General features: G+C 63.2%; 56 protein-coding genes and 1 tRNA gene. 17 read left to right on the plus strand and 40 right to left on the minus strand.

The window, feature by feature from the left end; genetic code table 11:
* Positions 1 to 302: 302 nt before the first annotated feature.
* Entirely contained in the window at positions 303 to 1,418 is a 1,116-nt protein-coding gene (locus tag G3N58_RS14570; RefSeq protein ID WP_205999492.1) for an AI-2E family transporter, read from the minus strand.
* 262 nt (positions 1,419 to 1,680) lie between these two features.
* Here G3N58_RS14570 and G3N58_RS14575 point away from each other — a divergent pair, with 262 nt between their 5' ends.
* The 4 genes from G3N58_RS14575 to G3N58_RS14590 all read left to right on the plus strand — a co-directional run bounded on the left by G3N58_RS14575 (position 1,681) and on the right by G3N58_RS14590 (position 5,600).
* The gene (locus G3N58_RS14575; protein ID WP_167283378.1) at positions 1,681 to 2,895 is read left to right on the plus strand and encodes a DUF2863 family protein; all 1,215 of its coding nucleotides are present in this window, start codon (positions 1,681 to 1,683) and stop codon (positions 2,893 to 2,895) included.
* Between the two features lie 215 nt (positions 2,896 to 3,110).
* On the plus strand, positions 3,111 to 3,992 hold the full coding sequence (locus G3N58_RS14580; RefSeq protein ID WP_167047646.1) for a response regulator transcription factor: 882 nt from the start codon (positions 3,111 to 3,113) through the stop codon (positions 3,990 to 3,992).
* A 111-nt stretch (positions 3,993 to 4,103) separates the two neighbouring features.
* Positions 4,104 to 4,778 (plus strand): energy-coupling factor ABC transporter permease, encoded by a 675-nt coding sequence (locus tag G3N58_RS14585; protein ID WP_167047649.1) that lies wholly within the window; start codon positions 4,104 to 4,106, stop codon positions 4,776 to 4,778.
* A 177-nt stretch (positions 4,779 to 4,955) separates the two neighbouring features.
* Entirely contained in the window at positions 4,956 to 5,600 is a 645-nt protein-coding gene (locus G3N58_RS14590; protein WP_167047652.1) for a hypothetical protein, read from the plus strand.
* 111 nt (positions 5,601 to 5,711) lie between these two features.
* Here G3N58_RS14590 and G3N58_RS14595 read toward each other — a convergent pair whose 3' ends face one another.
* Positions 5,712 to 6,878, minus strand: a complete 1,167-nt coding sequence (locus G3N58_RS14595; protein WP_205999473.1) for a M14-type cytosolic carboxypeptidase — start codon at positions 6,876 to 6,878, stop codon at positions 5,712 to 5,714.
* Positions 6,879 to 6,910: 32 nt separating this feature from the next.
* The gene (yaaA, locus tag G3N58_RS14600) at positions 6,911 to 7,693 is read right to left on the minus strand and encodes a peroxide stress protein YaaA (protein WP_167047658.1); all 783 of its coding nucleotides are present in this window, start codon (positions 7,691 to 7,693) and stop codon (positions 6,911 to 6,913) included.
* Between the two features lie 61 nt (positions 7,694 to 7,754).
* On the opposite strand from yaaA, the gene G3N58_RS14605 reads away from it, so the two are divergent.
* Positions 7,755 to 8,258, plus strand: coding sequence for a putative toxin-antitoxin system toxin component, PIN family (locus G3N58_RS14605; RefSeq protein ID WP_205999474.1), 504 nt, complete (start codon positions 7,755 to 7,757; stop codon positions 8,256 to 8,258).
* A gap of 48 nt (positions 8,259 to 8,306) precedes the next feature.
* The gene (locus G3N58_RS14610; RefSeq protein ID WP_167047664.1) at positions 8,307 to 9,479 is read left to right on the plus strand and encodes a pyridoxal phosphate-dependent aminotransferase; all 1,173 of its coding nucleotides are present in this window, start codon (positions 8,307 to 8,309) and stop codon (positions 9,477 to 9,479) included.
* A gap of 211 nt (positions 9,480 to 9,690) precedes the next feature.
* On the opposite strand, the gene G3N58_RS14615 is transcribed toward G3N58_RS14610, so the two are convergent.
* Positions 9,691 to 10,338, minus strand: coding sequence for a glutathione S-transferase (locus G3N58_RS14615; RefSeq protein WP_167047667.1), 648 nt, complete (start codon positions 10,336 to 10,338; stop codon positions 9,691 to 9,693).
* 127 nt (positions 10,339 to 10,465) lie between these two features.
* On the opposite strand from G3N58_RS14615, the gene G3N58_RS14620 reads away from it, so the two are divergent.
* The 6 genes from G3N58_RS14620 (at position 10,466) to G3N58_RS14645 (ending at position 16,910) form a co-directional block, all read left to right on the plus strand.
* Positions 10,466 to 12,022: a 3-hydroxyacyl-CoA dehydrogenase gene (locus G3N58_RS14620; protein ID WP_205999475.1), complete on the plus strand. Its 1,557-nt coding sequence runs from the start codon at positions 10,466 to 10,468 to the stop codon at positions 12,020 to 12,022.
* Entirely contained in the window at positions 12,019 to 12,807 is a 789-nt protein-coding gene (locus G3N58_RS14625; protein ID WP_205999476.1) for an enoyl-CoA hydratase, read from the plus strand. Before G3N58_RS14620 ends, G3N58_RS14625 begins: the two co-directional genes overlap by 4 nt.
* 33 nt (positions 12,808 to 12,840) lie before the next feature.
* Positions 12,841 to 13,557: a histidine phosphatase family protein gene (locus G3N58_RS14630; protein WP_205999477.1), complete on the plus strand. Its 717-nt coding sequence runs from the start codon at positions 12,841 to 12,843 to the stop codon at positions 13,555 to 13,557.
* A 20-nt stretch (positions 13,558 to 13,577) separates the two neighbouring features.
* Positions 13,578 to 14,684, plus strand: a complete 1,107-nt coding sequence (locus G3N58_RS14635) for a phosphotransferase (protein WP_205988766.1) — start codon at positions 13,578 to 13,580, stop codon at positions 14,682 to 14,684.
* Between the two features lie 129 nt (positions 14,685 to 14,813).
* On the plus strand, positions 14,814 to 16,073 hold the full coding sequence (locus G3N58_RS14640; RefSeq protein WP_167047682.1) for an acyl-CoA dehydrogenase family protein: 1,260 nt from the start codon (positions 14,814 to 14,816) through the stop codon (positions 16,071 to 16,073).
* A 135-nt stretch (positions 16,074 to 16,208) separates the two neighbouring features.
* Positions 16,209 to 16,910, plus strand: a complete 702-nt coding sequence (locus tag G3N58_RS14645; protein WP_167047685.1) for a glutathione binding-like protein — start codon at positions 16,209 to 16,211, stop codon at positions 16,908 to 16,910.
* A 101-nt stretch (positions 16,911 to 17,011) separates the two neighbouring features.
* On the opposite strand, the gene G3N58_RS14650 is transcribed toward G3N58_RS14645, so the two are convergent.
* The 30 genes from G3N58_RS14650 to G3N58_RS14790 all read right to left on the minus strand — a co-directional run bounded on the left by G3N58_RS14650 (position 17,012) and on the right by G3N58_RS14790 (position 45,519).
* Positions 17,012 to 17,488 (minus strand): MaoC family dehydratase, encoded by a 477-nt coding sequence (locus G3N58_RS14650; RefSeq protein ID WP_205999478.1) that lies wholly within the window; start codon positions 17,486 to 17,488, stop codon positions 17,012 to 17,014.
* Positions 17,485 to 17,943, minus strand: a complete 459-nt coding sequence (locus G3N58_RS14655) for a MaoC family dehydratase (protein ID WP_167047691.1) — start codon at positions 17,941 to 17,943, stop codon at positions 17,485 to 17,487. The genes G3N58_RS14650 and G3N58_RS14655 overlap by 4 nt, the downstream gene beginning before the upstream one ends.
* 33 nt (positions 17,944 to 17,976) lie before the next feature.
* A complete protein-coding gene (locus G3N58_RS14660) occupies positions 17,977 to 19,104 on the minus strand; it encodes an acyl-CoA dehydrogenase (protein ID WP_205999479.1) in 1,128 nt (375 codons plus the stop codon).
* A 10-nt stretch (positions 19,105 to 19,114) separates the two neighbouring features.
* On the minus strand, positions 19,115 to 20,311 hold the full coding sequence (locus tag G3N58_RS14665) for an acyl-CoA dehydrogenase family protein (protein ID WP_205999480.1): 1,197 nt from the start codon (positions 20,309 to 20,311) through the stop codon (positions 19,115 to 19,117).
* 47 nt (positions 20,312 to 20,358) lie between these two features.
* Positions 20,359 to 20,784, minus strand: coding sequence for a DUF1178 family protein (locus G3N58_RS14670; protein WP_167047700.1), 426 nt, complete (start codon positions 20,782 to 20,784; stop codon positions 20,359 to 20,361).
* Between the two features lie 256 nt (positions 20,785 to 21,040).
* A complete protein-coding gene (locus tag G3N58_RS14675; protein WP_167283369.1) occupies positions 21,041 to 21,565 on the minus strand; it encodes a DNA-binding protein in 525 nt (174 codons plus the stop codon).
* A gap of 19 nt (positions 21,566 to 21,584) precedes the next feature.
* Positions 21,585 to 21,875: a hypothetical protein gene (locus G3N58_RS34180; RefSeq protein WP_167047706.1), complete on the minus strand. Its 291-nt coding sequence runs from the start codon at positions 21,873 to 21,875 to the stop codon at positions 21,585 to 21,587.
* 299 nt (positions 21,876 to 22,174) lie between these two features.
* Complete coding sequence (locus G3N58_RS14680; RefSeq protein ID WP_167047709.1) at positions 22,175 to 22,765, minus strand: NUDIX hydrolase; 591 nt, start codon at positions 22,763 to 22,765, stop codon at positions 22,175 to 22,177.
* A gap of 43 nt (positions 22,766 to 22,808) precedes the next feature.
* Positions 22,809 to 23,105, minus strand: a complete 297-nt coding sequence (locus G3N58_RS14685) for a DUF2818 family protein (RefSeq protein WP_167047712.1) — start codon at positions 23,103 to 23,105, stop codon at positions 22,809 to 22,811.
* Entirely contained in the window at positions 23,105 to 24,577 is a 1,473-nt protein-coding gene (gene nuoN, locus G3N58_RS14690; protein WP_167283368.1) for an NADH-quinone oxidoreductase subunit NuoN, read from the minus strand. The genes G3N58_RS14685 and nuoN overlap by 1 nt, the downstream gene beginning before the upstream one ends.
* Positions 24,578 to 24,601: 24 nt before the next feature.
* Positions 24,602 to 26,092: an NADH-quinone oxidoreductase subunit M gene (locus tag G3N58_RS14695; protein ID WP_167283367.1), complete on the minus strand. Its 1,491-nt coding sequence runs from the start codon at positions 26,090 to 26,092 to the stop codon at positions 24,602 to 24,604.
* A 14-nt stretch (positions 26,093 to 26,106) separates the two neighbouring features.
* Positions 26,107 to 28,179 carry an NADH-quinone oxidoreductase subunit L gene (gene nuoL, locus G3N58_RS14700; protein WP_205999481.1) on the minus strand — a complete coding sequence of 691 codons (2,073 nt, stop codon included), beginning with the start codon at positions 28,177 to 28,179 and terminating at the stop codon, positions 26,107 to 26,109.
* A 17-nt stretch (positions 28,180 to 28,196) separates the two neighbouring features.
* Complete coding sequence (gene nuoK / locus G3N58_RS14705; RefSeq protein ID WP_006052894.1) at positions 28,197 to 28,502, minus strand: NADH-quinone oxidoreductase subunit NuoK; 306 nt, start codon at positions 28,500 to 28,502, stop codon at positions 28,197 to 28,199.
* Between the two features lie 20 nt (positions 28,503 to 28,522).
* Entirely contained in the window at positions 28,523 to 29,212 is a 690-nt protein-coding gene (locus G3N58_RS14710) for an NADH-quinone oxidoreductase subunit J (protein WP_167047723.1), read from the minus strand.
* A gap of 191 nt (positions 29,213 to 29,403) precedes the next feature.
* Complete coding sequence (nuoI, locus tag G3N58_RS14715; protein WP_012432383.1) at positions 29,404 to 29,892, minus strand: NADH-quinone oxidoreductase subunit NuoI; 489 nt, start codon at positions 29,890 to 29,892, stop codon at positions 29,404 to 29,406.
* Positions 29,893 to 29,907: 15 nt separating this feature from the next.
* Positions 29,908 to 30,972, minus strand: coding sequence for an NADH-quinone oxidoreductase subunit NuoH (nuoH, locus tag G3N58_RS14720; protein WP_167047726.1), 1,065 nt, complete (start codon positions 30,970 to 30,972; stop codon positions 29,908 to 29,910).
* Positions 30,973 to 33,306 (minus strand): NADH-quinone oxidoreductase subunit NuoG, encoded by a 2,334-nt coding sequence (gene nuoG / locus G3N58_RS14725; RefSeq protein WP_167047729.1) that lies wholly within the window; start codon positions 33,304 to 33,306, stop codon positions 30,973 to 30,975.
* A gap of 153 nt (positions 33,307 to 33,459) precedes the next feature.
* Complete coding sequence (gene nuoF, locus G3N58_RS14730) at positions 33,460 to 34,788, minus strand: NADH-quinone oxidoreductase subunit NuoF (RefSeq protein ID WP_167047732.1); 1,329 nt, start codon at positions 34,786 to 34,788, stop codon at positions 33,460 to 33,462.
* Entirely contained in the window at positions 34,785 to 35,270 is a 486-nt protein-coding gene (nuoE, locus tag G3N58_RS14735) for an NADH-quinone oxidoreductase subunit NuoE (RefSeq protein WP_167047735.1), read from the minus strand. Before nuoE ends, nuoF begins: the two co-directional genes overlap by 4 nt.
* Before the next feature lie 133 nt (positions 35,271 to 35,403).
* Positions 35,404 to 36,657, minus strand: a complete 1,254-nt coding sequence (locus tag G3N58_RS14740; RefSeq protein ID WP_167047738.1) for an NADH-quinone oxidoreductase subunit D — start codon at positions 36,655 to 36,657, stop codon at positions 35,404 to 35,406.
* 9 nt (positions 36,658 to 36,666) lie between these two features.
* Positions 36,667 to 37,269 carry an NADH-quinone oxidoreductase subunit C gene (locus tag G3N58_RS14745; RefSeq protein ID WP_167047741.1) on the minus strand — a complete coding sequence of 201 codons (603 nt, stop codon included), beginning with the start codon at positions 37,267 to 37,269 and terminating at the stop codon, positions 36,667 to 36,669.
* Between the two features lie 20 nt (positions 37,270 to 37,289).
* Entirely contained in the window at positions 37,290 to 37,769 is a 480-nt protein-coding gene (locus tag G3N58_RS14750; protein ID WP_006052903.1) for an NADH-quinone oxidoreductase subunit B, read from the minus strand.
* A gap of 63 nt (positions 37,770 to 37,832) precedes the next feature.
* The gene (locus tag G3N58_RS14755; protein ID WP_167047744.1) at positions 37,833 to 38,192 is read right to left on the minus strand and encodes an NADH-quinone oxidoreductase subunit A; all 360 of its coding nucleotides are present in this window, start codon (positions 38,190 to 38,192) and stop codon (positions 37,833 to 37,835) included.
* Between the two features lie 159 nt (positions 38,193 to 38,351).
* Positions 38,352 to 38,436 (minus strand) — tRNA-Leu (locus tag G3N58_RS14760).
* A 112-nt stretch (positions 38,437 to 38,548) separates the two neighbouring features.
* Positions 38,549 to 38,938: a preprotein translocase subunit SecG gene (secG, locus tag G3N58_RS14765; RefSeq protein WP_167047747.1), complete on the minus strand. Its 390-nt coding sequence runs from the start codon at positions 38,936 to 38,938 to the stop codon at positions 38,549 to 38,551.
* Positions 38,939 to 39,017: 79 nt separating this feature from the next.
* A complete protein-coding gene (gene tpiA, locus G3N58_RS14770; protein ID WP_205999482.1) occupies positions 39,018 to 39,791 on the minus strand; it encodes a triose-phosphate isomerase in 774 nt (257 codons plus the stop codon).
* Between the two features lie 161 nt (positions 39,792 to 39,952).
* Positions 39,953 to 40,969, minus strand: a complete 1,017-nt coding sequence (locus G3N58_RS14775; protein ID WP_167283363.1) for an NAD(P)H-quinone oxidoreductase — start codon at positions 40,967 to 40,969, stop codon at positions 39,953 to 39,955.
* Positions 40,970 to 41,119: 150 nt separating this feature from the next.
* Positions 41,120 to 43,267, minus strand: coding sequence for a polyribonucleotide nucleotidyltransferase (pnp, locus tag G3N58_RS14780; protein ID WP_205988772.1), 2,148 nt, complete (start codon positions 43,265 to 43,267; stop codon positions 41,120 to 41,122).
* A gap of 344 nt (positions 43,268 to 43,611) precedes the next feature.
* The gene (gene rpsO / locus G3N58_RS14785; RefSeq protein ID WP_008920609.1) at positions 43,612 to 43,884 is read right to left on the minus strand and encodes a 30S ribosomal protein S15; all 273 of its coding nucleotides are present in this window, start codon (positions 43,882 to 43,884) and stop codon (positions 43,612 to 43,614) included.
* A gap of 213 nt (positions 43,885 to 44,097) precedes the next feature.
* Entirely contained in the window at positions 44,098 to 45,519 is a 1,422-nt protein-coding gene (locus G3N58_RS14790; RefSeq protein ID WP_205999483.1) for a branched-chain amino acid ABC transporter substrate-binding protein, read from the minus strand.
* Positions 45,520 to 45,707: 188 nt separating this feature from the next.
* On the opposite strand from G3N58_RS14790, the gene G3N58_RS14795 reads away from it, so the two are divergent.
* Positions 45,708 to 46,259 (plus strand): hypothetical protein, encoded by a 552-nt coding sequence (locus G3N58_RS14795; protein ID WP_205999484.1) that lies wholly within the window; start codon positions 45,708 to 45,710, stop codon positions 46,257 to 46,259.
* A 159-nt stretch (positions 46,260 to 46,418) separates the two neighbouring features.
* Here the strand turns inward: G3N58_RS14795 and G3N58_RS14800 are convergent, their stop codons facing one another.
* The 6 genes from G3N58_RS14800 to G3N58_RS14825 form a co-directional block, all read right to left on the minus strand.
* Positions 46,419 to 47,972: a 2-isopropylmalate synthase gene (locus G3N58_RS14800; RefSeq protein ID WP_205999485.1), complete on the minus strand. Its 1,554-nt coding sequence runs from the start codon at positions 47,970 to 47,972 to the stop codon at positions 46,419 to 46,421.
* A 384-nt stretch (positions 47,973 to 48,356) separates the two neighbouring features.
* Positions 48,357 to 49,226, minus strand: coding sequence for a CDP-diacylglycerol--serine O-phosphatidyltransferase (gene pssA / locus G3N58_RS14805; protein ID WP_167047765.1), 870 nt, complete (start codon positions 49,224 to 49,226; stop codon positions 48,357 to 48,359).
* A 24-nt stretch (positions 49,227 to 49,250) separates the two neighbouring features.
* Positions 49,251 to 49,889, minus strand: coding sequence for a phosphatidylserine decarboxylase (locus G3N58_RS14810; protein ID WP_167047768.1), 639 nt, complete (start codon positions 49,887 to 49,889; stop codon positions 49,251 to 49,253).
* 132 nt (positions 49,890 to 50,021) lie between these two features.
* Positions 50,022 to 51,038, minus strand: a complete 1,017-nt coding sequence (gene ilvC, locus G3N58_RS14815) for a ketol-acid reductoisomerase (RefSeq protein ID WP_008920617.1) — start codon at positions 51,036 to 51,038, stop codon at positions 50,022 to 50,024.
* A 140-nt stretch (positions 51,039 to 51,178) separates the two neighbouring features.
* Entirely contained in the window at positions 51,179 to 51,670 is a 492-nt protein-coding gene (ilvN, locus tag G3N58_RS14820) for an acetolactate synthase small subunit (protein WP_167047783.1), read from the minus strand.
* 111 nt (positions 51,671 to 51,781) lie between these two features.
* Positions 51,782 to 53,545 (minus strand): acetolactate synthase 3 catalytic subunit, encoded by a 1,764-nt coding sequence (locus G3N58_RS14825; protein ID WP_167283359.1) that lies wholly within the window; start codon positions 53,543 to 53,545, stop codon positions 51,782 to 51,784.
* Between the two features lie 386 nt (positions 53,546 to 53,931).
* Between G3N58_RS14825 and G3N58_RS14830 the strand changes: the two genes are divergently transcribed.
* The 4 genes from G3N58_RS14830 to G3N58_RS14845 all read left to right on the plus strand — a co-directional run bounded on the left by G3N58_RS14830 (position 53,932) and on the right by G3N58_RS14845 (position 56,263).
* Positions 53,932 to 54,495, plus strand: a complete 564-nt coding sequence (locus G3N58_RS14830) for an RNA polymerase sigma factor (RefSeq protein ID WP_167047789.1) — start codon at positions 53,932 to 53,934, stop codon at positions 54,493 to 54,495.
* Positions 54,492 to 54,926: a DUF3619 family protein gene (locus G3N58_RS14835; RefSeq protein WP_167047792.1), complete on the plus strand. Its 435-nt coding sequence runs from the start codon at positions 54,492 to 54,494 to the stop codon at positions 54,924 to 54,926. Before G3N58_RS14830 ends, G3N58_RS14835 begins: the two co-directional genes overlap by 4 nt.
* Before the next feature lie 16 nt (positions 54,927 to 54,942).
* The gene (locus tag G3N58_RS14840; RefSeq protein WP_205999486.1) at positions 54,943 to 55,713 is read left to right on the plus strand and encodes a DUF3106 domain-containing protein; all 771 of its coding nucleotides are present in this window, start codon (positions 54,943 to 54,945) and stop codon (positions 55,711 to 55,713) included.
* A gap of 82 nt (positions 55,714 to 55,795) precedes the next feature.
* A complete protein-coding gene (locus tag G3N58_RS14845; RefSeq protein WP_167047995.1) occupies positions 55,796 to 56,263 on the plus strand; it encodes an RDD family protein in 468 nt (155 codons plus the stop codon).
* The last annotated feature ends 38 nt before the right edge of the window (positions 56,264 to 56,301 follow it).

A 56,301-nucleotide genomic window follows, 5' to 3' on the forward strand; every position in this document is an offset into this window, starting at 1 on the left:
GCATCAAGCGCCCACACTTATCGGCTGTTGGTTTTTAAAGATCAGTCCGCTCACTCAACCATGCCCAACACCACCCGGCACCGCTTCGTTCGCGTCGCTGCGTCTGCAGCAGAGAAACGAGATTATGGAGACTTTCCGGCGCGCCGTCAACAGGTTTTAACACACTGCCCAACCTGCCTGCGCCGCGAAAACCCCTGCCATCCAGGGCCTCCCGCTTCCCCGTGCCCCGCTGGGCGGAACACGAAAGAGCGGAATTCTAGCGGGACCGGATACGACTTGCAAGTACGAATTCAGGGTTTTCCTTAGCGACCCTTGCCGAGGCCGTCCACTTCGCCAACGGCAGGCACCTTCGCATCAGGAGCCAAAGCCCCTGCGGTCGGAGCGCCAATCGCCCAGTCGTGCAGCACGGTATAAGCGACCGCCAGCAAAGTCGGTCCGATGAAAACGCCGAGGAAACCAAATGCCAACGCCCCGCCAAGGATGCCCAGCATCACCAGGATCAGCGGCATATCGCTATTCTTGCCAATCAGGATCGGCTTGATGACATTATCGGACATACCAACGACCAGCACGCCCCACACGACCAGAAAGATCGCCCACCCTGTCGCGCCGCCCTGGTACAGCCAGATCGCGGCAGGCAGCCACACGATGACCGGACCGCCCGGCACCACCGACAGAAAAAACGTCGCCAGCCCAAGCAACGCCGGAGCCGGCACGCCTGCAATCCAGCAGCCGAACCCTGCGAGAATGGCCTGCACGAGTGCCGTACCCAGAATCCCGTAGACCACGCCCTTCACCGTGCTGCCCGCCAGCGCGAGCAGATAGTCGGCGCGCTCACCGGCAATACGCCGCATGCCCGCATTCAGCCACGCGGCCGCACCTTCGCCGCCGATATAAAAGAAAAACGCCAGCACAATGCTCAGCGCCAGCAACCCCAGCCCGTGCGTCACGGCAATCGCCGCCGCCAGAATCCACTTGCCGGCGGGAGCCGCGAACGTGTGCAACTGCGCGATCAACTCCGAGTTGCTGCTCGTCACCCGCTCCCAGAAGGCTTCGATGCTCGAACCGACGAGCGGGATTCGCTGCACCCACGGCGGAAGATCCGGCAAGCCCGACTCGAAGAGTCTTTGCACCAGCGCCACGATATCGTGAACATGCGCACCGAATGCAAACCCCGCATACACGAATGGCCCAAGCACAACAACCAGAATGATCAGCACGATCAGCATCGCGGCCAGCTTGCGGCGCCCGCCGACCGCGCTCGTGAGCCGCCGGTAAAGCCCCCACGAGCTATAGCTGAGAATGGCGCCCCACAGCAGCGCGGTCGTGAAAGGTGCCAGCACCAGCAACGAGCCGCCCACGAGAACGATCAACGCGAATACAGCGGCAAGACGTTCGATCAGTTGGTCCGATTTCACGATGAATCTCCTATTGCGCCAGGCCATGGCGATGAATTGACATACGCCTGTCAGGCGCCCGCTGAACGCCGTCAGTATAGGGGCGAGTCGCGCGTCCTGAGTGACTTATGCCATTCGGCCAGGAGAACATGAGCCACGCGCGCAAAGAAGCGGCTTTCCCGTCACGAAACGATCCGATTCATGTGCCAATGCTGGCTAAACGGTATAGCGTCCCGGAAAAGATTAGAATATAAGGTTCCGTGCCTCCAATTTTTCCGGATTTATGCGCTCGCGAATCGCCAAACGTCTCCCTCCCGATGCCGACAAGCTTGTCGGTCTCTCGCTCGCGCTTTTCGCGTCGGGCAGCCGCACCGAAGATCGCTTCTGGGAAGCCAAGCTCGATGCGTTGCTGGCCAGGATCGTGCGCAACGCCAACCAGACCACGCTGGACGCCGCGCTCGATCATCTGCAGCAAAACCACCCCGACGCCTATGGCGCGCTCGCCGACATGGCGGAAACCCATAGCGAGTCGTTCCTCATCGAGCACGAAGGCGCGCCCTACGAAGCGCTGCTGATCGCCGCGCCCGTGCTCGCCTGGACCCGCTACGTGATTCCGTCCGGCCCGCTCAAGACCGACGCGGCCGACGCCTTGCGTGCGCATCTGCAGGCGCACGTGCTCGCGGCAAACACGCGCGTCGCGATGGCGCCGTTCCTGTACAGCATCGACCAGTTGCCGCGCCATCACGTCGAAACGTGGCGCATCGCCCAGCAGCTCGCGCAAGCGGCGCTCACCGGCGGCAATGCCAGGCTCAATTTCGGCGAGTTGCCGGAAACCTCGCCGATTCTCGCCGACCCGCGCTTCCTGCTGGCCGTCGTCGCAGCGCCGGTAGGCGAGGCGACCTTCCGTTGGCAGGAAGAAGAGCACGGCAGCCGCATCGAGCGCGGCCAGTGTCTCGAGCAATGGGCCACACAAGGTGGCGCGAATCTGTCGCTCGTGCTGCCGGGTTGCGAATTCGAGTGCCTGTTGCCCGACGCGTACTACTCAGCCTGCCGCGATGCCGACGAAAGCGTGCGTCCTCACACCGTGCGGACCGCCGTGCGTTATCTATTTGACACAATTGGCGCGGCGCCGCAGGACCTTCGCGCGGTGGTCGCCGGCTTCGGCGAACGACGTATCGACGAGTACCGTGTCGGCTTCACGCGCAAGGGCAGCAACGACGTGATTTACGGTGTCGTGTGGCCGCTCTACGGTCGCGAAAACGGCGAGCCGGGCATCGACGAAGAACCGCAGGAGACCGCCGGCTCGGACGACCCGCTCGAGGAAATCGTCGCACTGCTCAAGGAGACAGGCATTACTGACGTGCGTCGCCACGCGGGCCGCTTCGAGCCGGAATATTGCGACGACTGCGGCGTGCCGCTCTACGCGGACCCGCTCGGTGAGATCGTCCACGCGGAAATGCCCGAAGACGCAGAGCCCGCGCAACCACATTTCCATTGAATCTCGACGCCCGCCTCAACGCGTTATCGCAAAAAAGCCCCGCCTCGTGCGGGGCTTTTTGTTGGCGTAGCCGCGCGTCCTATGCCTTTCGGACAGCCGTCAAATCCGAGGGAATTTGTCATCATAGGACTGGTGACGCATGAAAGTGAGTGAGCCCGGTTCATGAACCGCACGAGTGCGTCGCGCTATTTCGCCCGATTAATCTGGAGACATGCATGCGCTTCTCGATTCTCAATTCAAACGCGGAACGACGTGACGGACTCAAGGCCCTGCTGAGGCAGATCGACCGGCTGGCGCGTTTTACCGAAGCCCAGGACTGGCGTCAGCTCGAGCGTCCGTTCAAGCGCTATGTGCCTGATCTCGTCGTGATCGACTGGCAGGACTGGATGTCGGTTCTGGATGTCCGCCACCTGCTCAGCGACTACCCCGACCTGCGCATCGCCGTGCTGACCGACGGCACCCCGCCCGCCCTCGTGCGCGCGCTGCTCGACGAAGGCGTGCTCGGCGTCGTGCCGCGCGACACCGATCCGTGTCTCATCGTGCGCGCCTTCGAAATGGTGCTGCTCGGCGGTCATTACGTGCCGCCCGGCGCACTCGCGCTCGATCCTCCGTTGCCATCCGACACCGCGATCCGTCTGTTCGACGAAAAAAATCCGCCGCCGCGCCGCAACCGCCTCTCGAGCGGACTGTCGCCGCGCCAGGAGCAGATCATGCGCTGCGTTCACATGGGCAGCACGAACAAGATGATCGCGCGCACGCTCGGCATTAGCGAAGGCACGGTCAAGATCCATCTGACCAGCATCTTCCAGCAGCTCGGCGCCCCCAATCGCGCCGCCGCGGTCGCGCTTTACAACGGCTGGCTCACGAACCATCTGCAAGTGCTGCACAACAACGGCGAAAGCTCCGCGCGGCCGGTAACGATGGGGCAGACCGGCGCGACTCCGCTGCGACGTCATAAGCGCGCGCGTTTTCAGTATCCGTTGCCAACCAGCGACACTACCCCGGCGCTGCCCATGGCCGCCGAACCCACGACATCGTATGGCGACCCGCCGCATCCCACGCTCCCGCCGAAGCCACTCACACCGGGTTCGACATAACGGCCGGCGTCATACGCGGCATGTCCGCGCGCGTGCGCCCAGAGAGCGGTGGCGGGAGCTGGCATGGAATCCGCTCACACCTTTTCCCGTCCAACGAGTAATATGAGACACATGGGTTTCCTATACACACCGCTTCCGTTCTGGGTCGCTGTCGGCGGCTGGGTTGCCACTGCGATGATGGTCGCGCTCGCGCTGTGGAAAAATCCTTTCAAAAGACTTCAGGACGGCACACTCCAGCACGTATGGCTCGCGATCATTGTCGCGGTGTCGGTGCTGTGGGCGAGCAATGCCTGGCTCGACGACGGCACCGTCATGCATCTGCTCGGCGCCACGCTCTTCGTCACGCTCTTCGACTGGCGGCTCGCGCTGGTCGCCATGGCGTTCGTCACGGGCCTTGCCGCCGTCGTCTTCGATGCGCCATGGCAAGGCATCGCGCTGACGTTCCTCGTGTACGGCGCGCTGCCCGTCGGTATCTCGACCCTGCTCCAGCGCATCTGCATCGCGTGGCTGCCACGCAATCTCTTCATGTTCATCTTTGGCCAGGGCTTCGTTTCTCCCGCCATTGCCGTATCACTGACCGTCGCGGCGGCGCTCGGCCTTCATGTCGCGCTGGCCGGCGGCTCGACAACCGTGGTGCCGGCCGGCTATGCGCTCAGCGTGCTGCTGCTCGCCACCGGCGAGGCGTGGTTTACCGGCATGGCAACCGCGCTGATCGCGGTTTACCGTCCCGCCTGGGTAACCACGTACGATGTCCGCCGATACCGCTTGGGCGGCCCACGCACCTGAGGATTCGTGCGTTGCTGCGAGCGCCGGTGCGTATCTGTGATAATTCAACGCCTGGTCGCGTGAGATTCAGCGAGCGTTCGCGCCAAGACTAGCCCGAATATTTGCAGCAAGATTGAACTCACCCTTTTGCAAGGCATCTTATTTGCCTCATCCCCCCATTAGCGTCTGAAGAACTAGATGGATCGCACCAACGTACCGCGCCGATTGCTGCGGGTGGTCGGCCGGCTGGCAGCCTGCGCAGCGAGTCTCTCGCTTATCTGCACTGCCCCCGCATTCGCCGATCAACTCGAGCAGCACAACGACCTCGTCAACAAGTTTATCAACGACATGCATGCGGACCCGCTCGTCGCGGACTGTGCCGCGCACGGCGACTTCGTCGCCAGCACGTCGACCGCATTCGATCACGTCGAATTTCCACCAAGCTCGTTCGATAGCGCCCACTCGTCCGTCACACCGTGGAACGATTCGTTCGACGAAGGCAAGCAGCGCGTCAAGGTGGACAGCATCGTCACCGTCGAAGGCGTCGGCGTGCCCCAGAACGGCGCCAGCGACCCCGCGGACCTGAAATTCCGCTGCGGCTATGTCGGCTCGCAGATGCTGGCGTTCAGCTGGAACGATCCGGTGCCGCCGAACCGTGCGCATAGCGAGGGATCGCGAGGCGCCTCGGGCAAGCATAAAGGCGGCAAGGGCAAGCACTCGGCGAGCGGCAAGACGTCGAAGAAGTCGGCAGCGAAGTCGTCGAAATCGGGCTCGGGTAAAGCGTCGCGCGCGACCTCGGGCAAATCGGCCACCAAAAGCACAGCGAAGAAAAAGAGCAAATAACGGCGTGGCGTTGATCGACTCGCGTCAACGCCGGCAGCTCGCTCGTCATTCCAATAAGAAAGCGGCGCGCACCGAAAAGTGCGCGCCGCGTTTCTTGCGCCCGTCCGTCTTTTACGCGAACGTCTCCACGTGCCGCAGAATGGCCTGCAACATCGCGGCGCCAAGCGATGCGCTGCGCTCGCCGTTCCAGCCCACGCGTTCATCGGGCAGATTGGCGTTGTCCTTGAACGGCATTTCCAGCGTCAGCGAGAGGCAGTCGAATTCGTTGCCGATGTACTTCGACGCGAGCTTCAAAGCATCCTCGCGATACTTGCTCGCCGCATAGCCATGCTTGTCCTGGAAATCGGGGCTCGCGTGCCTGAACGCCTCGATAAACGCATTCTGCTCGAGCGCCTGCCGTTCGGTGAAACCCGGCAGCATTTCGGAGCCCGCGACGAACACATAAGGCAGCGCCTCGTCGCCGTGGATATCGAAGAACAGATCGCAGCCCGTCGCGTGGATCGCGTCGCGCACCACCAGCACTTCGGGACTGCGCGCGGCGTCCGGCTCCATCCATTCGCGATTCAGGTTCGCGCCGGCTGCGTTGGTGCGCAGATTGCCGTGCACGCTGCCGTCCGGATTCATGTTCGGCACGATGTGGAACACGGCGTGGTCGTAGAGCTTGCGCGCGACCGGGTCGCCGGCCCAATCGCCCCAGCCGACGAGACGTTTCACGAGCCCTTCGATGAACCATTCGGCCATCGTCTCGCCGGGATGCTGGCGCGCGATCAGCCAGACCTGCTTTTTCGGCGTGGCGGGAGCGGCATCGTCGGCCTCCGGCGTCGCCAGCGTGAGCAGCGAAATGGGCCGCCCTTCGACGCTCCTGCCGAGCTCGGTGAGCGATGCGTGCGGCATCTGCTGTACGGCGCCGAGAAACTCCGCATGGCGTTCCTCGCTATACGGCTCGAAATACGCGTAGTAGATGCTGTCGAAATCGGGCGTGTGATCGATCGTCAGCACGCGGCCGTCATACGAGGTCGGCACGCGAAACCAGTTCACGCGGTCATAGCTCGCGACCGCCCGGTAATCGCGCCAGCCTTCCGCGAACGCGCACGCGGCGGCGTTCTCGAAGGTCATCACGCAGCGCTCGCCGGCCGTGCCGGACAGACGGAAATAGAACCACTGCGCGAATTCCGCGTGGCTGTCGGGCCGCACGCGCAGGCGGATATGGCCGGCGTCCTCGCAGGACAGCACTTCGACCGCCCCCGCGTCGAAATTGCTCGTAATCGATAACGTCATGAGATCCTTCCTGCCCGTGTGCAACGGACGGTTTATTCCGCGATGCGGCGGCGAAATACGTAGGTGGAATCGTTCGAGGCCTCGGCGCTGAACGCATAGCCTTCTGAGTCGAACGCCTGCAGCTGCTCGGGCTCGTCGAGGCGATGCTCGACCGCATAACGCGCCATCAGACCACGCGCGCGTTTTGCGTGGAAGCTGATGATCTTGTAGCGGCCGCCCTTCCAGTCCTCGAACACCGGCGTGACGACCGGCGCTTCGAGCAGCTTCGGCCTGACCGACTTGAAGTATTCACCCGACGCGCAATTCACGAGCACGCGCGAGCCCGCGGCGTTCTTCTTCAATTGCGCGTTCAACGCCTGCGTGATCCGCTCGCCCCAGAACGCATACAGATCCTTGCCGCGCGGATTGACGAAACGCGTGCCCATTTCGAGCCGGTACGGCTGCAGCAGATCGAGCGGACGCAGCAGGCCGTAGAGGCCGGACAGCACGCGCACATGATTCTGCGCATAGTCGAGATCGGCGGACGACAGCGTCTTCGCGTCGAAGCCTTCGTAGACGTCGCCGTTGAATGCGAGCACCGCCTGCTTGGCGTTGTGCGTGCCGAATTGCGGCGACCAGTCGGCGTAACGCTGGAAATTGAGGTGCGCGAGCTGATCGGAGATGCCCATCAGCGAGGCGATCTGTTGCGGCGACAAACTGCGCAGGCCGTCGATCAGTTCGGCTGCGTCGTCGACGAAATCGGGAATCGTGTGTTTCTTGACGTGCGGCGGGGTTGCGTAGTCGAGCGATTTCGCCGGCGACAGAACGATTATCATAGAGGCTTGCATGCAGGCACGCCGTGCCTGGCGGTCAAAGACGAAAGCCAGATTGTAACGAATGCCCGGTTCCCACGCCTCAAGCGGCGCCTTGCGCGTCGTGCTCGATTCCAATGTCTGGATCGATATTCTCGTGTTCGACGACCCGCATACGCGGCCGATCGCGGCCGCGCTCGAAAGCGGCGCGCTGGCCGCGCTGATCGACGCGCGCTGCCTCGCCGAGCTAACCTACGTGCTCGACTATCCGCAATTCGCGCACAGGAACGTCGACAAGACGGCGGCGCTCGCGTTCGTCGCGCGGTTCGCGCAGATGGTCGAGCCGCCGGCCACCGTCGAACCCACCGAGGGCGTACGGCCGCTGCCCCAATGCAAGGATCGCGACGACCAGAAGTTTCTCGAACTCGCGCACACAGCACGGGCTGACTGGCTCGTCTCGAAGGACCGCGCGGTGTTGAAGCTCGCGAAGCGGATCGCGCGCGATTTCGGCTTCCAGATCGCCCAGCCGGCGCCGTTCGTCGCGGCTGCGGGCATTGCGCAGAATCTGCCCGTTGCAACGACGCCCTGACGCTTTTCGAGAACCCGGCCCACCCATCGCCCAGCTACGAACCACGCCATGAACGCACCGCACGACACGTCCGCCAGCCCTACGTTTCCGTCCCGCCTGCCGAACGTCGGCACGACGATCTTCACCGTGATGAGCGCGCTCGCCGCGGAAAAAGGCGCGGTGAATCTGGGCCAGGGCTTTCCCGACTTCGCCTGCGATCCGCGCATCGTCGACTCGGTCGCGAACGCGATGCGCGACGGCCACAACCAGTACCCGCCGATGGCGGGCGTTCTGCCGCTGCGTCAGGCGATCGCGGAGAAGATCGCGAATCTGTATGGGCGCCGCTACGACGCAACGAACGAAATCACCGTGACGGCGGGCGCGACGCAGGCGCTCTTGACCGCGATTCTCTGCACCGTCCATCCCGGCGACGAAGTGATCGTGATCGAGCCGACCTACGACAGCTATCTGCCGTCGATCGAACTGGCGGGCGGCAAGCCGGTCTTCGTCACGCTCGAAGCGCCCGACTACGCGATCCCGTTCGACAGGCTGGCCGCCGCGATCACGCCGAAAACGCGGCTCATCATGATCAACACGCCGCACAATCCGACCGGCACAGTGTGGCGCGCGGAGGACATGCGCAAGCTCGAAGAGATCGTGCGCGGCACCAACGTGCTGATCCTCTCCGACGAAGTGTATGAGCACATGGTCTACGACGGCGCGCCACACGAAAGCGCCGCGCGCTATCCGGAACTCGCGCAGCGCAGCTTCGTCGTGTCGAGCTTCGGCAAGACCTACCACGTGACGGGCTGGAAGGTCGGCTACGTGGCGGCGCCCGCCGCGCTCACGGCCGAGTTCCGCAAGGTGCACCAGTTCAACGTGTTCACCGTCAATACGCCGATGCAGATCGGCCTCGCCGATTACATGAAGGACCCCGCGCCCTATCTCGATCTGCCGGCGTTTTATCAGAAGAAGCGCGACTTCTTCCGCGCGGGTCTCGCGAACTCGCGCTTCAGGCTGCTGCCGTGCACGGGCACCTACTTCCAGTGCGTCGACTATTCGGCGATCAGCGATCTGCCCGAAGCCGAATTCGCGCAATGGCTGACCGGCGAGATCGGCGTCGCGGCCATTCCGGTCTCGGCGTTCTACCACGAGGCGCACGAGTCGGGGGTGGTGCGCTTCTGCTTCGCCAAGCAGGAAAGCACGCTCGCCACCGCGCTCGAGCGGCTCGCGCGGCTTTGAGATGCTCCGCGCGATGTCACGAACGAATCCACGTTCCCGGCCATCGCGCATCGTTGCATGGGCGTGTGTGTTACGGCCTGCTTTGTGGTCTGCGTTACATCCGGCCCCACGGCCCGGGTCACAAGCCGATTCACAAGCCGGCTCACGGCCAGCTTCACGCCCCCACCCACACCCCTGCGCAGGCCGTCACACGCCCCACACGCCTCTTTCATCAGGCCGCGCGCGACGCCGCGATATACGCCTTGAGATCATCGGTCACGCGCTGCGCGGCGGGCCGAGCCTTGATCGTCTTGACGTAGCTCTTCCAGTCGATCCCCGCGTCGAGCAGAAAGTCGCGGCCGTAGATGGTCTGCGTCGCCGAGCCCACGAGCGGCAGGTGCACGTAGCCGGAGATATCGGCGACGCTGAAATGCTCGCCGCACAGATACGGCGCGAACTTCGCGATCCGCTTGAAGCCGGCGATGTGATGCGCGAGCAGCTTCTCGACGCGCCCCTTCGTTGCGTCGCTCACCGTGCCGCCGAAAAACGATTCCTTGTACAGATTGCGCGCCGTCAGTTCGAGATGCACGTCGACGAAGGCGATCATCTCGCGCTCCTTGGCCGCCTGCCACGGATCGGCAGAGAAGATCCGCCTGTCGGGAAAGCTCGCGGCGAGATATTCGACGATGCATTGCGATTCGCACAGATCGCCGTTCGCGGTCTGCAGATACGGTACCTTGCCAAGCGGCGAATGCGCGAGCAGCGCCTCGTCCTGGCTCGGCTTCACGAGCACCTCCTCGAACGGAATGCCGTGCTCGAGCAGCACGAACTTGACCTTGTTGTAGTAGTTGGACAGTGCGAAACCGCAGAGCTTCAACATCGGATGCCTCCTTCTTTTCGGTTGTTCGAGCCCACGCATCGCAATCGAAGCAGCGGCTTTCCATTAAATCATCCAGTAAATTGCACGATCGTGCTATTCTAAAATAACCATGGAGTCGAGCATCGCAATGAACTCTCGCAATTTCAGTATCGAGACCATCGGCATTGTCGGAACCGGTGCAATGGGCCGCGGCATCGCGCAGATCGCCGCGCTCGCGGGCCTGAGCGTGCGGCTCTTCGACACCAACTCCGCTGCCATAGGCGCCGCGCGCGACTACCTCGCGGACACTTTCGCCAAATTGACGGCCAAAGGCAAGCTCGAGCAGTCGCGCTCGCTGGCCGCGCTCGCGAACGTGAGCGGCGTGCAGAACATCGGCGAGCTGGCCGGCTGCGATCTGGTCGTCGAGGCGATCGTCGAAAAGCTCGACGTGAAGCAGGCCCTCTTTCGCGAACTCGAAACCGTCGTGAGCAGCCGCTGCATCCTCGCGTCGAATACGTCATCGCTGTCGATCACCGCGATCGCGGCGGGCTGCACCGATCCCTCGCGCGTGGTCGGTTATCACTTCTTCAATCCCGTGCCGCTGATGAAGGTCGTCGAAGTGATCGACGGGCTGCGCAGCGACCCCGAGGCCGGCAACGCGCTGATGGACCTCGCGCGCCGCATGGGTCACACGCCGGTGCGCGCGAAGGACATGCCCGGCTTCATCGTCAATCACGCGGGCCGCGGCATGAATACCGAGGGCCTGCGCGCGGCGGGCGAAGGCGTCGCGAGCTTCGCCGATATCGACCGCATCATGCGCGAGCAGGCCGGCTTCCGGCTCGGGCCGTTCGAGCTGCTGGACCTGACCGCGCTCGACGTGTCGCATCCGGTCATGGAATCGATCTATCACCAGTTCTACGAGGAACCGCGCTACACGCCGTCGCCGATCACCGGCACACGGCTGCTCGGCGGACTGCTGGGCCGCAAGACCGGCGAGGGCTTCTACCGCTACGTGGACGGCAAGCAGCAGGTGCCCGACGAAGCGCCCGCGCCGAGCGCGCTGCCGCACAGCGTATGGGTCAGCCAGCGCTACCGCAAAGCGCATGACGCAGTCGTGCAACTGATCGGCCAGGCCGGTGTGAAGCTCGACGACGGCGCGACGCCGGCCGCGAATTCGCTGATCGTCGTCACGCCGTTCGGCCACGACGCGACCACGGCCGCGGTCGACGAAGCGCTCGACGCCAGCCGCGTCGTCGCCGTCGACACGCTGTTCCCGCTCATCGGCGCGAAACGCCGCACGCTGATGACCACGCCGGCCACGACACGCGCCGCCCGCGACGCCGGACACGCGCTCTTCGCCGCCGACGGTGTACCCGTCACCGTGATCCGCGATTCGACCGGCTTCGTCGCGCAGCGCGTGGTCGCGACGATCGTCAACATCGGCTGTGACATCGCGCAAAAGCAGATCGCCACACCCGAGGACATCGACCTCGCGGTCACGCTCGGCCTCGGCTATCCGCGCGGACCGCTCGCGCTCGGTGACGCGCTCGGCGCCACCACGATTCTCGCGATCCTGCGCAACATGTTCGGCGTGCTCGGCGATCCGCGCTACCGTCCGTCGCCGTGGCTCGCGCGGCGCGCGCAGCTCGGTCTTTCGCTGACGCAGCGCGACGCCAGCGACATCTCACCGGAGGCCCGATCATGAGCGCCGCCCTGCTCGCTTCACGCCCAGCCAGCAGCGAATCGACGCTGGTCCTCACGCTGTCGAATCCCGGCGCGCGCAACGCGCTGCATCCGGACATGTACGCGGCCGGCATCGAGGCGTTCGACACCGTCGAGCGCGATCCGTCGATTCGCGCGGTCGTGATCACTGGCGCCGACAACTTCTTCTGCGCGGGCGGCAACCTGAACCGCCTGCTCGAAAATCGCGCGAAAGATCCGTCCGTGCAGGCCGAGAGTATCGACCAGCTCGGTCAGTGGATTTCGGCGCTGCGGCTGTCGTCGAAACCAGTCATTGCCGCGGTCGAAGGCGCCGCGGCCGGCGCCGGCTTTTCGCTCGCGCTCGCCTGCGATCTGATCGTCGCCGCGGACAACGCGAAGTTCGCGATGTCGTATGCACGCGTCGGCCTGACGCCCGATGGCGGCGGCTCGTGGTTCCTCGCGCAGGCGCTGCCGCGCCAGCTCGCCACCGAAGTGCTGATCGAAGCCAAGCCGATCGGCGCGGCACGTCTGCACGAACTCGGCGTCGTCAACCGGCTCACCAAGCCCGGCATCGCGCTCGATAACGCGCTGGACTGGGCCGACGAACTCGCGGCGATTTCGCCCAATTCGGTGTCACGCATCAAAGGACTGATCGCCGCGGCCGGCACGCAGCCGCTCGCGGATCATCTGGTCACGGAGCGCGACAACTTCGTCGCTTCGCTACATCACCGCGAGGGTCTCGAAGGGATCAGCGCGTTCCTCGAAAAACGCGCGCCGGTTTACAAATAGTCTGCCAATCAGCCACGAGAGAGCCGCCCGACCATGCCCGACTATCAGTTGCCGAAACGTCGCCGCATCTTCCTGATGCGCCACGGCGACGTCACCTACTTCGACGATTCCGGCCGCGCGATCGACCCCGAGACCGTGCCGCTCAACGCGAACGGCCGCGAGCAGGCGAGCGCCGCGGGCCGCCTGTTCGCCGAACAGCGGGTGCGCTTCGATCGCGTGATCGTGAGCGGCCTGCCGCGCACGATCGAAACCGCGCGACGCGTGCTCGCCGAAACGGGCCAGCAGATCGAGCCGGAAATCGAGCCCGCGTGGCAGGAAATTCGCGGCGGCAGGCTCGGCAGCATTCCGGCGAGCGATATCGAGGCGGCGTTTCTCGGCGTGTTCGACGGCATCGTGCCCGAAAGCACGCGCTTTCTCGACGGCGAAACGATCGGCGAACTGTTCGATCGCGTGCTGCCGGCCGTCGCGGCGCTGCGCGAGGACACCTCGTGGGACACCGTGCTGCTGGTGCTGCACGGCGGCGTCAATCGCGCGATCCTCTCGCACGCGCTGACAACGGGCGGCCGCACGTTCTTCGGCCATCTGTCGCAGGCGACCGGCTGCATCAACGCGCTCGACGTCGGCGCCGCGCCGCGCGACTGGGTGCTGCGCATGCTCAACCACTCGCCGCCGTCGCCGCTGCATCGTGACGTGCGCAACACCACGATGGAAATGCTTTACGCGCAATTCATCCGCTACCAGCGCAGCTGACACCGAACTGGAGGAGACACATGGCGCAAGCCACGCAGACCGGCGAACCCGCACCCAAACAGGACTACTCGGCCTTCGAAGGCACCCGTCCCGTCAACGAGCGGCAACGCTTCGACAACGACGCGCTCGCCGCGTGGCTGACCCGTCACGTCGACGGCTTCGCGGGACCGCTCACGCTCGAACAGTTCGCGGGCGGCCAGTCCAATCCGACCTTCAAGCTGATCACGCCGTCGCGCTCGTACGTGATGCGCGCGAAGCCCGGCCCCGCCGCGAAGCTGCTGCCGTCCGCGCATGCGATCGAACGCGAATACCGCGTGATGCACGCGCTGGCCGGCACCGACGTGCCGGTCGCGCAAATGCTCGCGCTGTGCGAGGACGAAAGCGTGATCGGCCGCGCGTTCTACGTGATGGAGTTCGTCGAAGGCCGCGTGCTGTGGGACCAGTCGCTGCCCGGCATGACGGCCGCTGAGCGCACGGCGATCTACGACGAAATGAATCGCGTGATCGCGGCTTTGCATAGCGTCGACGTCGCCGCCGCCGGCCTCGCCGATTACGGCAAGCCGGGCAATTACTTCGCCCGGCAGATCGGCCGCTGGAGCAAGCAGTATCTCGCGTCCGAGACCGAGCCGATCGACGCGATGCAGCGTCTGATCGAATGGCTGCCGCAACATATGCCCGCCGAAACGAGCGGCCGCACCTCGGTCGTACATGGCGATTACCGGCTCGACAATCTGATCTTCGATCGCTACGAGCCGCGCGTGCTTGCGGTGCTCGACTGGGAACTGTCGACGCTCGGCGATCCGCTCGCCGACTTCGCGTATCACTGTATGGCGTGGCACGTCGACCCGGGGCAGTTCCGCGGCATCGCGGGGCTCGACTGGAGCGCCCTCGGCATTCCCGACGAAGCACAGTACGTCGAACGCTATTGCCAGCGCACCGGCTTCGAGATTCACGGCGACTGGAACTTCTATCTGGCGTACAACATGTTCCGCATCGCCGCGATCCTGCAAGGCATCATGAAGCGCGTCGTCGACGGCACCGCATCGAGTGCGCAGGCACTCGATGCCGGCCGGCGCGCGAAGCCGATGGCCGAACTGGCCTGGCGCTACGCGCAGAAGGTGCGCTAGCCGCAAAACAATGCGCCGGGGCCGCATGCCCCGGTTATGGGCCGGGCTGGGCATCATGCCGTTATTTGTGCACGAGCTTGCGAGCCCCGCTTCAACATCATCCGCTGTCCGTTATTCGCGAGGTTTCAGATGAATTTCGATTACACCCCGAAGGTCCAGGCGTTGCGCGAAAAACTGCTCGCCTTCTTCGACGAGCATATTTATCCGAACGAGCAGGCGTTCTATGCGGAAATCGCGCGCAATCGCCAGAACGGCAACGCATGGGTGCCGACCGAGCTGATCGAGCAACTGAAGCAGAAGGCGCGCGCCGCCGGTTTGTGGAATCTGTTCCTGCCGCAATCGGAGCGCGGCGCCGGACTGACCAACCTCGAATACGCGCCGCTGTGCGAGATCATGGGCCGCGTGCCCTGGGCGCCGGAAGTGTTCAACTGCAACGCGCCCGACACCGGCAACATGGAGACGATCGAGCGCTACGGCAGCGAAGACAACAAGCGCGAATGGCTCGAACCGCTGCTGCAAGGGCAAATCCGCTCCGCGTTCCTGATGACGGAGCCGGAAGTGGCCTCGTCGGATGCGACCAACATTCAGACCCGCATCGTGCGCGATGGCGACCACTACGTGATCGACGGCCACAAGTGGTGGTCGTCGGGTGCGGGCGATCCGCGCTGCAAGGTCTATATCGTGATGGGCAAGACCGATCCCGAGGCGCCGCGCCATCAGCAGCAGTCGATGATCCTCGTGCCCGCCGACGCCGCCGGCATCACCGTGCACCGCCCGCTCACCGTGTTCGGTTACGACGACGCGCCGCACGGCCATATGGAAATCACGCTCGATAACGTGCGCGTGCCTGCCGCCAACATGCTGCTCGGCGAAGGCCGCGGCTTCGAGATCGCGCAGGGCCGCCTCGGCCCGGGGCGCATCCACCATTGCATGCGGCTCATCGGTCTCGCCGAACGCGCAATCGAGCTGATGGCGAAGCGCTCGCTGCAACGCGTCGCGTTCGGCAAGCCGGTCGCGTCGCAAGGCGTCACGCAGGAGCGTCTCGCCGAGGCGCGCTGCATGATCGAGCAGGCGCGTCTGCTGACGCTGAAGACCGCGTACATGATGGACACCGTCGGCAACAAGGGCGCGCGCGGCGAGATCGCGATGATCAAGGTGGTCGCGCCGAACATGGCGTGTCAGGTAATCGACTGGGCGATTCAGGCGCACGGCGGCGGCGGTGTCAGCGACGACTTTCCGCTCGCCTATGCCTACGCATCGGCACGCACGCTGCGTTTCGCCGACGGCCCCGACGAAGTGCATCGCAATGCCATCGCCAAGCTCGAACTCGCACGCCATCTGGATGCGGGCGCGGCCGCTCGCGTGGAGATGCCGGTCACGCGCGTTTGAGTTCCGCGGCCCGATGTGAAAGGTGAGCGCGGGGGGCTGAGCCCACGGCAAGCAGCATCGTACGATCTATGCTCTAATTTTTCGACCACGGCGGCGCCCTCTTTGCGGCGCCGCTTTGACGAAGAGGGAGCAACGATGATCGATGTCTATAGCTGGGCGACCCCGAACGGCCACAAGGTTCACATCATGCTCGAAGAGACGGGCCTGCCCTACACCGCGCATGCCGTGAATATCGGTGCCGGCGACCAGTTCAAGCCCGAATTTCTCGCCGTCAGTCCCAACAACAAGATTCCCGCGATCGTCGACTCCGAGGGCCCGAAAGGCGCTGATGGCCGGCCGTTCGCGCTGTTCGAATCGGGCGCGATCCTGATTTACCTGGCTGAAAAAACCGGCAAGTTTCTGCCGACCGATCCGGCCGCGCGCTACTCGGTGCTGCAATGGCTGATGTTCCAGATGGGCGGCCTCGGTCCGATGCTGGGGCAGGCTCACCACTTCCGCCTCTACGCACCCGAGCAGATCGAGTATGCGGTCAAACGCTACACCAACGAAGCGCATCGCCTGTACGGCGTGATGGACACGCAACTCGGCAAGACGCGTTATCTCGCCGGCAACGACTATACGATCGCGGACATCGCCTCGTTCCCGTGGACGCGCTCATGGAAAAACCAGGGCATCGAACTCGATGCGTTCCCGAACGTGAAGCGCTGGCATGAAGAGATTGCCGCTCGGCCCGCGGTGGTGCGCGGCGTCGACGTGCTCGCGTCCGCACGCGTGCCGCTGATGGACGACAAGGCGAAAGAGATGCTGTTCGGTGCCACCCAGTACGCGAAGCATTAACTGCTTTGTCTTCCCGGCGATACGCCCCGACGCCAGGCAAAAAGTGCGAGCCCGCATGCACGCCGGCTCGCACTTTCGATTTCACCCGCGACGCAAGAACACTAGAAGTAGTGCCGCGTAATGAACTCCGCGATGCACACCGGCCGCTCGCTGCCCTGCCGCTCCACCGTGACGTTCCATGCGACCTGCACGCCGCCGTCGTCGACTTCGGTCACGGATTCCACCGCAAACTTCCCGCGCAGCGACGAACCCACCAGCACCGGCGACACGAAACGCACACGATTCAACCCGTAGTTGACGCCCATGCGCTGCTCGAACGTCACCGTTTCACCGAGCAGAGCCGGAATCAGCGAGAGCGTCAGAAAACCATGCGCGACCGGGCCGCCGAACGGCGACTCGCGCCTGGCCCGCTCGGGGTCGACGTGAATCCATTGATGATCGCCGGTGGCCTCGGCAAAACGATCGACCTTATCCTGATCGACGCTCAACCATTCGCTGACGAGCGGTTCGGCGCCCACGCGCGCGAGCACAGCCTCGGCATTGTTGAAAGCGGCGAGCGGCGCCGCACTCGCCGTCATGCCGCGGCTCCCGGCTTGCGCAGCCCGAACATGCCCTTCGAGCGCACCGTAATCACCGTTTCGCCATGCTGATTGATGCCTTCCCAGCGCGTCGATACGATGCCGCGATCGGGTTTGCTCTCCGACACGCGCTTGTCGACGATGACGTTCATCATCGTGATCGTGTCGCCGACGCGCACCGGCTTGAGCCAGCGAATCTCGTCGATACCGGGCGAGCCCATCGACGTCGAACCCGCCAGCACGTTGCGCACGAGCATGCCCATCATCACCGAGCACGTATGCCAGCCGCTCGCCACGAGGCCGCGAAACGGCGATTCGGCCGCTGCGGCTTCGTCGAGGTGAAACGGCTGCGGATCGAACTTCTGCGCGAACTCGACGATCTCCTCGCGCGTGAACGTGTGCTTGCCGACTTCGTGCGTCGTGCCGACTTCCATGTCTTCGAAACTGAATCCCATCGTGCCTCTCCTTGATCCGGTTGAATGCGCCGATCAGTCTTCGGCGACGGCAAAGCCGGGAAGCGTGGCGAACCGCGCAAGATGATGATCGACGTCGCCAAGCGTGGTCTCGATGATCGCGAGGCGCTTAAATAGATGCGCCGCCGCTACCTCGTTCGTGACGCCCATGCCGCCATGCAACTGCACCGCCTGCTGACCGACGAAACGCGCCGCCTGACCGACGCGCACCTTTGCCGCCGAAATTGCGCGACGGCGTTCGTCGGCATCTTCGCTCGCATAGCGCATCGCAGCGAGATAGGTGATGGAGCGCGCCTGTTCCGCGTGAATCAGCATCTCGACCATACGATGCTGCAACGCCTGGAAACGCGCGATCGGCTGGCCGAACTGCTGGCGCGTTTTCGTGTAGTCGACGGTGGCGTGGTTCAGCGCGTCGAGCGCGCCGATCGCCTCCGCGCACAGCAGCAACGTGCCGTAGTCGGCGATCTGTTCGAGCGCCACCGCGCCCGCGTGCTGACCGGCGAGCCGGCGCGCGGGCGTGCCGGTGAATTCGAGCGTCACCGCGCGCTGGCCGTCGATGGTGCGATATTCGGTGACTTTGGCACCGGCCGCGCCGCGCGCCACGACAAAAAGCGCGATCTCGCCATTCAGGCGTGCCGGCACGATCCAGTGATCCGCCTGCGCGCCGTGCAGCACGGCCGACTTCGTGCCACCTAGCGCGTACTGCTCGCCCTGAGCGCTCGCCGTCGTGGCGATGTCGAACAGATCGTAACGTGCGTGCGGTTCATGAAAGGCCACGGCCAGTTTGCATTCGCCCTGCGCCGCGCGCTCGAGCAACGCGGCGTCTTCGCCTTCGCTCGTGCCCGCTATGCGTAGTGCCTCGATGCCGACCACGGTCGCCCAATACGGCTCGATGACCAGCGCGCGACCGAGTTCCTGCATGACCACCAGCATGTCGATCGGACCACCGTTGAAACCGCCCTGCGCTTCCGGCACCGGCAGCGCGGTCAAACCGAGTTCGGTGAACGCGGCCCAGTGCGCGGCCGACACACCGGCTTCCGAGCGCACGATCGCCTGACGCGCCTCGAAGCCGTAGCTTTTCTCGAGATAGCGGCGCAGCGCGTCGGCAAATTGCTGTTGTTCGTCGTTGAAAGTGAAGTCCATGCGCCGCTCCTCAAAGTCCGAGAATCATCTGCGCGATGATGTTCTTTTGAATTTCATTCGAACCGCCGTAGATCGACGTCTTGCGGAAGTTGAAGTAGTACGCAGCGAGCGGCGCGGCATCGTCATCGCCGGCGAGGCTGTGCTCGCGCTCGCCTTCGAGGAACGGCACGTCGAACGGCGCGGCAAGCGGACCAATCGCTTCGAACATCAGCTCGGTCAAGCCCTGCTGCACTTCGGTGCCTTTGATTTTCAGCATCGACGCTTCCGGGCCCGGCCCGCGTCCGCCCGCCTCGTTGGCAACCACGCGCTGCACGGTGACTTCGAGCGCCATCAACTCGATTTCGAGATTCGCGACCTTCGCGGCAAAGACCGGGTCCAGCAGCAACGGCTTGCCGTTCTTCTTCTGATTCAGCGCGACGCGCTTAAGAAAGACGAGTTCACGCTTCGAGGTGCCGACCCGCGCGATGCCGGTGCGCTCATGACCTAGCAGGTATTTCGCGTACGTCCAGCCGCGATTTTCCTCGCCGACCAGATTCTCCAGCGGCACTTTCACGTCTTCGAAAAACACCTCGTTGACTTCGTGATCTTCGTCGAGCGTGATGATCGGCCGCACGGTGATGCCCGGCGTTTTCATATCGATCAGCAGAAACGAAATGCCTTCCTGCTTTTTGGCCCCGCTGTCGGTGCGCACGAGGCAGAACATCATGTCGGCGTACTGGCCCAGCGTGGTCCAGGTTTTCTGGCCATTGACCACGTAATGATCGCCGACGCGCTCGGCACGGGTGCGCAGCGATGCGAGATCCGAGCCCGAACCCGGCTCGGAATAGCCCTGGCACCACCAGTCTGTGCCGTTGAGAATACGCGGCAGATAGTGGCGCTTCTGCGCCTCGTTGCCGTATTTCATCAGCACGGGTGCGACCATCGATACACCGAAGGGCAGCACGGAAGGCGCACCAACTCGCGCGCACTCTTCCTCCCAGATATGCCGCTGGGTCGCATCCCAGCCCGGGCCGCCATATTCGCGCGGCCACGCAACCACCGACCAGCCTCGCGTGCCGAGCAACCTGTGCCAGCTAGCGAAATCTTCGCGGGAAAGACGTTTGTGATTGAGTACCTTGTCGCTCAGCTCACGGGGCAGATTCGCCTCGAGCCAGGCGCGGATGTCGGCGCGGAACGCGTCTTCAGCGGGGGAATAGTCCAGATTCATGCGTAGTGTCTCCTGGCCGCCACCACCTGGCGCCAGCAGGCACCGCGCTATTGCAGCGGTTCCTTCAGGGCAGCCGGGACTGGCAGCGGCATCACTTCGATGCCTTCCTCGACCAAGGCACGCGCATCTTCCGGTGTCGTGACACCACGAATATTGCGTGCGGGCGCTTCGTTGTAGTGAATGCGCCGCGCTTCCTCGGCGAAGCGGTCGCCCACGTTCTCGGTCTTTTCCAGTACCTCGCGCAGTGCGCGCATGACACGCGCCTGCATGTCACCGGTATCCGCCGGCGCTTTCGTGTCAGCCGCACCCGACAGATTCAGGCGCGGTGCCGACGGCAAGCGGCTCACTTCGTTCGCACCGCAGATCGGACATTCGACGAGCTTGCGAGACTGCTGCGATTCGAAGTCATCAGCCGAAGCGAACCAGCCTTCGAACCGATGGCCATGCGGACACTGTAAATCGAGGACCTTCATGTGGAATCAGGGCTTGCGTGCCAGTTTAGCGCAAAAAGAAAATTTATGAACGATCGTTCGTAAAATTTAAGATCGATGCGCCAGCGTTGGACGTAGTGAACAAATCGGGCGCGGTGGGCGATTTTAACGCTTTGCGCCAGGCGCTGCCGAAGGCAAGTCGCCACGTGAGCCGTACCGGTTTCGCCTGACGAACCCTACTGGACCGCTCACCCATCATGCTTAAGGGCTCTCTACACCGGCATGCCCCGCATCACGCTTACGCGACGAGGTTTTCAATCCGGCGGCTGACGCGCGCTTCGATCTGACGCGCCCCCCGGGCAAGATTGATCTGTTTCGCCAGCTTTGCAACATCCACCACGTCTGCCTTGATGTTGTATCCGCCGCGCGAAGTGAGCCACTCAAGCACGTCGGACAGATGCCACACCGACGTACTCCCTTCGTGGACAGGCGGAGGGAAGTCCGTGGCGTGGCTCAGCATCAGCTTGCGCATGTTCTGCCGCGATACGCCGGCGACTTCCGCCACATCGGTCAAGCCAACGAAATCGGGCCCCGCCTCTACAAGCTGCGCAGACGGCACCGCGCGTTTGACATCCTTGAGCGCGCTGACGACAGCCTCGAGCGCAGATGCACCTTCGCGGGAAAACAGCAGCCCCAGGCGTCCCGGTTGTCCCACGCCGACCGTGGCGTCGTCGCACCCTGCTTCGCCCAGCCGTTCGACGATCTCGTCGGCATCGCAGTCTTCGGCTGCGAGCCGGTATTTCAACGTGAACACATATTCCATACGTTACTCCTGTCTTCATTCAGCCCAGGTTTGCGCCTTTCATGTTCGGCGCCACACGCCCCGTTACCGCACGAGCCGTGCAGTTGTCGACGATACGCCGCAAATGCTTGGCGTGATTGCCCGAATTCTTCGGCGTACTCCAGACACTCGATATACAGAACTCTCCGCAGCGGCATTCCGCCTCTTTATAAGGACAGTAGATTTTTCCCCACGCGTGACCTCTCCCACCATCCTGGACGCGCCAGCCATGCTTCTCCGCGTAGACCAATGCCGCTTCGATCTCCTTCTTCGCGTGCTTTCCTCTAACCATCGACACCTCCAATTTAACCGACGCCTCATAAGTTGTCAATCGACAACCACAAAGACTTTCAAAGTCAGACCTCTTCGCTGCCTATCGTTCGTTATTCAAAATAAAAACGATGACGAACGCGGTGACCGGAAAGCTCATACTAGCGACACGCGAACGACTCGACGAGCCAGCCAGATGGCCTATGAAAAACGGATATTCAGGTGTCGGAGAAAAAGCGTTGCCCAATGACAAAGCCCCTGCCGGTCATCGACCGGCAGGGGCTTCTCGTGTTATAGGCCGGATATCTGGCAGCGCCAGACTTATACCGTCTCCGGCGTCGCCGTCGGCCAGGCGCCCGAGAGCACCTTCTCCAGCCAGAACGTGCCGATAATCGTCTTCACGTCGGTGATCTTGCCGGTGCGCACCCATTCGGATACGTCCTCGAACTTCGCCGTAAAGAGTTCGAGGAACTCGCCCTCGTCGAGCTTGCGCTCGCCGGCGACCAATCCGCGTGCAAGATAGATGTCGATGAACTCGGTCGAATACGAAATGATCGGGTGGATGCGCGTCAGGTACACATACTCGCGCGCGGTATAGCCGGTTTCCTCGCGCAACTCGCGCGCCGCGCAGGCCAGCGCGCCTTCGTTCGGATCGAGCTTGCCGGCCGGATACTCGACCATGACCTTGCCCATCGGATAGCGATACTGGCTCTCAAGCAGCACGCGACCGTCGTCGAATAGCGGAATCACCATGACGGCACCCGCATGCTTGACGTATTCGCGGGTCGCCTGCTTACCGTCAGGCAACCGGACCGTATCGTACTTGACCGTCATGAACGGCCCTTGATGAACCGTCTTGCTGTCGATACACGTCTCGGTTAGCGCGGCATCGTGATTGGGAAGTTCAGCCATGTGCGGACCTCAAAACAGCCTGGTGCGCGACGGCGGGACGCCGTCAGCGGCGTTTGACGAGATATTGGAAGGTAAAGCCGGGAAAAGCGAACACGACGAACAGCGCAAACGTGATCGCATAGAACTGCCAGCCCTGTTCGAAGCGGTTTCCCGCGCGCGCTTCGAGCAGAAAACCCAGCGCGCCAACCACGAAATACAACACGATCAGTTCGGCAATCCGCAGCCAGGCGCTTTTCTTCGCCGCTTTCAACGGCACGGCGGCGAAGAGGCGCTGATTCAGGAACGGCAGGTTGGCGCCCACGAACGCCAACAGCACGATAAACCAACCCGCAGCGGACATCAGAGCAGCAGCGTGTGCTGGATAGCCTGCAGGCAGGCGCGCAGCAGCGGGTCGGGCACGATACCGAGCACCAGCACGGCCACGCCGTTGAGCGCGAGCAGCGCGCGCGTGCTCGTGTCGGCGACGATCGGCGACTTGTCCTGCGGCTCGTCGAAGTACATGAGCTTGACGATACGCAGGTAGTAGAACGCGCCGAACAGCGAGGTGATAACCGCCAGAATCGTGAGCCAGGTCAGACCGGCGTTCATCGTCGCCTGCAGCACGGCGAGCTTCGCATAGAAGCCGACTGCCGGCGGAATGCCCGCGAGCGAGAACATCATGATCATCATCACGAACGCGAACACCGGGCTGCGCTGATTGAGGCCCTTGAAGTCCTCGAGCGTGTCCGCTTCGAAATCGCGGCGGGCGAGCAGCATGATGACGCCGAAGGTGCCGAGCGTCGTGATCAGGTAGACGATGCTGTAGAACATCGCCGAGCCGTACGCGCTCGCGGCGCCCGTGGTCTTCTGGTCGACTACGCCAGCGAGCAGGCCGAGCAGCACGAAGCCCATGTTCGAGATCGCCGAGTACGCAAGCATCCGCTTGACGTTGCGCTGCACGATACCGGTGATGTTGCCGACGATCAGCGACAGCGCCGCGAGGATCACGAGCATCTGTTGCCATTCGACCGCGAGCGGCAGCAGGCCCATCACGAGGAAGCGCAGGCCCCACGCGAATGCCGCGACCTTCGGACCGCCGCCAACCGTGAGCGTCATCGCCGTCGGTGCGCCCTGGTACACGTCGGGCACCCACATGTGGAACGGCACCGCACCCATCTTGAACGCCACGCCGGCCACGATGAAGATCACGCCGAACAGCAGCACGCTCGGATCGTAGTGGCTCGTGCCGATCGCCTTGAACACTTCGTTGAGGTCGAGCGAGCCGGTCGCGCCGTACAGCATCGAGATACCGTACAGCAGGAAGCCCGAAGCGAGCGCGCCGAGCACGTAGTACTTCATCGCCGCTTCGTTCGACGACGCCACTTCGCGGCGCAGCGCGATCACCGCATACAGCGACAGCGACATCAGTTCGAGACCGAGATACAGCGTCAGGAAGTTGTTGCCCGAGATCATCACGATCTGGCCGAGCAGCGAGAACATGCCGAGCAGGAAGAAGTCGCCGCGGAACAGGCCGCGGTCCTCGAGATAACGGCGCGAATAAACGATCGACACCGCGTAGCCGAGCGACACCACCGCCTTCATCACGTTGGCGAACGAATCGACCACGTACATGTGGTCGAAGAAGTAATGCACCTGCGGATCGAACGCATTCATCGCGAACCAGATGCCGGCGACCAGCGTCGAGAAGAACGCGATGAAATACGTGGTGCGGCGACCGTCCGGGCCGACGAACGTGTCGTTGAGCCACGCGACGACAACGGCCAGCATCAGCAGCGCGTCGGGCAACAGAGCAGTCATAGGGGCGTTTTGCATGGTCTTAAATTCCTCCGCTCGTCGTTACTGAGGCAACGGCAGCTTCGATTGAGCAACGTGGGAGAGGAGGTTTTCCACGGATACGTGCATCACATCGGTAAAGGGCTTCGGGTACAGCCCCATGAACAGCGTCAGTGCGGCGAGCACTGCCAGCATGAAAAATTCGCGACGGCTGATGTCGGCGAGATGCTTCACGTGGTCGTTCGCGACCGCGCCGAAGTACACGCGCTTGTACATCCACAGCGTGTAGGCCGCGCCGAGGATCAGCGTAACCGCCGCACCGCCCGCGATCCAGAAGTTGTACTGGACAGCCGCCAGGATCACCATGAATTCGCCGACGAAACCGGAGGTGCCCGGCAAGCCGCAGTTCGCCATCGAGAACAGCATCGCGAACGCCGCGAACTTCGGCATCATGTTGACGACGCCGCCGTAATCGGCGATCTGACGCGAATGCATGCGGTCGTACAGCACGCCGATGCTCAGGAACATCGCGCCCGACACGAAGCCGTGCGAGATCATCTGCACGATCGCGCCTTCCGCACCGAGCTGGTTGAAGATGAAGAAGCCGAGTGTAACGAAGCCCATGTGCGCGATCGACGAATACGCGACCAGCTTCTTCATGTCGGCCTGCACCATCGCGACGAGGCCGATGTAGATCACCGCGATCAGCGACAGCGTAATGACGACCGGCGCGAGGAAATGGCTCGCGTCAGGCGCGATCGGCAGCGAGAAGCGCAGGAAACCGTACGCACCGAGCTTCAGCATGATCGCGGCCAGCACGACCGAGCCGCCGGTCGGCGCTTCCACGTGCGCATCGGGCAGCCACGTATGCACCGGCCACATCGGCACCTTCACCGCGAAGGCCATGAAGAACGCGATAAACAACAGCACCTGCGGCGTCATCGCGATCTGCGCGTGCTGCCACGTGGCGAGATCGAACGTGCCGGTTTCGTTGTACAGATACAGCAGCGCGACCAGCATCAGCAGCGAGCCCATCAGCGTGTACAGGAAGAACTTGAACGCCGCATACACGCGGTTCGCCCCGCCCCACACGCCGATGATGATGTACATCGGGATCAGCGTCGCTTCGAAGAACACGTAGAACAGCATGCCGTCGGCCGCGCTGAACACGCCGACCATGATGCCCGAGAGGATCAGGAACGCCGCGAGGTACTGGCCGACGTTCTTCGTGATCACTTCCCACGCGGCGATCACGACGATCACCGTAATCAACGCGGTCAACACGACGAACCACATCGAAATGCCGTCCACGCCGAGGTGGTACGTGATGTGGAAGCGCTCGATCCAGCTCGCCTGCTCGACGAACTGCAGATCCGCCGTGCTCGAATCGAAACCGGTGATCAGCGGAAGCGTGACGATGAAGCTCAGGACCGAGCCGATCAGCGCGATCCAGCGCGCCGGCGCCGGGTTGTCGTCCTTGCCGATCGCGAGGACCAGCAGGCCGAAGAGAATCGGCAACCAGATCGCGATGCTGAGAATCGGATAAGCGTGCATGAGTGTCCCTCGCCTTATTTGCCGCCGAGCGTTACAAACAGGGTCAGGAGCCCCAGCATGCCGATAATCATGGCGAACGCGTAGTGGTAGATGTAGCCGGATTGGAGGAAGCGGATCACGCTCGCGAACCAGCCGATAAAGCGTGCGCTGCCGTTGACGATGCCGTCGATCACGACCACGTCGCCTTCCTTCCACAGACCCCGGCCGATTGCCACCGCGCCGCGAGCAAACACGACTTCGTTGATCTTGTCCATGTAGTACTTGTTATCGAGCAACGTGTAGATCGGGCCGAACGCGCGCTTGATGACAGCCGGCAGGTCCGGACGGATCAGATACAGGAACCATGCAACTACGACACCGGCGAGCGCGAGCCACACCGGCAGGCCCGACACCGAGTGCAGACCCATCGACGCCCAGCCCTGGAACTCTTCGGCCATTTCGTGCAGCGCCGGATGGTTCTCGCCGATGTAGATCACCTTGTCGAACGCGACGCCATGCTGGAAGAAGTCGCCGAACAGCATCGGACCGACACCGATCGCACCGATCACGATCGACGGAATCGCCAGCAGCACCAGCGGCACCCACACGACCCACGGAGTTTCGTGCGGCTCGTGAGCGTGATCATCGTGACCATGAGCGTGACCGTGATCGTCGTGGCCGTGCGCGTCATGCGCATGCGCCGCGGCTTCGATACCCATCGGCGATTCCGGATGCTTCGGACCGCGGAAGCGCTCCTTGCCGTGGAACACCATGAAGTACATACGGAACGAGTACAGCGCAGTCACGAACACGCTCGCGACCACCGCGAAGTAGGCGAAGCCCGAACCCGGCAGATGCGACAGCTTCACCGCGTCGATGATCGAGTCTTTCGAGTAGAAACCCGAGAAGAACGGCGTGCCGATCAGCGCAAGCGAACCGATCAGCGACGTGATCCACGTGATCGGCATGTACTTGCGCAGGCCGCCCATGTTGCGCATGTCCTGATCGTGGTGCATGCCGATGATGACCGAACCCGCGCCGAGGAACAGCAGTGCCTTGAAGAACGCGTGCGTCATCAGGTGAAACACGGCGACCGAGTAGGCCGAGGCGCCGAGCGCGACCGTCATGTAACCGAGCTGCGACAGCGTGGAATAAGCGACCACGCGCTTGATGTCGTTCTGGACGATGCCGAGGAAGCCCATGAACAGCGCCGTGATCGCACCGATGACCATCACGAACGACAGCGCCGTATCCGACAGTTCGAACAGCGGCGACATACGCGTGACCATGAAGATACCGGCCGTCACCATGGTTGCCGCGTGAATCAGCGCGGAGATCGGCGTCGGGCCTTCCATCGAGTCCGGCAGCCAGACGTGCAGCGGGAACTGGGCCGACTTACCCATCGCGCCGATGAAGAGGCAGATGCACGCAACCGTGAGCAGGCCCCAGTCCGTGCCCGGGAAATTCAGCGCCGCGAGTTCGGTGCGCTTCGCGAAGACTTCGCCGTAGTTCATCGAACCGGCGAACGCGAACAGCAGGCCGATGCCGAGCAGAAAGCCGAAGTCGCCGACGCGGTTCACGAGGAACGCCTTCATGTTCGCGTAGATCGCCGACTCGCGCTTGAAGTAGAAGCCGATCAGCAGGTACGACACGAGACCCACCGCTTCCCAGCCGAAGAACAGTTGCAGGAAGTTGTTGCTCATCACGAGCATCAGCATCGAGAACGTGAACAGCGAGATGTACGAGAAGAAGCGCTGGTAGCCGTCGTCGTCGGCCATGTAGCCGATTGTGTAGATGTGCACCATCAGCGACACGAAGGTCACGACGCACATCATCATCGCGGTCAGCGAGTCGACGAGGAAGCCGACTTCGAGCTGCGTCTTGCCGATCGACATCCATTCATAAACGGTCGCGTTGAAGCTCGCGCCGTCCATCACCTGGAAGAAGACCATGGCCGAGAGGACGAACGAAACCGCGACGCCGAGGATCGTGACCGAATGCGCGCCGGCGCGCCCTACCGCCTTTCCGAACAGCCCTGCAACCAGGGAACCGGCAAGCGGTGCCAGCGGAATTGCCAACAGCAGGTTTTCATTGAGTATCGTGGACATAACCGCTTTTCCTGAAATTAACCTTTGAGCTGATCGAGATCCTCGACATTGATCGTGTCGAGACTACGGAACAGGGTCACCAGAATTGCGAGGCCGATCGCCGCTTCCGCGGCCGCCACCGTCAGCACGAAGAAGACGAAGATCTGGCCATGCACGTCGCCGAGGTAGTGCGAGAACGCGACGAAATTGGTGTTCACCGCGAGCAGCATCAGTTCGATCGCCATCAGGATGATGATGACGTTACGGCGGTTCAGGAAAATGCCGACGATGCTGATCGCAAACAGGATCGCACCGAGGACAAGGTAATGGGCTAGGGTCAACATGATTTCTATCTCCTGTCCGCTCAGCTGTTCTTGGCAGGTGCCGAGTCGGCTGCCGCTGCCGCCGCAGCTGCGGCTTCTTCCGCGGCGAGGGTCGCCGCGGTTTTCTCCGACGCCATCTTCACGACGCGCACGCGGTCCTGCGCACGCACCTTGACCTGCGCGCTGACGTTCTGCCGCTTGCTGTCCTTCTTGTGGCTCGTGGTCAGCGCGATCGCCGCGATGATCGCCACCAGCAGTATCAGGCCGGCGACTTCGAACGCGAAGATGTAGTCCGTGTAAATGATCTTGCCGATCAGGCGGGTGTTCGACCAGTCGCCCATGCCGTTCGCGGCCGCGGCCGTATCGTGCAGCACCGTCGACGTCGCGCCGTAGCCGTGCCACAGGATCAGTGCGGTCTCGATCACGATGATCGCGCCCACCACCGTCGCCATCGGCACGAAGCGTTTGAAGTCTTTGCGCAGCACGTCGAGATTGATGTCCAGCATCATCACGACGAACAGGAACAGCACCATCACCGCGCCGACGTAGACGAGCACCAGCAGGATCGCGAGGAACTCGGCCTCGAGCAGCATCCAGATCGCCGCTGCGTTGAAGAACGCCAGCACCAGGAACAGTGCGGACGCCACCGGGTTGCGCGAGGTGATCACCTTCAGCCCCGAGACAACCAGGAGCAGCGCGAAGATGTAGAACAGTACGGTCGTGAATTCCATGATTACCGGTTCATCGTTAGGCCATCGTCAGGCATTGTTCTTTGGCACGCGTGGTCAGCAAAAGCGGGCGAACCGCCAGAACAGTCGCACAGGTGCGCCGTGCCGCGGCGTTCAGACCGCGGCGCTCGGCCCGACAGCAGGCCGTGTTACTGCTTTTACTGCCGCTATTACTGCATCAACGGAAAAGCACTTCAACGATACGGTGCGTCGGCAGCCTTGTTGGCGGCGATCTCCGCTTCATAGCGATCGCCGACAGCCAGCAGCATGTCCTTCGTGAAGTACAGGTCGCCGCGCTTCTCGCCGTGATACTCGAGAATGTGCGTCTCGACGATCGAGTCGACCGGGCAGCTTTCTTCGCAGAAACCGCAGAAGATGCACTTGGTCAGGTCGATGTCGTAGCGCGTCGTGCGGCGCGTGTTGTCCGCGCGCGTTTCCGATTCGATCGTGATCGCGAGCGCCGGGCATACCGCTTCGCACAGCTTGCAGGCGATGCAGCGCTCTTCGCCGTTTTCATAGCGGCGCAGCGCATGCAGACCGCGAAAACGCGGCGAGATCGGGGTCTTCTCTTCCGGGAATTGCACCGTGACCTTGCGCTGGAACGTATAACGTCCGGTCAGCGCGAGACCCTTGAGCAGTTCCGTGAGGAAGAAAGTCTTGAAGAAGTTTTGGATTGCGGTCATGGGTTCGTCCGCCCTTTATTTCCAGATATTCAACGGCGACATGATCCAGAAGCCGACCACCACCAGCCACACCACGCAGACCGGAATGAACACCTTCCAGCCGAGACGCATGATCTGGTCATAGCGGTAGCGCGGGAACGTGGCGCGCGCCCAGATGAATACCGACAACAGGAAGAAAACCTTGGCGACGAGCCAGACGATGCCCGGGATGAACGACAGGAAACCGAACGGTGCGCTCCAGCCGCCGAGGAACAGAGTTGCAGCCAATGCCGAGATCACGATCATGTTGATGTACTCGGCGAGGAAGAACAGCGCGAACGCCATACCCGAGTAATCGATCATGTGGCCCGCGACGATTTCCGATTCGCCTTCCACCACGTCGAACGGGTGACGGTTCGTTTCGGCGATGCCCGAGATGAAGTAGACGACGAACATCGGCAGGAGCGGCAGCCAGTTCCACGACAGGAAGTTCAGGCCGTGCGAGGCGAAGAAGCCGTGCTCCTGCGAGCCGACGATGCCCGACAGGTTCAGCGTGCCGGCCGTCATCAGCACGACCACGAGCGCGAAGCCCATCGAGATTTCGTACGAAACCATTTGCGCCGCGGCGCGCATCGCGCCGAGGAACGCGTACTTCGAGTTCGACGCCCAGCCGGCCAGAATCACGCCGTATACGCCGATCGACGAAATCGCCATCGCGTACAGCAGGCCCGCGTTGATGTCGCCGAGCACCGCGCCCGCCTGGAACGGAATCACTGCCCAGACCGCGAAGGCCGGCACCACCACCATGATCGGCGCGATGAGGTAGATCCAGCGGCTCGCCTGGGCGGGCTGGATCACTTCCTTGAGCAACAGCTTCAGCACGTCGGCGATCGGCTGCAACAGGCCGGCGGGGCCGACGCGGTTCGGGCCGAGACGCACGTGCATCCAGCCGATCAGCTTACGTTCCCACAGGATCAGGTAAGCCACGCACAGCAGGATCACAACGGCCACCACCAGGATGCGCACGAGCGCCCACACCGTGGGCCAAGCGACACCGAGAAGCTGGGACCCGCCCGAGTTGATCGTATCGAACAAGCTCATTTACGCCTTCTCCACCAGCAGTTCACCGAACAGGCTGCCCAGCGCTGCACCGGCAGGTGTAGCCGCCGACACGCGGACCACCGTCTCCGCAAGATTCGCGTCGCGCACGGCCGGCAACTGCACCGCTTGCTCGCCCTGGCGCACGCGTACCGCGTCGCCTTCCTTCAAACCCAGTTTGTCGAACAGCGCAGCCGGCAGGCCGACCGAGTTCGCCACACGTGCGGCCGCAGTCAGATGCAGCGACTCCGCGCGACGCACGAGCGCGTCGGCATGATAGATCGGCACGTTCGCGAGACGCTCGAACCGACCTTCCACCGCCTTGGCCGCCTTGCCGCGCGTCACCGTGACGCTGGTGCGGTTCGACAGACGCGAGTTCAGCTCGCCGTCGCCGAGCGCAGCCGCGCGCACTTCCTCGACCGTGTCGTAGTCGAAACCCGGCACGCCGAGCAGGCTACCGAGCACACGCAACACCTTCCATGCCGGACGCGTGTCGCCGAGCGGACGCACGACGCCGTTGAACGGCTGCACCGTGCCTTCCGCGTTGACGAAGGTGCCGCCCGTCTCCGTGAACGGCGCGATCGGCAGCAGCACGTCGGCGTAGTCGGCGCCGGTCTGGAACGGCGACATCACGACGACCATCTCGGCCTGCTTCAGCGCGGCGAGCGCCTGCGCCGGATTGGCGGTATCGAATTCCGGTTCGAGATTCAGCAGCAGATAACCCTTGCGCGGCTGTTCGAACACTTCGCGGGCGTTCAGGCCGCCTTCGCCCGGCAGCGCGTTCACAAGGTGCGCGCCGACCGTGTTGGCCGCTTCCGTGAGGAAGCCGAGCGTCGCACCGCTTGCCTCGGCAATCCATTGCGCCGCCGCGTGGATCGCGGCGAAGTCGGGATGACGCACCGCTTCGTTGCCGAGCAGCACGAGACGGCGTTCGCCCGTGGCGAGCGAATCTGCAACCTGCTTGTCAGCATCGGTAGGCTGCGTGCCCACGAACGCTTCCGGCAGTGCCACGCCCTTTGCCTGCGCGACCGCGCCGGCGATGCCCGCGAGCACATCGAGCCATGCCGACGGTGCCGCCACCACGCGTTGAGCTTGCGGAATCAGTGCGTCGTCGTTCGTGGCCTGCACGAGCGTGAGTTGCGTGCCGCCCTTGGCCGCCTGGCGCAGACGCGCTGCGAACAGCGGATGATCGCGACGCAGGTCCGAACCGATCACGAGCGCCGCGTCGATATTCGACAGTTCGGCGACGGCGGTGCCGAGCCACGGCGCGCCAGTCACTGGCGCCGAGAAATCGGACTGGCGCAGACGGAAGTCGACATTCGGCGTGCCGACCGCTTGCGCAATCTGCTTGAGCAGGAACAGTTCTTCGATCGTGCTATGCGCGCTGGAAAGCGCTGCGAGCGCATTCGCACCGTGGTCGCCCTTGATGCCCTTCAGACCCTTGACCACGTAGTCGAGCGCCGTCTGCCAGTCGGTTTCGACCCACTGGCCGCCCTGCTTGAGCATCGGCTTGGTCAGACGCTCGGGGCTGTTGAGGCCTTCATACGAGAAGCGGTCCTTGTCCGAAATCCAGCATTCGTTGATGGCTTCGTTTTCGAACGGCAGAACACGCATCACGCGATTGTTCTTGACCTGCACGACGAGGTTCGCGCCGACGGAATCGTGCGGGCTCACCGACTTGCGGCGCGACAGCTCCCACGTCCGCGCGCTGTAGCGGAACGGCTTGCTCGTGAGCGCGCCGACCGGGCACAGGTCGATCATGTTGCCCGACAGTTCGGAGTCGACCGTCTTGCCGACGAACGAGGTGATTTCAGAATGCTCGCCGCGGCCAAGCATGCCGAGTTCCATCACGCCGGCGATTTCCTGGCCGAAGCGGACGCAACGCGTGCAGTGGATGCAGCGCGACATTTCTTCCATCGAGATCAGCGGGCCAACGTTCTTGTGGAACACCACGCGCTTTTCTTCGCTATAGCGCGACGACGACTTGCCGTAACCGACAGCCAGATCCTGCAGCTGGCATTCGCCGCCCTGGTCGCAAATCGGGCAATCGAGCGGATGGTTGATCAGCAGGAACTCCATCACGGCTTGCTGGCCCTTCACCGCCTTGTCCGATTGGGTGCGCACGATCATGCCGGCCGACACCGGCGTCGCGCATGCGGGCACGGCCTTCGGCATCTTCTCGACATCGACCAGACACATCCGGCAATTGGCCGCAATCGACAGCTTCTTGTGATAGCAGAAGTGAGGAATGTACGTGTCGACCTTATGCGCAGCCTGGATCACCATGCTGCCTTCAGGCACCTCGACTTTCTTGCCGTCTATTTCCAGTTCAACCATGATGGTCAATCTTCCTTAACCTGTTACCGCTCAATCGTTCGCCTGTTCAGCGCCCGCTTCGGGCGATGAATCCTGCGGTTGAGGTGTACGTCGGGTAGTTATCCGGTAGTTATCTGTCTGCCAACCCTGCCGGCTCGACTCGGGCAGCCATCGTCAGGCAGCCACGGTCTCCGGCATCGCCGCCGTGCCGGCATGGCCGCCGACGAGGCAATGCTTGTGGGCGACGTGATACTCGAATTCGTCCCAGTAATGCTTGAGCATGCCGCGAACCGGCATGGCCGCCGCGTCGCCGAGCGCGCAGATCGTGCGGCCCATGATGTTTTCCGCGACCGAGTTCAGCAGATCCAGATCTTCCTGACGGCCGAGGCCATGCTCGATACGATGCACGACGCGATACAGCCAGCCCGTGCCTTCGCGGCAAGGCGTGCACTGACCGCACGACTCTTCGTAATAGAAGTACGACAGACGCAGCAGCGAGCGCACCATGCAGCGCGTCTCGTCCATCACGATCACCGCGCCCGAACCGAGCATCGAGCCGGCCTTCGCGATCGCGTCGTAATCCATGTCGGTCTGCATCATCATCTCGCCCGGAATCACGGGCGCCGACGAGCCACCGGGAATCACGGCCTTGATCTTCTTGCCGCCGCGGATGCCGCCGGCCAGATCGAGCAGCGTGGCGAACGGCGTGCCGAGCGGAATTTCATAATTGCCCGGACGTTCGACGTCGCCCGAGATCGAAAAAATCTTCGTGCCGCCGTTGTTCGGCTTGCCGATTTCGAGGTAATTCTGCGGGCCGACCGCCAGCAGGAACGGCACCGCCGCGAACGTTTCGGTGTTGTTGATCGTGGTCGGCTTGCCGTACACGCCGAAGCTCGCCGGGAACGGCGGCTTGAAGCGGGGCTGGCCCTTCTTGCCTTCGAGCGATTCGAGCAGCGCAGTTTCTTCGCCGCAGATGTAGGCGCCGTAACCGTGGTGCGCATGCAGCTGGAACGAGAAGCCCGAGCCCATGATGTTGTCGCCGAGGAACCCGGCGCGGCGCGCTTCTTCCAGCGCCTCTTCGAAGCGCTTATAGACGTCCCAGATTTCGCCGTGAATGTAGTTGTAGCCGACCGTGATGCCCATCGCGTACGCGCCGATCGCCATGCCTTCGATCAGCGAATGCGGATTGAAGCGCAGGATGTCGCGGTCCTTGAACGTGCCCGGCTCGCCTTCGTCCGAATTACAGACGAGGTACTTCTGGCCCGGAAACTGGCGCGGCATGAAGCTCCACTTCAGGCCGGTCGGGAAGCCCGCACCGCCACGGCCACGCAGACCCGATGCCTTCACATCGGCAATCACCTGCTCGGGCGGAATCTTTTCTTCCAGGATGCGGCGCAGCTGGGCATAACCGCCGCGCGCCACGTAATCTTCGAGATGCCAGTTATCGCCGTTCAGCCCGGCGAGAATCAGCGGTTTGATGTGACGATCGTGTAAACACGTCATTTCGAAAGCTCCTCGAGCAGCTGGTCGATCTTCGCGCGGCTCATGAAGCTGCACATGCGATGGTTGTTCACCAGCATCACCGGCGCATCGCCGCACGAACCCATGCACTCGCCTTCTTTCAGGGTGAACTTGCCGTCGGGCGTGGTTTCACCGAAGTCGATACCGAGCTTCTGCTTCAGATATTCGGCGGCGCTTTCGGAGCCGCCTTCCGGGCCGAGCTGGCACGGCAGGTTCGTGCAGAGCGTGATCTTGTACTTGCCGACCGGCGAGGTCTCGTACATCGTGTAGAAGGTCGCGACCTCCTGCACGGCGACTGCCGGCATGCCGAGATAATCCGCGACGAACTGCATGAGTTCGGGCGACAGCCAGCCATGCTCTTCCTGAGCAGTGGCCAACGCCGACATCACGGCGGACTGTTTCTGATCGGCGGGGTACTTCGCGATCGCACGATCGATTTCTTTCAGGCCTTCAGCTGAGATCATTTTCAGACACGACTCTTTCAATTCCTACCGAACGAAAACCTGTCGCCGACATGACACTGCGACAGACCCGGCGTTCCTTTGCTTGACGCGCGTGCCGGTGCGAAAACCGGCCGCGCGCGTCGATGAATACGTCCTAGCGATCCACTTCGCCGAACACGATGTCCTGCGTACCGATGATCGTCACGGCGTCGGCGATCATGTGGCCGCGCGCCATTTCGTCGAGCGCGGACAGGTGCGCATAGCCCGGTGCGCGGATCTTCAGGCGATACGGCTTGTTGGCGCCGTCCGAGATCAGATAGATGCCGAACTCGCCCTTCGGATGTTCGACCGCGGCATACGCTTCGCCTTCAGGCACATGGAAGCCTTCGGTAAACAGCTTGAAGTGGTGGATCAGATCTTCCATGTTCGACTTCATGCCGACGCGCGACGGCGGCGCAACCTTGTGATTGCTCGTCATCACCGGGCCCGGATTCTTGCGCAGCCACTCGATGCACTGCTTCGCGATTCGCGTGGACTGGCGCATTTCTTCGACGCGCACCAGATAGCGGTCGTAGCAGTCGCCGTTCACGCCCACCGGAATGTCGAAATCGAGCTTGTCATAGACTTCGTACGGCTGTTTCTTGCGCAGGTCCCACTCGATGCCCGAACCGCGCAGCATCGCGCCGGTCATACCGAGCTGCAGCGCGCGCTCCGGACTGACCACGCCGATGCCGACCAGACGCTGCTTCCAGATCCGGTTGTCGGTAAGCAGCGTTTCGTATTCGTCGACGCACTTCGGGAAACGCGTAAAGAAGTCGTCGATGAAGTCGAGCAGCGAACCCTGACGAGTCTCGTTCATCTTCGACAACGCCTTCGCATTGCGAATCTTCGACGCCTTGTATTGCGGCATTGCGTCAGGCAGATCGCGATAGACGCCGCCCGGACGATAGTAAGCCGCGTGCATCCGTGCGCCGGACACCGCTTCGTACACGTCCATCAGGTCTTCGCGCTCGCGGAACGCGTACAGGAACACGGCCATCGCGCCGACGTCGAGCGCGTGCGCGCCGATCCACATCAGGTGGTTCAGCACGCGCGTGACTTCGTCGAACAGCACGCGGATGTATTGCGCGCGCAACGGCACGTCGATGCCGAGCAGCTTTTCGATGGCGAGCACGTAGCCGTGCTCGTTGACCATCATCGACACGTAGTCGAGACGGTCCATGTACGGCACCGACTGGATGAACGTCTTGTTTTCGGCGAGCTTTTCAGTCGCGCGATGCAGCAGACCGATATGCGGATCGGCGCGCTGGATGACTTCGCCGTCGAGTTCGAGCACGAGGCGCAGCACGCCGTGCGCTGCCGGATGCTGCGGACCGAAGTTGAGCGTGTAGTTCTTGATCTCTGCCATGGCGTTCCCTTAGTGTTTCAGACCGCCATAGCGATCCTCGCGGATCACGCGCGGCGTGATTTCCCGCGGCTCGATCGTCACCGGCTGATAGACGACGCGCTTCTCTTCCGGGTCGTAACGCATTTCGACGTAACCGGAAACCGGGAAATCCTTACGGAACGGATGACCGATGAAACCATAGTCGGTCAGGATGCGGCGCAGGTCCGGGTGACCCTCAAAGACGATGCCGTAGAGGTCGAACGCTTCGCGCTCGTACCAGTTGACCGAATTCCAGATTTCGACGACCGACGGCAGGATCGGCATGTCGTCGTCCGGCGCGAATACGCGCAGACGCAAACGCCAGTTGTTCTGCACCGACAGCAGTTGCAGCACAGCCGCGAAACGCGGGCCGTCGTAAGCGCCATCGGCATAGGTTTGATAGTCGACGCCGCACAGGTCGATGCACTGCTCGAAACCGAGCGAGCGATCGTCGCGCAGACGCTTTGCCACGTCGAGGTAATCGCTCGCCTTGACGACGATCGTCAACTCACCGATTGCCTCGGTGGTGCTCAACAGGAGGCCGCCAAAGGCCGCCTCGAGGTTCGCTTTCAGGGTCTCGAGTTTGCTTGCCATATTGTGGGGAGGCGTTGGCCTTATTGACGGGCGATGGTGTTGGTGCGGCGAATCTTGGCCTGTAGCTGGATCACGCCGTACACGAGCGCTTCCGCAGTGGGCGGACAGCCCGGCACGTAGACGTCGACCGGGACGATCCGGTCGCAACCGCGCACCACCGAGTACGAGTAGTGATAGTAGCCACCACCGTTCGCGCACGAGCCCATCGAGATCACCCAGCGCGGCTCGGCCATCTGGTCGTAGACCTTGCGCAAAGCGGGCGCCATCTTGTTGCACAGCGTGCCGGCGACGATCATCACGTCCGACTGACGCGGACTCGGACGAAACACCACGCCAAAACGGTCGAGGTCATAACGGGCGGCACCCGCATGCATCATCTCGACCGCACAGCACGCAAGACCGAACGTCATCGGCCACAGCGAGCCGGTACGCGTCCAGTTGATCAGTTTGTCTGCCGTAGTGGTGACAAACCCTTCTTTCAAGACCCCTTCGATACTCATTTGCTTTCCACTCCAGACGGGGTGGCAAGCCTTGGCCACCCACGCAAACCGGCGATTAATCCATCATTCCCAGTCGAGGCCGCCCTTCTTCCAGATATAGGCAAAGCCAAGCAGGAACTCGAGCAGGAAAATCATCATTGCCATGAAACCGGCCCAGCCGATGTCACGCAATGCCACGCCCCACGGAAACAGGAACGCGGTTTCAAGGTCGAAAATAATGAAGAGAATGGCGACGAGGTAGTAGCGCACGTCGAACTTCATGCGCGCATCTTCGAATGCTTCGAAGCCGCACTCGTATGGTGCGTTTTTCTCGGTATCGGGCTTGTTGGGACCGAGGATCTTGCCAATACTGACCAGTGCTACGCCTAAACCGGTGCCCACAAGAAGGAACAGCAAAACGGGGAAATAGGCTGCGAGGTTCAAGACAATCCTCAATCGGTTGGTTCTGAGTGCCGTCAGGAGCATAGCACTACTGACGCTGAATCACTTCCTCAATGCACATGACGCAAGCCAGAAGACCCTACGCCAGAAGCGAAAAATGCCAGCCGAAGCGAAGCAAACGGCTGGCATTTAGATAACATTTGGTGCCGACGGCGAGACTCGAACTCGCACAGCTTTCGCCACTACCCCCTCAAGATAGCGTGTCTACCAATTTCACCACGTCGGCACTCTATGCAATCCGGGAAAACAACTTGTAAAACCCGCGAATCGCTTCAAGACTTGAATTGTAACTTGTTTAAGCAGATTGTTCAACGCACAAAAGCACGTCGCACGAAAATTTATTTCGGAACACCCGTCGCCGGAACCGAAGCGGGCGATGCAGGTGCAGCCGCCTGCGCAGGTGCCGAAACAGCTGCTGGTGCAGATGCGCCGGCAGGCGCCACCGGTGCCGTTACCGCCGCGCCGAGCACGCCAGCAGAAGGCTTCGCGTGATACGCGCCGAGGTAAGTGAGCGCCAGCGTCGTGATGAAAAACACCGCGGCGAGCACTGCCGTGGTACGCGAAAGAAAGTTGGCCGAACCGGTTGCACCGAACAGGCTACCCGATGCGCCACTGCCGAACGCCGCGCCCATGTCGGCACCTTTACCGTGCTGCAGCAGAACGAGTCCGATGACCCCCAGCGCCGACAACAACTGAACGACGATAATCAATGTTTTCAAATACAGCATCACACTCACCCGAGTCTTTATTTAAGCGCGCCGCACACTGCGTGTTGCGCAAAATGGAGTTCCCACCGAGGCGTCCGGCTTAGCTGGCGACGCTCGTTGCGGCCGCCTTGCAGATTGCCAGAAAATCCTGATCTTTCAGTGACGCGCCGCCGATCAGACCGCCGTCGATATCCGGCTGGCGGAACAGCTCTTCCGCGTTTTCCGGCTTGACGCTACCGCCGTACAACAGCGGCACATCCGCCGCGCCCTTTGCCGCGAGGCGCGTACGCAGGAATGCATGCACGGCCTGCGCCTGCCCGGCCGTTGCGCTCCTGCCGGTGCCGATTGCCCAAACCGGCTCGTAAGCGACGACAAGACGGGCCGCATCCTGCGCCGACAGTTTCGCCAGCACTTCATCGAGTTGCGCGCCGACGACCTGCTCGGTCGAGCCGGCTTCGCGCTCTTCGAGCGTTTCGCCCACGCAGACGATCGGCGTCAGACCCGCTTCGAGCGCGCGCTGCGTTTTCACCGCGACCAGCTCGGCGCTTTCGCGATGGTATGCGCGACGCTCCGAGTGCCCGACGATGGCGAGCGTTGCGCCGAAATCCGTGATCATCGGTGCAGCCACTTCGCCGGTATAGGCGCCGTGCGTGAACGCCGAAACGTCCTGCACGCCCCACACGACCCGGCTGCCTTCCAGCAACGATTGCGTCTGGGCCAGATAGACACCCGGCACGCACACGCCAACCCGCACGTCGACCGGCAATTCGCTGGCGCCTTGCGCCACCGCTTGCAATAGCACGGCATTTGCGGCAAGCCGCCCGTGCATCTTCCAGTTACCGACTACCAGTTTGGCTCGTTGTTGCTTCGACATCGTCTCGTATTTCCTGTCTTGCCTACTGTCAGCGGACGCCGCTTGCGGCGGCTTGCGACTCTTGCAGCCTTCACGCCCGCAATCCAACTGTCGGGCTTTATCCGGCGTGCGCAAAACGCGCAATTTTACTGCGTGGGGTGAAACGGGTCAAACCGCCTGTGTCAAGCGTCCTGACCCCACGTCAACACGATCTTGCCGACGTGCGTGCTGCTTTCCATCAGCGCGTGCGCTTCGGCAGCCTGCGCGGCCGGAAACACGCGATGCACGACCGGCCTGATGCGTCCAGCCTCAATATGCGGCCACACGCGCTCCTTCAGTTGCGCGGCGATCCGCGCCTTGAACTCGACCGGCCGCGGACGCAGCGTCGAACCGGTCACCGTCAAACGGCGGCGCATGACCTCATTCAGATTCAATTCCGCTTTCGCGCCACCGAGCATCGCGATCAGCACGAGACGCCCGCCGTCGGCCAGCGCCGAAAGTTCGCGCGGCACGTAGCTGCCCGCCACCATGTCGAGGATCACGTCGACGCCGCGATCGTTGGTCAGCGACCTGATGACCTCAACGAAATCCTCGGTCTTGTAGTTGATCGCCCGCTCGGCGCCCAACGCTTCGCACGCTCGGCATTTTTCGTCCGACCCCGCCGTCGCGAACACGCGAAAACCGAGCGCATGCGCGATCTGGATCGCGGTCACGCCAATCCCGCTCGAGCCGCCCTGCACGAGCAGCGCTTCGTTCGAACCGCCCTCGCCCTGACCGAGCTGCGCGCGATCGAACACGTTGCTCCACACCGTGAAGAAGGTCTCGGGCAGCGACGCCGCCTCGACATCCGCCAGACCCGCCGGCGCCGGCAGACATTGCAGCAGCGGCGCGCTCGCGTATTCCGCGTAGCCGCCGCCCGCCAGCAGCGCGCACACGCGATCGCCGACTTTCAAACCGAACGGGTTGTTCTTCCCGTCGATCGCGCCGCCCACGATCTCGCCCGCCACTTCCAGCCCCGGCAGATCGGACGTACCCGGCGGCGGCGCATAGCTGCCCTTACGCTGAAACACATCCGGACGATTGATGCCCGATGCTGCCACCTTGATCAGCACCTCGCCCGCCTTGGGTTGCGGCATCGGCCGCTCCGCCAGCTTGAGGACCTCAGGCGCACCGAATTCGGTGATTTCGATCGCTTTCATCTGCGTCAGCTCCAAGATTGGATGGTGTTGCCTACCCGTTGCCGCCCTCGGCCCGAGCACCACGCCGCCATTCGAATGCGCAACACGATCCATCCTGCATGAAAAACGGCCGGCGCGCATACGCGCTGCCGGCCGTTGTTTGCTACCGCGTTACTGCGGCGTCGGTTCGCCTTGCGGCGCGCCGTTCGCGGCGTCGTTCAGCAAGGCCTTCGCCGACAGACGCACACGACCCTTCTCGTCCGTCTGGATGACCTTGACCTTCACCTGCTGGCCGTCCTTGAGGTAGTCGTTGATGTCCTTGATGCGCTCGTTGGCGATCTCGGAGATATGCAGCAGACCGTCCTTGCCCGGCAGGATGTTCACGATCGCGCCGAAATCGAGCAGCTTGAGCACGGTGCCTTCGTACACCTGGCCCACTTCGACTTCGAGCGTGATGTTCTCGATGCGCTTCTTCGCTTCGGCCATGCCTTCGCTGCTCGTGCTCGCGATCGTGACGACGCCGTCGTCCGAAATGTCGATCGTCGTGCCGGTTTCCTCGGTCAGCGCGCGGATCACCGAGCCGCCCTTGCCGATCACGTCGCGGATCTTTTCCGGATTGATCTTGATCGTGATCATGCGCGGCGCGAACTCCGACAGTTGCGTGTTCGCACCCGACACCGCCGTGGTCATCTTGCCGAGGATGTGCATGCGGCCTTCCTTCGCCTGCGCGAGCGCGACCTGCATGATTTCCTTCGTGATGCCCTGGATCTTGATGTCCATCTGCAGCGCGGTCACGCCTTGTTCCGTACCCGCGACCTTGAAGTCCATGTCGCCGAGGTGATCTTCGTCGCCGAGGATGTCGGTCAGCACCGCGAAGCGGTTGCCTTCGAGGATCAGGCCCATCGCGATACCGGCGACGTGCGCCTTCATCGGCACGCCGGCGTCCATCAGCGCGAGGCAGCCGCCACACACCGAAGCCATCGACGACGAACCGTTCGACTCGGTGATTTCCGACACGACGCGGATCGAGTAGCCGAATTCGTCGGCGCTCGGCAGGCATGCGACGAGCGCGCGCTTCGCGAGGCGGCCGTGACCGATTTCACGGCGCTTCGGCGAACCGACGCGGCCCGTTTCGCCTGTCGCGAACGGCGGCATGTTGTAGTGAAGCATGAAGCGTTCGCGGTACTCGCCTTCGAGCGCGTCGATGCTCTGCTCGTCGCCCTTCGTGCCGAGCGTCGCGACCACCAGCGCCTGGGTCTCGCCGCGCGTGAACAGCGCCGAGCCGTGGGTACGCGGCAGCACGCCGGTGCGGATTTCGATCGGGCGTACGGTGCGCGTGTCGCGGCCGTCGATACGCGGCTCGCCGTTCAGGATCTGCGTACGGACGATCTTCGCTTCGATGTCGAACAGCACATTGCCGACCGACGCCTTGTCGGCCGCCACGGTGCCGGCTGCCGCCGCGTCTTCCTCGAGCTTCGCCGAGGTGGCCGCGTAGACTTCCTTCAGCTTGGTCGAACGAGCCTGCTTGTCGCGGATCTGGTAAGCGGCGAGCAGATCGGCTTGCGCGAGTTCCGTCACGCGCGAGATCAGCGCTTCGTTCTTCGGCGCCGGCTGCCAGTCCCACTCGGGCTTGCCGCCTTCGCGGACCAGTTCGTGGATCGCATCGATCGCGATCTGCATCTGCTCATGACCGAACACGACGGCGCCGAGCATCACGTCTTCGCTCAGCTGCTGCGCTTCCGATTCGACCATCAGCACCGCGCGTTCCGTACCGGCGACGACGAGGTCGAGCGCCGATTCCTTCATCTGCGGACGCGTCGGGTTCAGCACGTATTCGTTGTTGATGTAGGCCACACGCGCCGCACCGACCGGGCCGTTGAACGGCAGGCCGGACACCGCGAGCGCCGCCGACGCGCCGATCAGCGCGGGGATGTCGGCGGGGATTTCCGGATTCAGCGACAGCACGTGAATCACGACCTGCACTTCGTTGTAGAAGCCTTCCGGGAAGAGCGGACGCAGCGGGCGGTCGATCAGGCGCGAAATCAGCGTTTCGCCTTCCGACGGACGGCCTTCGCGGCGGAAGAAGCCGCCCGGAATCTTGCCGGCGGCGTAGGTCTTTTCGAGGTAATCGACGGTCAGCGGGAAGAAGTCCTGGCCCGGCTTGGCGGTCTTGGCGCCGACCACGGTAGCCAGCACGACGGTGTCTTCGACATCGACAATCACCGCGCCGCTCGCTTGGCGAGCGATTTCACCGGTTTCGAGGCGAACGGTGTGCTGCCCCCACTTAAACTCTTTGACGATCTTATTGAACATAGTCATTGCTTTTCCTCATCGTAATGCCGCGCGGACCGGAAGCGGCGCGGCAACGCCGGGGCCGGCGCCGCATGGGAAGAGTCGTGTTATGCCATTCCAGAGAACCGCGCTGCACGAATACGCGCGACCCGCTGGAATGACACAAAACTCCGCCCTGAAGCCCGGCCATGTTTTTATTACTGTTTCTCTACTGCTGCTTTGCTGCCGATACTGCCCTGCCTGTGAACGCCGCGCGAACCGGCATACGCCGCGAATCACAGACGGCGCGCATCACATGAAGCGCGCCGCGCAAAAACAAAATGCCTGTATCAGCGAAACTGACACAGGCATCTTGCTGAACGACTGGCCGATTACTTACGCAGACCCAGCTTTTCGATCAGGCTGCGGTAACGGTCCGCGTCCTTACCCTTCAGGTAGTCGAGCAGCTTGCGACGGCGGCTCACCATGCGCAGCAGACCGCGGCGGCTGTGGTGATCCTTCGTGTGCTCCTTGAAGTGGGAGGTCAGTTCGTTGATGCGGGTCGTGAGCAGCGCGACCTGAACTTCGGGGGAGCCGGTATCGTTAGCTGCGCGTGCGAATTGCGCGACGACTTCGGACTTCTTGCTTGCTTCAACTGCGGACATATCAATTTCCTTGATGACTGGACAGGCGGTCACGGAAGAAAGGCCGTGCCGTGGATTACCCGTTTCAAAAAATTTACTGAGTTCTCCCGTTTGCGACTGAATCAGGACCCAGCCCCATAACGGGACGCGTATTGTAGCACAGTGCGTTCCGGCCGCGAAACCTAGGCTGGCGCGCGGACCGGGCGCCGCGCGAGACCATGCGAGACCGGCCACTCAAGGCCGCCGCATCCTGCAGACGGTCGGCGCGATCGTGCGCTCGGCCGGCAGCGCCAACACCGTGCGGAATCCGTAGCCGGAGCCTTCGTTGTCGAAACGCACGCCCGGTGTGCCGGCTTTGTCCATTCCCATCACGTAGAGGGGCTGGATCAGCTGATGGTCGTCGGCGCGCATCCACGACGCGTGAAAGCCGTTGTCGAAACGGATGCCTTCGAGCGCCTTCGCGACCGCCGTCGGATCGGCACTGCCGGCGCGCGTCATCGCAGCGGCGAGCGTTTCGATCATCAGCGGCATGCGCAGCACCGGGTAGTCGTCCTGCGCGGCCGGAAAGCGCGCGCGGAACGCCGCATACCACGCGTCCGAGGCCGCGCCGCCCGCGTTCGGATGCCAATCGGCCACCGCGATCACATGACCCACGCCCGCGTCGCCGAGCGCCGCCGGCGCGCCGAGGCTGTTGCCGTAGAACGTATAGAACTTCGTGTCGAGGCCCTGCTCGCGCGCCGCCTTGACGAGCAGCGTCAGGTCGTTGCCCCAGTTGCCGGTGATCACCGCGTCCGCGCCGCTCGCGCGAATCTTCGCGATATAGGGCGCGAAATCCTTCACGCGGCCGATCGGATGAAATTCATCGCCGACCACCGCGATGTCCGGGCGCTTCGCCGCGAGCGTCGAGCGCGCGAGGCTGCTCACGTCATGGCCGAAGCTGTAATCCTGGTTCAGCAGATAGACCTTTTTCACGGCCTTGTCGCGCTCGATCACGTCGGCGAGCGCGGCCATGCGCATGCCCGCGTGCGCGTCGAAACGGAAGTGCCAGAAGCTGCAGTCCGCGTTGGTGAGCGCGGGGTCGTCGGCGGAATAGTTGAGGAACAGTTCGCGATTGTCCGGCTCGCGGCTGTTCTGCTTGTCGATCGCACCGATCAGCGCGGCCGCGACCGCCGAACTGTTGCCCTGCACGATGTAGCCGATATGGCGATCGGCGGCCGCGCGCAGTTGCGTGAGCGCTTCCTCGGTGCTGCCCTTGCTGTCGAGCACGACCAGTTCGAACGGATGCGCGCCGTCCGGGAGCTTCACGCCGCCGCTCGCATTCACCTGCTCGACACCGAAGCGCAGATTGCGCTCGACCGCCGCACCGGCATTCGCGAACGGACCGGACATGCCTTCGATCAGCGCAAGCTGGATCGGCTTGCCGGTGGGTTTGCCGGCGGACATGCCGGCTGCGTTGCTTGCAGACCTGCTCGTCGGTTTGCCCACCGCGCCCACGCCCGGCGTGACGGCCGCCGCCGTCACACTCGCGACCTGACCGGCCGCTGAACCTGCCGAACCCGCCGCGACTGTCGCCACTGCACGAGCCGCGCTCGCCCCCGCCACCATCGAAACCGCCGTGAACGCCACCGCGGCTGCCGCCCGTTGCCAGATCGCCATCGTTACTGTCCCGCCTGAATCTTCGAAGCGCGGATCATAGGACGCCGCGCACGGAATAGGCAAGCCGGCGCATCCGTTACCGTTCTGCTGGCGGATCATCACGAAGCGCAGGTCTTTTGCGACAGCGCGTGTCAAAATAAAGCGTCTCGATGATAAAAACCGCTACTCAAACGCCATCGGAGGAATCCATGCCGAATCACCACCGCCGCGCGGCAGCCTCGATCGCGGCACCCGCCGGCATGCGCCTGCGCCGTGCCGCGCTGGTCTGTATGAGCGCGCTGGCGCTTGCCGGCTGCGCGCAACCCTGGCAGCAATATCAGCCGGGTGCGGACGTATCGACGGTCATCGCGCGCCTCGGTCCGCCGCGCGAAACCTACGATCTGCCCGACGGCGGCAAGCGCCTGATGTGGCCGACCCAGCCGATGGGCGAAACCACCACCGCCGCCGACATCGATGCGGCCGGCAAGATCGTCAACATGCGCCAGGTGCTGCAGCCGAATGAGTTCTACCGCGCCGAGATCGGCAAATGGACGCGCAGCGACGTGCTCGTGAACTTCGGCCGACCGGTCGAAACGGCGTACTTCCCGCTCATGAAGCGCGAGGTCTGGACGTATCGCTACCTCGAAGACAACGTCTGGTACATGCTCTACAGCTTCTATTTCGACGACCAGGGCATCCTGCGGCTCACGCAGAAAACGCCGGACCCGTTGCACGACCCGGATCGCCGCAGCCTGTTCTGAGCGAGGCTCCGCGCGCCGCGGGGTTAGCCGCGGCACGCGCAACGCAGTACCGCAACAACGTAACGATCCTCGCCGCCCCCCCTTCCAGAACCACCGCGCCAAAAAAGAAGCCCCGTGCACTGAACCGCACGGGGCTTCTGCATTACGGCACGCGCGCAATCACACGCCTTCCGAGCGCTGCGGATTCAGCTTGTCCGTATTCGAATACAGCTTGTTGAGCGCCGAGATATAAGCCTTCGCCGATGCCGCGACGATATCGGGATCGGTGCCCACGCCATTGACGATGCGCCCGCTCCTCGACAGCCGCACCGTCACCTCGCCCTGCGCCTGGGTGCCGGTCGTGATCGCGTTGACCGAGTACAGCAGCAGTTCCGAGCCGCTGCCCACTTCCGTTTCGATCGCGTTGAGCGTCGCATCGACGGGGCCGTTGCCGCGCGCCTCGCCGGTGATCTCCTTGCCCTCGACCGAGAACACGACCTTCGCATGCGGCTGCTCGCCGGTTTCCGAGTGCTGCGACATCGACAGGAATTTGTAGTGCTCCTTCTCCTGCGCCTGCGCCGATTCCTCGTTGACGATCGCGATAATGTCCTCGTCGAAGATTTCCGCCTTGCGGTCGGCCAGTTCCTTGAAGCGCGCGAAAGCGGCGTTCAGTTCGGCCTCGCTATCGAGCGCGATGCCGAGTTCCTGCAAACGCTGCTTGAACGCGTTGCGGCCCGACAGCTTGCCGAGCACGATCTTGTTCGCGGTCCAGCCCACGTCTTCGGCGCGCATGATTTCGTAGGTGTCGCGCGCCTTCAGCACGCCGTCCTGATGGATGCCCGACGCATGCGCGAACGCGTTCGCGCCGACCACCGCCTTGTTCGGCTGCACGACGAAACCGGTGATCTGCGAGACGAGCTTCGAGGCCGGCACGATCTGCGTCGTGTCGAGACCGACGTCGAGGCCGAAGTAATCCTTGCGGGTCTTCACCGCCATCACGATTTCTTCGAGCGAGGTATTGCCCGCGCGCTCGCCGAGACCGTTGATCGTGCACTCGACCTGACGCGCGCCGCCAAGCTGCACGCCGGCGAGCGAATTCGCCACCGCCATGCCGAGGTCGTTATGGCAATGCACCGAGAACACCGCCTTGTGCGAGTTCGGAATGCGTTCGCGCAGCGTCTTGACGAGCTGGCCGTACAGTTCCGGCACGCCGTAGCCGACCGTGTCCGCGATGTTGATCGTGGTCGCACCCTCGGCGATCACCGCTTCGAGCACGCGGCACAGGAAGTCCATGTCGGAGCGGCTGCCGTCTTCGGGCGAGAACTCGACGTCGTCGGTGAATTTGCGCGCGAAACGCACCGCGAGTTTCGCCTGCTCGAACACCTGCTCCGGCGTCATGCGCAGCTTCTTTTCCATGTGCAGCGGCGACGTCGCGATGAACGTGTGGATGCGGAAGTGATCGGCCGGCTTGAGCGCGTCGGCGGCGCGCTGGATGTCCTTGTCGTTCGCGCGCGCGAGCGAGCAGACCGCGCTGTCCTTCACGAGGCCCGCGATCGTGTGGATCGCGTCGAAGTCGCCGTTCGAGCTGGCCGCGAAGCCGGCTTCGATCACGTCGACTTTCATCCGCTCGAGTTGCTTGGCGATGCGGATCTTTTCTTCCTTCGTCATCGATGCCCCCGGCGATTGCTCGCCGTCGCGCAACGTGGTGTCGAAAATGATCAGTTTGTCGGACATATCGGGCCTCCTCGGGAGTCGTTCGGATGTGGGGATAGGATGTTTGATTCGGCGATTGGCGTGGCCGCTCGCGAGGCACGTTTGCGAAGGTCGCGACCGACGCGGACGGAGCGCAGCAGCGCATCGAGGCGAGAATGAAGCATGGCGGCGCGGCGCTCGGCTCGATGACGAGGCGCGGGCCGAGCCCGGACGGCCACGCAAAACGCACTTATCCGACGACTATAGCGGCATTCAACGGGCCGCGCAATGCGCGCCGGAGCGGCCCGCGGCGGGGTCGGCGCAGGGCTCCGCAGCAGGCTGCACGCGTAGGCCGGGAAACGAAAAACGGCAGCCCTCGGGCTGCCGTTTTCTCATGACGCCGACGCGCCAGCGCGGGCTCAAACCTTACCGGTCGCGCGTCGCCGAGCGCGCCGGATTGGCCCTGCCGCGCACCGCCTGATAAGCCCAGAACACGTAGCCGGACAGACCGTACAGCACGAACAGGCCGAACAGCATCAGCGGCGGATCGGACGACACGAGCACGAACGCGACCACCACGAGCAGGATCACGCCGAACGGCACGCGATGCCGCACGTCGAGCGCCTTGCCGCTGTAGAACGGTGCGTTCGACACCATCGTCACGCCCGCGTAGATGGTCAGCACGAAGGCGACCCACGGCAACCAGACGAGCTTCAGCGGCACGCGGTTGTCAGTGGCGAGCCACACGAAACCGGCGATCAGCGCCGCTGCGGCCGGGCTCGGCATGCCCTGGAAGAAACGCTTGTCGACCACGCCGATGTTCGTGTTGAAACGCGCGAGCCGCAGCGCCGCGCCCGAGCAATAGACGAACGCCGCGAGCCAGCCCCAGCGGCCGAGGTCTTTCAGGACCCACTCGTACATGACGAGCGCCGGCGCGACGCCGAACGACACCATGTCCGACAGGCTGTCGAACTGCTCGCCGAAGGCGCTTTGCGTATGCGTCATGCGCGCGACGCGGCCGTCCATGCCGTCGAGCACCATCGCGACGAAGATCGCGATCGCCGCGATTTCGAAGCGTACGTTCATCGCCTGCACGACGGCGAAGAAGCCGCAGAACAGCGCCGCCGTGGTGAACGCGTTCGGCAGCAGATAGATACCGCGTTTTCTGAGGAACTGCTGACGCTGCGCGCGCCGGCTCTCGACAGCCGACGGCTCCGTCACGATCGGCTTGTTGCGGCGAAACGGCCGTGGCAGCGGTCCGTTGTTACGGGGTCGACGCGGTTTGAATGCGGCCATTCGGACAACCTCCTGTATGCCGCTTTACAGCTCGGCGAGGATCGTGGACGACGCCGACACCTTCTCGCCGATCGACACGCGCGGACGGCTGCCCACCGGCAGATACACGTCGACGCGCGAACCGAAGCGGATGAACCCGTAACGCTGGCCGCGCGTAAGCGGCTCGCCGGCACGGACGTAGCAGAGAATGCGCCGCGCGATCAGCCCGGCGATCTGCACCGAGGTCACGGTCTGGCCGCCGGCCATTTCGATCACGATCGCATTGCGCTCGTTTTCGAGCGAGGCTTTATCGACCGCCGCATTCAGATAGGCGCCCGGAAAGTATTCGACCTTCGAGATCGCGCCGTCGACCGGCGAGCGCTGCGAGTGGACGTTGAACACGTTCATGAACACGCTGATCTTCAGCGCTTCGCGATTCGCATAAGGGTCATGCGCGGTTTCGACCGCGACGATGCGGCCGTCGGCGGGACACAGCACCGCGTTGGCCTGGGTCGGAATCGGACGGGCCGGGTCGCGGAAGAACTGCACGACGAACAACAGGATCAGCCAGAAGATCCACGCAATGCCGAACCCCGCGAAGGCGTGAACCAGTAAGGCAACGACGGCCGCGATGGCGATGAACGGCCAGCCTTCTCGCGCGATGATCGGATGAGGGTAATTCATGGATGGCTTCTGTGTTTTTGTAAAACCGTAGGATAGCAAAAGCCGCCCAGGGTTCAGCACCCTTGGACGGCTTTTTGACTGGTCCGGCCGCCGCGCCGAAGCGCCGCGCCGGACCTCGTTGCGTCGCGACGCTTAGTTCTTCGACTGGTCGACGAGCTTGTTCTTCGCGATCCACGGCATCATCGCGCGCAGCTTCGAGCCGACCTGCTCGATCTGGTGCTCGGCCGTCAGGCGGCGGCGCGATTGCAGCGTCGGTGCGCCAGCCTTGTTCTCGATGATGAAGCTCTTCGCGTACTCGCCGGTCTGGATGTCGGTCAGCACAGCCTTCATCGCCTTCTTCGTTTCGGCGGTCACGATGCGCGGACCCGTCACGTACTCGCCGTACTCGGCGTTGTTCGAGATCGAGTAGTTCATGTTCGCGATGCCGCCTTCGTAGATCAGGTCGACGATCAGCTTCAGTTCGTGCAGGCACTCGAAGTACGCCATTTCCGGCGCGTAACCCGCTTCGACCAGCGTTTCGAAGCCGGCCTTGATCAGGTCGACGGTACCGCCGCACAGCACGGCCTGCTCGCCGAACAGGTCGGTTTCGGTTTCTTCGCGGAAGTTCGTTTCGATGATGCCGGCACGGCCGCCGCCGTTAGCCGCTGCATACGACAAAGCGATGTCGCGCGCTGCGCCCGACTTGTCCTGGGCAACCGCGATCAGGTGCGGCACGCCGCCACCTTGCGAGTAGGTGCCGCGCACCGTGTGGCCCGGTGCCTTCGGCGCGATCATGATGACGTCGAGGTCGGCGCGCGGGATCACCTGGCCGTAGTGCACGTTGAAGCCGTGCGCGAACGCGAGCGCCGCGCCCTGCTTGATGTTCGCGTGAACTTCCTTCGCGTACACGTCGGCGATCTGCTCGTCCGGCAGCAGCATCATGACGACGTCCGCGCCCTTGACCGCTTCCGCGACTTCCTTCACTTGCAGGCCGGCGTTCTCGGCCTTGCTCCACGATGCGCCGCCCTTGCGCAGACCGACCGTGATGTTCACGCCGCTTTCCTTCAGGTTCAGCGCGTGCGCATGGCCTTGCGAGCCATAGCCGATGATGGTGACCTGCTTGCCCTTGATGAGGGAGAGATCGGCGTCCTTGTCGTAGAAAACTTTCATGTCGGTTCCTTGGCTAGATTCGATGATTCAGGAAATTCAGGTACTGCGAATAATGTGCTGCGAGCCGGGTTCGAAGTGAGCTGCCGGGCCTTATGATCGTGACGCCAGCTCACGGCGTCGAAACAGGAAAGCGCCGCGTATCAGACCTTCAGGATGCGCTCGCCGCGCCCGATGCCCGAGCCGCCCGTGCGGACCGTCTCGAGAATCGCCGTGGAATCGAGCCCTTCGATGAAGGCGTCGAGCTTGTCGCTCGCCCCCGTCAGTTCGATCGTGTAGGTCTTTTCGGTGACGTCGATGATGCGGCCGCGGAAAATATCCGACATCCGCTTCATCTCCTCACGCTCCTTGCCGACCGCCCTCACCTTGATCAGCATCAGCTCGCGCTCGATGTGGGCGCCCTCGGTAAGGTCGACCACTTTCACCACCTCGATCAGGCGGTTCAGATGCTTCGTGATCTGTTCGATCACGTCGTCCGAGCCAATGGAGACGATGGTCATGCGCGACAGCGAACGGTCTTCGGTCGGAGCCACCGTCAAGGTTTCGATGTTGTAGCCGCGTGCCGAGAAAAGCCCCACCACGCGCGACAGCGCGCCCGGTTCGTTTTCCAGCAGGACGGAAATGATGTGTCTCATGTTTCGCTTCTTCCAGATGTTTTGTCGATGTCCGCGAGCGGAGCGGCGCCGCTTCGTTTGCCCTCGCCCTTTTTGAAGGCGCGCATGACGAAGCCGGCGGCCTGGCCGTCGTTATAGATCTTCCGAACCCATGAGCATCTCGGTGATGCCCTTGCCGGCCTGAACCATCGGCCAGACGTTTTCGGTCGGATCGGTCTGGAAGTCGAGAAACACCGCGCGATCCTTGAGGCGCAACGCTTCCTTCAGCGCCGGCTCGACATCGGCCGTGCGCTCGATGCGCATGCCGACGTGGCCGTACGCTTCGGCGAGCTTCACGAAATCGGGCAGCGCATCCATGTACGAATGCGAATAGCGCTTGCTGTATTCGATCTGCTGCCACTGGCGCACCATGCCCAGATAGCGGTTATTCAGCGAAAGAATCTTGACCGGGAGGTCGTACTGCTTGCAGGTCGACAGCTCCTGGATGCACATCTGGATCGAGCCTTCGCCCGTGATGCACAGCACGTCGTCGTTCGGGTGCGCCATCTTCACGCCCATCGCGGCCGGCAGGCCGAAGCCCATCGTGCCGAGGCCGCCGGAGTTGATCCAGCGACGCGGCTTGTTGAACTTATAGAACTGCGCGGCCCACATCTGGTGCTGGCCGACGTCGGAACACACGAAGGCATTGCCGTCGGTCAGCTCCCATGCCTTTTCGACCACGTACTGCGGCTTGATGACGTCGCTCTTGCGGTCGAACTTGAGGCAGTCTTTCGCGCGCCAGCCTTCGATGTCCTTCCACCAGTCGGCGAGCGCCACGGTGTCCGGGCCATGCTCGGCCGTCTGCAACTGTTCGATCAGCTCCTTCAGCACTTCCTTCACGTCGCCGACGATCGGAATGTCGACCTTGACGCGCTTGGAAATGGAGGAAGGATCGATGTCGATATGGATGATCTTGCGCGGCCGCGAGGCGAAGTGCGCCGGGTCGCCGATCACGCGGTCGTCGAAGCGCGCACCGATCGCGATCAGCACGTCGCAGTGCTGCATCGCCATGTTGGCTTCGTACGTGCCGTGCATGCCGAGCATGCCGAGGAATTTCTTGTCGCTCGAACGGTAGCCGCCCAGACCCATCAGCGTGTTGGTGACCGGATAGCCGAGCAGATCGGCGAACTGGTTCAGCTCGCGCGAGGCGTCCGCGAGAATGATGCCGCCGCCGGTGTAGATGTACGGGCGCTTCGCCGACAGCAGCAGCGAGACCGCCTTGCGGATCTGACCGGAGTGGCCCTTCGTGACGGGGTTGTACGAGCGCAGCGACACGCTTCTGATCGGCTCGTACTGGCACGGCGCCTTCGACACGTCCTTCGGAATGTCGATCAGCACGGGGCCAGGGCGGCCGGTACGGGCAATGTAGAACGCTTTCTTGACGGTGGCGGCGAGATCGCGCACGTCCTTCACAAGGAAGTTGTGCTTCACGCAGGGACGCGTGATACCGACCGTGTCGCACTCCTGGAACGCATCCTGACCGATCGCGGCAGTCGGCACCTGGCCGCTGATCACCACCATCGGGATCGAATCCATGTAGGCGGTGGCGATTCCGGTCACCGCATTGGTGACACCGGGGCCGGACGTCACGAGACATACGCCGACCTTGCCGGTGGAACGCGCATAGGCGTCGGCAGCATGCACGGCAGCCTGTTCGTGGCGCACGAGCACATGCTGGAATTTGTCCTGCTTGTACAGCTCGTCGTAAATGTAGAGTACCGAGCCGCCGGGATAGCCCCAGATGAACTCGACGTCTTCGTCGGCCAGTGCCTTCATGAGCACGGTGGCGCCGATAGAGTCGGCTTCGTGGGGAGGGGTCGTATCCGACGTGGAGAATTCCGCGCTGGGCATATTCATTGATTGACCTTTCGAATTTTCGGCAAAAAATTGATCGGGTGCTCTCTGCCGGGCTCGTGACTCGGGTTCAAGCGGCGCGTCCAGTTGACAGGCGGGCTTCTTGGGCCACACCTCAATTGAGACAACTCACTTATGTTGCGAACCAGCGACAATAGCGGCTGACGCGCCCGCGGTCAAGCAAATATTGCCTCAGGCTTGTGCGTCGATTCGGAAAAATGCCCGCAATGACCGCGACGATTCGCACGGCGCGCAATCCCGCAACCGTCATGCAAATGCAAGCCGAAGCACGTTTCACCCCTCGCCACGCAAAAGTTTGTTAGCATCCGCGAGTTTTACGACATTTTTCGACCGATTACGCGCACGCCCGCTGCGCCGACCTCACACGGATGGCATCAGACAAGGAACTCGCCGATTTTCTGGCGGGCGTCGAAAGGCGCGCATTCAAGCAGACGGTCTACGCCGTGCGGGACGACGACGCCTCGCTCGACATCGTGCAGGACGCGATGATCAAGCTCGCCGAAAAGTACGGCGATCGTCCGGCGGCCGAGTTGCCGCTGCTGTTTCAGCGTATTCTGCAGAATGCGATGCACGACTATTTCCGTCGTGCGAAAGTACGCAATACGTGGATCAGCCTGTTCTCGTCGCTCGGCAATGCGGACGACGACGAATTCGATCCGCTGGAGACGTTCGAGGCCGAGGCCGGTTCGGCCGGTGCCGAGAGCAACGAGCAGAAGCTCGAGCGCGAACAGGTCCTGCAGTTGATCGACGACGAGATCCAGAAATTACCGGCACGTCAACGGGAGGCGTTTCTCATGCGTTATTGGGAGGATATGGATGTCGCCGAGACTGCCGCCGCAATGGGCTGTTCCGAAGGCAGCGTGAAAACGCACTGCTCCCGGGCCACCCACACGCTGGCGCAAGCGCTCAAGGCCAAAGGAATCACGCTATGAGCTCCCTTGAAACCCGAGAACTCGAGTTCGCGCGCGAAATGCGCCGCGCGCTCGACGAAAACACCGCCAATCTCTCCCCCGCCACCGTCGACCGGCTCGCCACGGCACGCCGCGCGGCACTCGCGCGCAAGAAGCCCGAGCCCGTCAGCGCGCCGTCGTTCGTGCCCGCGTTCGCCGGCATGCCGGCCGGGATGGCCAACCTGTCGGGAAGCGGCTTCAGGCAGCCGCGCCACCGTTCGCCGCTGCGCCGCTTCGCGCTCGCGTGGCCGCTCGCCGCGCTGCTGGTGAGCCTCGTCGGCATTGCGTACTGGGAAGACCACCAGCGCACCGCCGAACTCGCCGATATAGACGCCGCCATGCTGAGCGACGACCTGCCGCTCAATGCCTACCTTGACCACGGTTTCAACGCGTATCTTTCACGCGCCCACTGAGCGGGAGATTTCTCGGGTGAGTTACAAGCGCGGCCTGGCCGTTGTTTTCGGATGCACGATCGCGGCCCTGGTGTCGTTTGCCGCGACGTACCCGCGCTTTCATCCGGGCCCGGCAGCCCCGGCCAGCCCCTCGGCCGGCAACAACGCCACAGCGAAAGCCCCCGCCCCCACGCTGTCCGTCGAATTGCCCGGCCTGCCCGGCAACAACAGTCCGCTTGCATGGGCGCGCCTGAGCGCCGCCGAGCATGTCGCGCTCGCGCCGTTCGCCTCCGAATGGGATTCGTTTAGCGACGAGCGCAAGCGCAATTGGGTCAAGATCGCATCGCGTTACGCGAAGATGTCGCCTGATGCGCAAAAACGCCTGCACGAGCGCATGAGCGAATGGGTCCGCATGACGCCGGATCAGCGGCGTGTCGCGCGCGAGAACTACCAGGTATCGAAGGAATTGCCGCGCGAAGCCCGCCAGAACGCGTGGAAGGCGTATCAGCAACTGCCCGAGGACCTGAAGGAACGGCTGGCCGCCAGCGAGCACAAACGCCGGCCGAGCGTCGTCAGCGCGCCGCCGTCGGCGCGTAACGAGCTCAAGGGTATCGACCGCCTCGTCAACGCGCGCGAACATGGCGGCGCGAGCGAGGCGGCAGCGGCGAGCGCCGCGGCGGCCGCATCGTCGCCGGGAACGAGCGCGCTGCCGTCGCCGCCCGCGATTCCGGCGGCGGGCAGTTTCGTGCCGGCGACGCCGGTGCCGGTATCGCCGGCCGAAGCGCCGTCGATCTTCAACGGCTCCTGATCCGCCACCTCGTCCCTCCCTCGCCCCTCCCGTGTCCCAGCCCCTCGCGACCTCGCCCCTGCCCACCACCCCCGCGCCCGGCATGGTGCCGACCGTGCGGCGCCGGCTTGCGGCGTTGCTCTACGAAGCGGTGATCCTGTTCGGCGTCGTGTTTATCGCCGGTTATCTGTTCAGCACGCTGACGCAGCAGCGCAACGGCCTCACGCATCACAATCTGCTGGCCGGCTGGATCGGGCTCGTGGTCGGCGTGTACTTCGTGTGGTTCTGGACTCACGGCGGACAGACGCTGCCGATGAAGACCTGGCGCCTGCGGGTCGTTTCCGCCGATGGCGGGCCGCTTTCCGTCGCACGGGCGGTTGCGCGTTATGTGCTTGCATGGCTGTGGTTTTTACCGCCGCTTGCGGTGCATCCGCTGCTGGGATTGCGGGTGCCGCAGACGCTTGTCGTTGCGGGTGTCTGGTTCGTGGTGTGGGCCGCGAGTGGGCGTTTTGATTCGCAGCGGCAGTTTCTGCATGACCGGTTGGCGGGGACGAGAATAGTGCAGGGTTAGTGGCCCCTTGGGCGGGGCGGGGCTTCTTTGTCTTTGTT

This window comes from Paraburkholderia sp. Ac-20342 (genome assembly GCF_017104985.1).
In the GTDB taxonomy this organism is placed as follows: Bacteria; Pseudomonadota; Gammaproteobacteria; order Burkholderiales; family Burkholderiaceae; genus Paraburkholderia.

Excerpts from the sequence above, each read along its gene's own strand:
- G3N58_RS14575 (WP_167283378.1), top strand. The coding sequence starts at position 1,681 with ATGCGCTCGCGAATCGCCAAACGTCTCCCTCCCGATGCCGACAAGCTT.
- G3N58_RS14580 (WP_167047646.1), top strand. The coding sequence starts at position 3,111 with ATGCGCTTCTCGATTCTCAATTCAAACGCGGAACGACGTGACGGACTC.
- G3N58_RS14585 (WP_167047649.1), top strand. The coding sequence starts at position 4,104 with ATGGGTTTCCTATACACACCGCTTCCGTTCTGGGTCGCTGTCGGCGGC.
- G3N58_RS14590 (WP_167047652.1), top strand. The coding sequence starts at position 4,956 with ATGGATCGCACCAACGTACCGCGCCGATTGCTGCGGGTGGTCGGCCGG.
- G3N58_RS14595 (WP_205999473.1), bottom strand. The coding sequence starts at position 6,878 with ATGACGTTATCGATTACGAGCAATTTCGACGCGGGGGCGGTCGAAGTG.
- yaaA (WP_167047658.1), bottom strand. The coding sequence starts at position 7,693 with ATGATAATCGTTCTGTCGCCGGCGAAATCGCTCGACTACGCAACCCCG.
- G3N58_RS14605 (WP_205999474.1), top strand. The coding sequence starts at position 7,755 with ATGCCCGGTTCCCACGCCTCAAGCGGCGCCTTGCGCGTCGTGCTCGAT.
- G3N58_RS14610 (WP_167047664.1), top strand. The coding sequence starts at position 8,307 with ATGAACGCACCGCACGACACGTCCGCCAGCCCTACGTTTCCGTCCCGC.
- G3N58_RS14615 (WP_167047667.1), bottom strand. The coding sequence starts at position 10,338 with ATGTTGAAGCTCTGCGGTTTCGCACTGTCCAACTACTACAACAAGGTC.
- G3N58_RS14620 (WP_205999475.1), top strand. The coding sequence starts at position 10,466 with ATGAACTCTCGCAATTTCAGTATCGAGACCATCGGCATTGTCGGAACC.
- G3N58_RS14625 (WP_205999476.1), top strand. The coding sequence starts at position 12,019 with ATGAGCGCCGCCCTGCTCGCTTCACGCCCAGCCAGCAGCGAATCGACG.
- G3N58_RS14630 (WP_205999477.1), top strand. The coding sequence starts at position 12,841 with ATGCCCGACTATCAGTTGCCGAAACGTCGCCGCATCTTCCTGATGCGC.
- G3N58_RS14635 (WP_205988766.1), top strand. The coding sequence starts at position 13,578 with ATGGCGCAAGCCACGCAGACCGGCGAACCCGCACCCAAACAGGACTAC.
- G3N58_RS14640 (WP_167047682.1), top strand. The coding sequence starts at position 14,814 with ATGAATTTCGATTACACCCCGAAGGTCCAGGCGTTGCGCGAAAAACTG.
- G3N58_RS14645 (WP_167047685.1), top strand. The coding sequence starts at position 16,209 with ATGATCGATGTCTATAGCTGGGCGACCCCGAACGGCCACAAGGTTCAC.
- G3N58_RS14650 (WP_205999478.1), bottom strand. The coding sequence starts at position 17,488 with ATGACGGCGAGTGCGGCGCCGCTCGCCGCTTTCAACAATGCCGAGGCT.
- G3N58_RS14655 (WP_167047691.1), bottom strand. The coding sequence starts at position 17,943 with ATGGGATTCAGTTTCGAAGACATGGAAGTCGGCACGACGCACGAAGTC.
- G3N58_RS14660 (WP_205999479.1), bottom strand. The coding sequence starts at position 19,104 with ATGGACTTCACTTTCAACGACGAACAACAGCAATTTGCCGACGCGCTG.
- G3N58_RS14665 (WP_205999480.1), bottom strand. The coding sequence starts at position 20,311 with ATGAATCTGGACTATTCCCCCGCTGAAGACGCGTTCCGCGCCGACATC.
- G3N58_RS14670 (WP_167047700.1), bottom strand. The coding sequence starts at position 20,784 with ATGAAGGTCCTCGATTTACAGTGTCCGCATGGCCATCGGTTCGAAGGC.
- G3N58_RS14675 (WP_167283369.1), bottom strand. The coding sequence starts at position 21,565 with ATGGAATATGTGTTCACGTTGAAATACCGGCTCGCAGCCGAAGACTGC.
- G3N58_RS34180 (WP_167047706.1), bottom strand. The coding sequence starts at position 21,875 with ATGGTTAGAGGAAAGCACGCGAAGAAGGAGATCGAAGCGGCATTGGTC.
- G3N58_RS14680 (WP_167047709.1), bottom strand. The coding sequence starts at position 22,765 with ATGGCTGAACTTCCCAATCACGATGCCGCGCTAACCGAGACGTGTATC.
- G3N58_RS14685 (WP_167047712.1), bottom strand. The coding sequence starts at position 23,105 with ATGTCCGCTGCGGGTTGGTTTATCGTGCTGTTGGCGTTCGTGGGCGCC.
- nuoN (WP_167283368.1), bottom strand. The coding sequence starts at position 24,577 with ATGCAAAACGCCCCTATGACTGCTCTGTTGCCCGACGCGCTGCTGATG.
- G3N58_RS14695 (WP_167283367.1), bottom strand. The coding sequence starts at position 26,092 with ATGCACGCTTATCCGATTCTCAGCATCGCGATCTGGTTGCCGATTCTC.
- nuoL (WP_205999481.1), bottom strand. The coding sequence starts at position 28,179 with ATGTCCACGATACTCAATGAAAACCTGCTGTTGGCAATTCCGCTGGCA.
- nuoK (WP_006052894.1), bottom strand. The coding sequence starts at position 28,502 with ATGTTGACCCTAGCCCATTACCTTGTCCTCGGTGCGATCCTGTTTGCG.
- G3N58_RS14710 (WP_167047723.1), bottom strand. The coding sequence starts at position 29,212 with ATGGAATTCACGACCGTACTGTTCTACATCTTCGCGCTGCTCCTGGTT.
- nuoI (WP_012432383.1), bottom strand. The coding sequence starts at position 29,892 with ATGACCGCAATCCAAAACTTCTTCAAGACTTTCTTCCTCACGGAACTG.
- nuoH (WP_167047726.1), bottom strand. The coding sequence starts at position 30,972 with ATGAGCTTGTTCGATACGATCAACTCGGGCGGGTCCCAGCTTCTCGGT.
- nuoG (WP_167047729.1), bottom strand. The coding sequence starts at position 33,306 with ATGGTTGAACTGGAAATAGACGGCAAGAAAGTCGAGGTGCCTGAAGGC.
- nuoF (WP_167047732.1), bottom strand. The coding sequence starts at position 34,788 with ATGACGTGTTTACACGATCGTCACATCAAACCGCTGATTCTCGCCGGG.
- nuoE (WP_167047735.1), bottom strand. The coding sequence starts at position 35,270 with ATGATCTCAGCTGAAGGCCTGAAAGAAATCGATCGTGCGATCGCGAAG.
- G3N58_RS14740 (WP_167047738.1), bottom strand. The coding sequence starts at position 36,657 with ATGGCAGAGATCAAGAACTACACGCTCAACTTCGGTCCGCAGCATCCG.
- G3N58_RS14745 (WP_167047741.1), bottom strand. The coding sequence starts at position 37,269 with ATGGCAAGCAAACTCGAGACCCTGAAAGCGAACCTCGAGGCGGCCTTT.
- G3N58_RS14750 (WP_006052903.1), bottom strand. The coding sequence starts at position 37,769 with ATGAGTATCGAAGGGGTCTTGAAAGAAGGGTTTGTCACCACTACGGCA.
- secG (WP_167047747.1), bottom strand. The coding sequence starts at position 38,938 with ATGCTGTATTTGAAAACATTGATTATCGTCGTTCAGTTGTTGTCGGCG.
- tpiA (WP_205999482.1), bottom strand. The coding sequence starts at position 39,791 with ATGTCGAAGCAACAACGAGCCAAACTGGTAGTCGGTAACTGGAAGATG.
- G3N58_RS14775 (WP_167283363.1), bottom strand. The coding sequence starts at position 40,969 with ATGAAAGCGATCGAAATCACCGAATTCGGTGCGCCTGAGGTCCTCAAG.
- pnp (WP_205988772.1), bottom strand. The coding sequence starts at position 43,267 with ATGACTATGTTCAATAAGATCGTCAAAGAGTTTAAGTGGGGGCAGCAC.
- rpsO (WP_008920609.1), bottom strand. The coding sequence starts at position 43,884 with ATGTCCGCAGTTGAAGCAAGCAAGAAGTCCGAAGTCGTCGCGCAATTC.
- G3N58_RS14790 (WP_205999483.1), bottom strand. The coding sequence starts at position 45,519 with ATGGCGATCTGGCAACGGGCGGCAGCCGCGGTGGCGTTCACGGCGGTT.
- G3N58_RS14795 (WP_205999484.1), top strand. The coding sequence starts at position 45,708 with ATGCCGAATCACCACCGCCGCGCGGCAGCCTCGATCGCGGCACCCGCC.
- G3N58_RS14800 (WP_205999485.1), bottom strand. The coding sequence starts at position 47,972 with ATGTCCGACAAACTGATCATTTTCGACACCACGTTGCGCGACGGCGAG.
- pssA (WP_167047765.1), bottom strand. The coding sequence starts at position 49,226 with ATGGCCGCATTCAAACCGCGTCGACCCCGTAACAACGGACCGCTGCCA.
- G3N58_RS14810 (WP_167047768.1), bottom strand. The coding sequence starts at position 49,889 with ATGAATTACCCTCATCCGATCATCGCGCGAGAAGGCTGGCCGTTCATC.
- ilvC (WP_008920617.1), bottom strand. The coding sequence starts at position 51,038 with ATGAAAGTTTTCTACGACAAGGACGCCGATCTCTCCCTCATCAAGGGC.
- ilvN (WP_167047783.1), bottom strand. The coding sequence starts at position 51,670 with ATGAGACACATCATTTCCGTCCTGCTGGAAAACGAACCGGGCGCGCTG.
- G3N58_RS14825 (WP_167283359.1), bottom strand. The coding sequence starts at position 53,545 with ATGAATATGCCCAGCGCGGAATTCTCCACGTCGGATACGACCCCTCCC.
- G3N58_RS14830 (WP_167047789.1), top strand. The coding sequence starts at position 53,932 with ATGGCATCAGACAAGGAACTCGCCGATTTTCTGGCGGGCGTCGAAAGG.
- G3N58_RS14835 (WP_167047792.1), top strand. The coding sequence starts at position 54,492 with ATGAGCTCCCTTGAAACCCGAGAACTCGAGTTCGCGCGCGAAATGCGC.
- G3N58_RS14845 (WP_167047995.1), top strand. The coding sequence starts at position 55,796 with ATGGTGCCGACCGTGCGGCGCCGGCTTGCGGCGTTGCTCTACGAAGCG.